General features: G+C 68.7%; 68 protein-coding genes (2 of these 68 only partly in view). 24 read left to right on the top strand and 44 right to left on the bottom strand.

From position 1 onward, the window contains the following. Positions 1–635, top strand: the 3' end of a protein-coding gene (locus tag ACFY0T_RS06040; protein ID WP_388865029.1) for a VWA domain-containing protein. Its footprint begins 637 nt before the window's first position; the window shows 635 of its 1,272 coding nt (coding positions 638–1,272); its start codon lies off the left edge, out of view; the stop codon is at positions 633–635. After that, positions 635–1,495, top strand: a complete 861-nt coding sequence (locus ACFY0T_RS06035; protein WP_388865027.1) for a hypothetical protein — start codon at positions 635–637, stop codon at positions 1,493–1,495. Before ACFY0T_RS06040 ends, ACFY0T_RS06035 begins: the two co-directional genes overlap by 1 nt. Positions 1,496–1,640: 145 nt before the next feature. On the opposite strand, the gene ACFY0T_RS06030 is transcribed toward ACFY0T_RS06035, so the two are convergent. Continuing rightward, entirely contained in the window at positions 1,641–2,267 is a 627-nt protein-coding gene (locus ACFY0T_RS06030; RefSeq protein WP_388865025.1) for a winged helix-turn-helix transcriptional regulator, read from the bottom strand. An 85-nt stretch (positions 2,268–2,352) separates the two neighbouring features. Between ACFY0T_RS06030 and ACFY0T_RS06025 the strand changes: the two genes are divergently transcribed. The 4 genes from ACFY0T_RS06025 to ACFY0T_RS06010 all read left to right on the top strand — a co-directional run bounded on the left by ACFY0T_RS06025 (position 2,353) and on the right by ACFY0T_RS06010 (position 5,594). Continuing rightward, positions 2,353–3,561 carry a pyridoxal phosphate-dependent aminotransferase gene (locus tag ACFY0T_RS06025; protein ID WP_388865023.1) on the top strand — a complete coding sequence of 403 codons (1,209 nt, stop codon included), beginning with the start codon at positions 2,353–2,355 and terminating at the stop codon, positions 3,559–3,561. Between the two features lie 92 nt (positions 3,562–3,653). Further along, positions 3,654–4,304, top strand: a complete 651-nt coding sequence (locus tag ACFY0T_RS06020) for a histidine phosphatase family protein (protein WP_388865021.1) — start codon at positions 3,654–3,656, stop codon at positions 4,302–4,304. Between the two features lie 111 nt (positions 4,305–4,415). Further along, positions 4,416–5,042: a hypothetical protein gene (locus ACFY0T_RS06015; RefSeq protein WP_388865019.1), complete on the top strand. Its 627-nt coding sequence runs from the start codon at positions 4,416–4,418 to the stop codon at positions 5,040–5,042. Positions 5,043–5,171: 129 nt separating this feature from the next. Continuing rightward, positions 5,172–5,594: an acyl-CoA thioesterase gene (locus ACFY0T_RS06010; protein WP_388865017.1), complete on the top strand. Its 423-nt coding sequence runs from the start codon at positions 5,172–5,174 to the stop codon at positions 5,592–5,594. A gap of 55 nt (positions 5,595–5,649) precedes the next feature. Here ACFY0T_RS06010 and ACFY0T_RS06005 read toward each other — a convergent pair whose 3' ends face one another. Beyond that, the gene (locus ACFY0T_RS06005) at positions 5,650–6,051 is read right to left on the bottom strand and encodes a winged helix-turn-helix transcriptional regulator (RefSeq protein ID WP_388865015.1); all 402 of its coding nucleotides are present in this window, start codon (positions 6,049–6,051) and stop codon (positions 5,650–5,652) included. Between the two features lie 131 nt (positions 6,052–6,182). Here ACFY0T_RS06005 and ACFY0T_RS06000 point away from each other — a divergent pair, with 131 nt between their 5' ends. After that, entirely contained in the window at positions 6,183–7,685 is a 1,503-nt protein-coding gene (locus tag ACFY0T_RS06000) for an MFS transporter (RefSeq protein ID WP_388865014.1), read from the top strand. 72 nt (positions 7,686–7,757) lie between these two features. Here ACFY0T_RS06000 and ACFY0T_RS05995 read toward each other — a convergent pair whose 3' ends face one another. Beyond that, positions 7,758–8,396, bottom strand: coding sequence for a TMEM175 family protein (locus tag ACFY0T_RS05995; RefSeq protein ID WP_388865012.1), 639 nt, complete (start codon positions 8,394–8,396; stop codon positions 7,758–7,760). Between the two features lie 171 nt (positions 8,397–8,567). On the opposite strand from ACFY0T_RS05995, the gene ACFY0T_RS05990 reads away from it, so the two are divergent. Beyond that, a complete protein-coding gene (locus ACFY0T_RS05990; protein WP_388865011.1) occupies positions 8,568–9,383 on the top strand; it encodes a chitosanase in 816 nt (271 codons plus the stop codon). Positions 9,384–9,444: 61 nt separating this feature from the next. Here the strand turns inward: ACFY0T_RS05990 and ACFY0T_RS05985 are convergent, their stop codons facing one another. The 5 genes from ACFY0T_RS05985 to uraD form a co-directional block, all read right to left on the bottom strand. Continuing rightward, positions 9,445–10,776: a nucleobase:cation symporter-2 family protein gene (locus ACFY0T_RS05985; protein WP_388865660.1), complete on the bottom strand. Its 1,332-nt coding sequence runs from the start codon at positions 10,774–10,776 to the stop codon at positions 9,445–9,447. 377 nt (positions 10,777–11,153) lie between these two features. After that, a complete protein-coding gene (locus ACFY0T_RS05980; protein ID WP_388865009.1) occupies positions 11,154–12,530 on the bottom strand; it encodes an 8-oxoguanine deaminase in 1,377 nt (458 codons plus the stop codon). Between the two features lie 162 nt (positions 12,531–12,692). Beyond that, positions 12,693–13,640: a factor-independent urate hydroxylase gene (gene pucL, locus ACFY0T_RS05975; RefSeq protein ID WP_388865007.1), complete on the bottom strand. Its 948-nt coding sequence runs from the start codon at positions 13,638–13,640 to the stop codon at positions 12,693–12,695. 5 nt (positions 13,641–13,645) lie between these two features. Continuing rightward, the gene (uraH, locus tag ACFY0T_RS05970) at positions 13,646–14,035 is read right to left on the bottom strand and encodes a hydroxyisourate hydrolase (RefSeq protein WP_388865005.1); all 390 of its coding nucleotides are present in this window, start codon (positions 14,033–14,035) and stop codon (positions 13,646–13,648) included. Continuing rightward, the gene (gene uraD / locus ACFY0T_RS05965; RefSeq protein ID WP_388865003.1) at positions 14,032–14,547 is read right to left on the bottom strand and encodes a 2-oxo-4-hydroxy-4-carboxy-5-ureidoimidazoline decarboxylase; all 516 of its coding nucleotides are present in this window, start codon (positions 14,545–14,547) and stop codon (positions 14,032–14,034) included. Before uraD ends, uraH begins: the two co-directional genes overlap by 4 nt. A 901-nt stretch (positions 14,548–15,448) precedes the next feature. On the opposite strand from uraD, the gene ACFY0T_RS05960 reads away from it, so the two are divergent. Further along, positions 15,449–15,655: a helix-turn-helix domain-containing protein gene (locus ACFY0T_RS05960; protein WP_388865001.1), complete on the top strand. Its 207-nt coding sequence runs from the start codon at positions 15,449–15,451 to the stop codon at positions 15,653–15,655. 329 nt (positions 15,656–15,984) lie between these two features. Here the strand turns inward: ACFY0T_RS05960 and ACFY0T_RS05955 are convergent, their stop codons facing one another. Beyond that, entirely contained in the window at positions 15,985–16,194 is a 210-nt protein-coding gene (locus tag ACFY0T_RS05955; protein WP_388864999.1) for a hypothetical protein, read from the bottom strand. Positions 16,195–16,354: 160 nt separating this feature from the next. Here ACFY0T_RS05955 and ACFY0T_RS05950 point away from each other — a divergent pair, with 160 nt between their 5' ends. Together ACFY0T_RS05950 and ACFY0T_RS05945 are read left to right on the top strand one after the other, a co-directional pair. Continuing rightward, positions 16,355–16,603, top strand: coding sequence for a GntR family transcriptional regulator (locus ACFY0T_RS05950; protein WP_388864997.1), 249 nt, complete (start codon positions 16,355–16,357; stop codon positions 16,601–16,603). Between the two features lie 33 nt (positions 16,604–16,636). Beyond that, positions 16,637–16,825 (top strand): hypothetical protein, encoded by a 189-nt coding sequence (locus tag ACFY0T_RS05945; protein ID WP_388864995.1) that lies wholly within the window; start codon positions 16,637–16,639, stop codon positions 16,823–16,825. Between the two features lie 209 nt (positions 16,826–17,034). Here the strand turns inward: ACFY0T_RS05945 and ACFY0T_RS05940 are convergent, their stop codons facing one another. From ACFY0T_RS05940 to ACFY0T_RS05930, 3 genes are read right to left on the bottom strand one after another with little or no spacing between them, the layout of a single operon-like run. Continuing rightward, entirely contained in the window at positions 17,035–17,244 is a 210-nt protein-coding gene (locus ACFY0T_RS05940) for a hypothetical protein (RefSeq protein ID WP_388864993.1), read from the bottom strand. 20 nt (positions 17,245–17,264) lie between these two features. After that, a complete protein-coding gene (locus tag ACFY0T_RS05935) occupies positions 17,265–17,456 on the bottom strand; it encodes a hypothetical protein (protein WP_388864992.1) in 192 nt (63 codons plus the stop codon). A gap of 4 nt (positions 17,457–17,460) precedes the next feature. Next, complete coding sequence (locus ACFY0T_RS05930) at positions 17,461–17,598, bottom strand: hypothetical protein (RefSeq protein WP_388864990.1); 138 nt, start codon at positions 17,596–17,598, stop codon at positions 17,461–17,463. Between ACFY0T_RS05930 and ACFY0T_RS05925 the strand changes: the two genes are divergently transcribed. Further along, positions 17,597–17,770, top strand: coding sequence for a DUF6233 domain-containing protein (locus tag ACFY0T_RS05925; RefSeq protein ID WP_388864988.1), 174 nt, complete (start codon positions 17,597–17,599; stop codon positions 17,768–17,770). The two genes, ACFY0T_RS05930 and ACFY0T_RS05925, sit on opposite strands and share 2 nt — an antisense overlap. A 4-nt stretch (positions 17,771–17,774) precedes the next feature. Here ACFY0T_RS05925 and ACFY0T_RS05920 read toward each other — a convergent pair whose 3' ends face one another. From ACFY0T_RS05920 to ACFY0T_RS05905, 4 genes are all read right to left on the bottom strand, one after another. Then, positions 17,775–18,803: a tyrosine-type recombinase/integrase gene (locus tag ACFY0T_RS05920; protein ID WP_388864987.1), complete on the bottom strand. Its 1,029-nt coding sequence runs from the start codon at positions 18,801–18,803 to the stop codon at positions 17,775–17,777. After that, positions 18,800–19,225 carry a DUF6221 family protein gene (locus ACFY0T_RS05915; RefSeq protein WP_388864985.1) on the bottom strand — a complete coding sequence of 142 codons (426 nt, stop codon included), beginning with the start codon at positions 19,223–19,225 and terminating at the stop codon, positions 18,800–18,802. The genes ACFY0T_RS05920 and ACFY0T_RS05915 overlap by 4 nt, the downstream gene beginning before the upstream one ends. A 171-nt stretch (positions 19,226–19,396) precedes the next feature. Then, positions 19,397–20,278, bottom strand: coding sequence for a hypothetical protein (locus ACFY0T_RS05910; protein WP_388864983.1), 882 nt, complete (start codon positions 20,276–20,278; stop codon positions 19,397–19,399). Next, the gene (locus ACFY0T_RS05905; RefSeq protein ID WP_388864981.1) at positions 20,275–20,934 is read right to left on the bottom strand and encodes a hypothetical protein; all 660 of its coding nucleotides are present in this window, start codon (positions 20,932–20,934) and stop codon (positions 20,275–20,277) included. The genes ACFY0T_RS05910 and ACFY0T_RS05905 overlap by 4 nt, the downstream gene beginning before the upstream one ends. 122 nt (positions 20,935–21,056) lie before the next feature. On the opposite strand from ACFY0T_RS05905, the gene ACFY0T_RS05900 reads away from it, so the two are divergent. From ACFY0T_RS05900 to ACFY0T_RS05890, 3 genes are all read left to right on the top strand, one after another. Next, a complete protein-coding gene (locus tag ACFY0T_RS05900; protein WP_388864979.1) occupies positions 21,057–21,245 on the top strand; it encodes a hypothetical protein in 189 nt (62 codons plus the stop codon). A 3-nt stretch (positions 21,246–21,248) separates the two neighbouring features. Further along, the gene (locus ACFY0T_RS05895; protein WP_388864977.1) at positions 21,249–21,470 is read left to right on the top strand and encodes a ribbon-helix-helix protein, CopG family; all 222 of its coding nucleotides are present in this window, start codon (positions 21,249–21,251) and stop codon (positions 21,468–21,470) included. 133 nt (positions 21,471–21,603) lie between these two features. Continuing rightward, positions 21,604–21,882, top strand: coding sequence for a hypothetical protein (locus tag ACFY0T_RS05890; RefSeq protein ID WP_388864976.1), 279 nt, complete (start codon positions 21,604–21,606; stop codon positions 21,880–21,882). 143 nt (positions 21,883–22,025) lie between these two features. Here ACFY0T_RS05890 and ACFY0T_RS05885 read toward each other — a convergent pair whose 3' ends face one another. Genes ACFY0T_RS05885 through ACFY0T_RS05860 form a run of 6 tightly spaced genes read right to left on the bottom strand, consistent with a single transcriptional unit; the run spans position 22,026 to position 26,814 of the window. Beyond that, on the bottom strand, positions 22,026–22,220 hold the full coding sequence (locus ACFY0T_RS05885) for a hypothetical protein (protein ID WP_388864975.1): 195 nt from the start codon (positions 22,218–22,220) through the stop codon (positions 22,026–22,028). A gap of 9 nt (positions 22,221–22,229) precedes the next feature. After that, positions 22,230–24,680 carry a hypothetical protein gene (locus ACFY0T_RS05880; RefSeq protein ID WP_388864974.1) on the bottom strand — a complete coding sequence of 817 codons (2,451 nt, stop codon included), beginning with the start codon at positions 24,678–24,680 and terminating at the stop codon, positions 22,230–22,232. Between the two features lie 10 nt (positions 24,681–24,690). Beyond that, positions 24,691–25,350 carry a collagen-like protein gene (locus ACFY0T_RS05875; RefSeq protein WP_388864972.1) on the bottom strand — a complete coding sequence of 220 codons (660 nt, stop codon included), beginning with the start codon at positions 25,348–25,350 and terminating at the stop codon, positions 24,691–24,693. Continuing rightward, a complete protein-coding gene (locus tag ACFY0T_RS05870) occupies positions 25,347–25,634 on the bottom strand; it encodes a hypothetical protein (RefSeq protein WP_388864970.1) in 288 nt (95 codons plus the stop codon). Before ACFY0T_RS05870 ends, ACFY0T_RS05875 begins: the two co-directional genes overlap by 4 nt. Positions 25,635–25,668: 34 nt before the next feature. Then, positions 25,669–25,920 carry a hypothetical protein gene (locus tag ACFY0T_RS05865; protein ID WP_388864968.1) on the bottom strand — a complete coding sequence of 84 codons (252 nt, stop codon included), beginning with the start codon at positions 25,918–25,920 and terminating at the stop codon, positions 25,669–25,671. A 30-nt stretch (positions 25,921–25,950) separates the two neighbouring features. After that, complete coding sequence (locus tag ACFY0T_RS05860; protein WP_388864966.1) at positions 25,951–26,814, bottom strand: peptidoglycan-binding protein; 864 nt, start codon at positions 26,812–26,814, stop codon at positions 25,951–25,953. Positions 26,815–27,008: 194 nt separating this feature from the next. On the opposite strand from ACFY0T_RS05860, the gene ACFY0T_RS05855 reads away from it, so the two are divergent. The 7 genes from ACFY0T_RS05855 to ACFY0T_RS05825 all read left to right on the top strand — a co-directional run bounded on the left by ACFY0T_RS05855 (position 27,009) and on the right by ACFY0T_RS05825 (position 30,711). Next, positions 27,009–27,335, top strand: coding sequence for a hypothetical protein (locus ACFY0T_RS05855; protein WP_388864964.1), 327 nt, complete (start codon positions 27,009–27,011; stop codon positions 27,333–27,335). Between the two features lie 100 nt (positions 27,336–27,435). Further along, on the top strand, positions 27,436–27,561 hold the full coding sequence (locus tag ACFY0T_RS05850) for a hypothetical protein (protein WP_388864963.1): 126 nt from the start codon (positions 27,436–27,438) through the stop codon (positions 27,559–27,561). Then, positions 27,558–27,710 (top strand): hypothetical protein, encoded by a 153-nt coding sequence (locus tag ACFY0T_RS05845; protein WP_388864961.1) that lies wholly within the window; start codon positions 27,558–27,560, stop codon positions 27,708–27,710. Before ACFY0T_RS05850 ends, ACFY0T_RS05845 begins: the two co-directional genes overlap by 4 nt. Next, positions 27,707–28,654 carry an NAD-dependent epimerase/dehydratase family protein gene (locus tag ACFY0T_RS05840; protein WP_388864959.1) on the top strand — a complete coding sequence of 316 codons (948 nt, stop codon included), beginning with the start codon at positions 27,707–27,709 and terminating at the stop codon, positions 28,652–28,654. Before ACFY0T_RS05845 ends, ACFY0T_RS05840 begins: the two co-directional genes overlap by 4 nt. Position 28,655: 1 nt before the next feature. Continuing rightward, entirely contained in the window at positions 28,656–29,672 is a 1,017-nt protein-coding gene (locus ACFY0T_RS05835) for a glycosyltransferase family 4 protein (protein WP_388864957.1), read from the top strand. Continuing rightward, positions 29,669–30,529 carry a hypothetical protein gene (locus ACFY0T_RS05830; RefSeq protein ID WP_388864955.1) on the top strand — a complete coding sequence of 287 codons (861 nt, stop codon included), beginning with the start codon at positions 29,669–29,671 and terminating at the stop codon, positions 30,527–30,529. Before ACFY0T_RS05835 ends, ACFY0T_RS05830 begins: the two co-directional genes overlap by 4 nt. After that, complete coding sequence (locus tag ACFY0T_RS05825; protein ID WP_388864953.1) at positions 30,529–30,711, top strand: hypothetical protein; 183 nt, start codon at positions 30,529–30,531, stop codon at positions 30,709–30,711. Before ACFY0T_RS05830 ends, ACFY0T_RS05825 begins: the two co-directional genes overlap by 1 nt. A 77-nt stretch (positions 30,712–30,788) precedes the next feature. Here the strand turns inward: ACFY0T_RS05825 and ACFY0T_RS05820 are convergent, their stop codons facing one another. The 22 genes from ACFY0T_RS05820 to ACFY0T_RS05715 all read right to left on the bottom strand — a co-directional run bounded on the left by ACFY0T_RS05820 (position 30,789) and on the right by ACFY0T_RS05715 (position 52,121). After that, positions 30,789–30,986, bottom strand: coding sequence for a hypothetical protein (locus tag ACFY0T_RS05820; RefSeq protein ID WP_388864951.1), 198 nt, complete (start codon positions 30,984–30,986; stop codon positions 30,789–30,791). A 10-nt stretch (positions 30,987–30,996) separates the two neighbouring features. Then, entirely contained in the window at positions 30,997–32,046 is a 1,050-nt protein-coding gene (locus ACFY0T_RS05815; protein ID WP_388864949.1) for a hypothetical protein, read from the bottom strand. Then, positions 32,039–32,584 (bottom strand): hypothetical protein, encoded by a 546-nt coding sequence (locus tag ACFY0T_RS05810; RefSeq protein ID WP_388864948.1) that lies wholly within the window; start codon positions 32,582–32,584, stop codon positions 32,039–32,041. The genes ACFY0T_RS05815 and ACFY0T_RS05810 overlap by 8 nt, the downstream gene beginning before the upstream one ends. After that, positions 32,577–35,441 (bottom strand): fibronectin type III domain-containing protein, encoded by a 2,865-nt coding sequence (locus tag ACFY0T_RS05805; RefSeq protein ID WP_388864946.1) that lies wholly within the window; start codon positions 35,439–35,441, stop codon positions 32,577–32,579. The genes ACFY0T_RS05810 and ACFY0T_RS05805 overlap by 8 nt, the downstream gene beginning before the upstream one ends. A gap of 5 nt (positions 35,442–35,446) precedes the next feature. Continuing rightward, a complete protein-coding gene (locus ACFY0T_RS05800) occupies positions 35,447–37,087 on the bottom strand; it encodes a hypothetical protein (protein ID WP_388864944.1) in 1,641 nt (546 codons plus the stop codon). Beyond that, positions 37,087–41,673, bottom strand: coding sequence for a hypothetical protein (locus ACFY0T_RS05795; protein ID WP_388864943.1), 4,587 nt, complete (start codon positions 41,671–41,673; stop codon positions 37,087–37,089). Before ACFY0T_RS05795 ends, ACFY0T_RS05800 begins: the two co-directional genes overlap by 1 nt. Beyond that, the gene (locus tag ACFY0T_RS05790) at positions 41,663–41,965 is read right to left on the bottom strand and encodes a hypothetical protein (RefSeq protein ID WP_388864941.1); all 303 of its coding nucleotides are present in this window, start codon (positions 41,963–41,965) and stop codon (positions 41,663–41,665) included. Before ACFY0T_RS05790 ends, ACFY0T_RS05795 begins: the two co-directional genes overlap by 11 nt. A gap of 68 nt (positions 41,966–42,033) precedes the next feature. Next, positions 42,034–42,450, bottom strand: a complete 417-nt coding sequence (locus ACFY0T_RS05785; RefSeq protein ID WP_388864939.1) for a hypothetical protein — start codon at positions 42,448–42,450, stop codon at positions 42,034–42,036. Positions 42,451–42,485: 35 nt separating this feature from the next. After that, positions 42,486–43,052, bottom strand: a complete 567-nt coding sequence (locus ACFY0T_RS05780) for a hypothetical protein (RefSeq protein ID WP_388864938.1) — start codon at positions 43,050–43,052, stop codon at positions 42,486–42,488. A gap of 3 nt (positions 43,053–43,055) precedes the next feature. Continuing rightward, complete coding sequence (locus ACFY0T_RS05775; protein WP_388864936.1) at positions 43,056–43,235, bottom strand: hypothetical protein; 180 nt, start codon at positions 43,233–43,235, stop codon at positions 43,056–43,058. Further along, on the bottom strand, positions 43,232–43,456 hold the full coding sequence (locus tag ACFY0T_RS05770) for a hypothetical protein (RefSeq protein ID WP_388864934.1): 225 nt from the start codon (positions 43,454–43,456) through the stop codon (positions 43,232–43,234). Before ACFY0T_RS05770 ends, ACFY0T_RS05775 begins: the two co-directional genes overlap by 4 nt. Further along, the gene (locus tag ACFY0T_RS05765; protein ID WP_388864933.1) at positions 43,453–43,902 is read right to left on the bottom strand and encodes a hypothetical protein; all 450 of its coding nucleotides are present in this window, start codon (positions 43,900–43,902) and stop codon (positions 43,453–43,455) included. Before ACFY0T_RS05765 ends, ACFY0T_RS05770 begins: the two co-directional genes overlap by 4 nt. Further along, on the bottom strand, positions 43,899–44,270 hold the full coding sequence (locus ACFY0T_RS05760; protein ID WP_388864931.1) for a hypothetical protein: 372 nt from the start codon (positions 44,268–44,270) through the stop codon (positions 43,899–43,901). The genes ACFY0T_RS05765 and ACFY0T_RS05760 overlap by 4 nt, the downstream gene beginning before the upstream one ends. 72 nt (positions 44,271–44,342) lie before the next feature. After that, complete coding sequence (locus ACFY0T_RS05755) at positions 44,343–44,672, bottom strand: hypothetical protein (protein ID WP_388864929.1); 330 nt, start codon at positions 44,670–44,672, stop codon at positions 44,343–44,345. Then, positions 44,666–45,130, bottom strand: coding sequence for a hypothetical protein (locus ACFY0T_RS05750; protein WP_388864927.1), 465 nt, complete (start codon positions 45,128–45,130; stop codon positions 44,666–44,668). The genes ACFY0T_RS05755 and ACFY0T_RS05750 overlap by 7 nt, the downstream gene beginning before the upstream one ends. 1 nt (position 45,131) lies before the next feature. After that, on the bottom strand, positions 45,132–45,512 hold the full coding sequence (locus ACFY0T_RS05745) for an SAP domain-containing protein (RefSeq protein WP_388864926.1): 381 nt from the start codon (positions 45,510–45,512) through the stop codon (positions 45,132–45,134). A gap of 83 nt (positions 45,513–45,595) precedes the next feature. Continuing rightward, complete coding sequence (locus ACFY0T_RS05740; RefSeq protein WP_388864924.1) at positions 45,596–46,537, bottom strand: phage major capsid protein; 942 nt, start codon at positions 46,535–46,537, stop codon at positions 45,596–45,598. Positions 46,538–46,648: 111 nt separating this feature from the next. Beyond that, positions 46,649–47,383 carry a hypothetical protein gene (locus tag ACFY0T_RS05735; RefSeq protein ID WP_388864922.1) on the bottom strand — a complete coding sequence of 245 codons (735 nt, stop codon included), beginning with the start codon at positions 47,381–47,383 and terminating at the stop codon, positions 46,649–46,651. A gap of 11 nt (positions 47,384–47,394) precedes the next feature. Next, positions 47,395–48,399: a hypothetical protein gene (locus ACFY0T_RS05730; protein WP_388864920.1), complete on the bottom strand. Its 1,005-nt coding sequence runs from the start codon at positions 48,397–48,399 to the stop codon at positions 47,395–47,397. Further along, on the bottom strand, positions 48,399–49,916 hold the full coding sequence (locus ACFY0T_RS05725; protein WP_388864919.1) for a hypothetical protein: 1,518 nt from the start codon (positions 49,914–49,916) through the stop codon (positions 48,399–48,401). Before ACFY0T_RS05725 ends, ACFY0T_RS05730 begins: the two co-directional genes overlap by 1 nt. Before the next feature lie 4 nt (positions 49,917–49,920). Further along, positions 49,921–51,501: a hypothetical protein gene (locus tag ACFY0T_RS05720; RefSeq protein WP_388864917.1), complete on the bottom strand. Its 1,581-nt coding sequence runs from the start codon at positions 51,499–51,501 to the stop codon at positions 49,921–49,923. Next, positions 51,498–52,121: a hypothetical protein gene (locus ACFY0T_RS05715; RefSeq protein ID WP_388864915.1), complete on the bottom strand. Its 624-nt coding sequence runs from the start codon at positions 52,119–52,121 to the stop codon at positions 51,498–51,500. The genes ACFY0T_RS05720 and ACFY0T_RS05715 overlap by 4 nt, the downstream gene beginning before the upstream one ends. Positions 52,122–52,273: 152 nt before the next feature. Here ACFY0T_RS05715 and ACFY0T_RS05710 point away from each other — a divergent pair, with 152 nt between their 5' ends. Continuing rightward, complete coding sequence (locus ACFY0T_RS05710; protein WP_388864913.1) at positions 52,274–52,468, top strand: hypothetical protein; 195 nt, start codon at positions 52,274–52,276, stop codon at positions 52,466–52,468. 97 nt (positions 52,469–52,565) lie between these two features. Beyond that, positions 52,566–52,598 carry the 5' portion of a hypothetical protein gene (locus ACFY0T_RS05705; RefSeq protein ID WP_388864911.1) on the top strand. 150 nt of this gene lie beyond the right edge of the window, so only the first 33 of its 183 coding nucleotides appear in the window; it begins with the start codon at positions 52,566–52,568; the stop codon falls past the right edge of the window.

Below are 52,598 nucleotides of genomic sequence, written 5' to 3'. Positions count from 1 at the left end.
AGCACAAGGAGGAACTCGCCGACCGCGTGGGCCAGTTGGTGGACCGGGCCGCCGATCCGGTGGTGACGCCGGTGGCCGTGGAGGGTGCCGCCGAGTGCGCGAAGGCGCCTACCCTCAAGTCGGGGCTCTACACCGACCGCGAGGAGTTCGCCCAGCACCGCTGGTACCGCGTGGACGTCGAGCCGGGCCAGGAGCTGCGTGCCTCGGTGAGCGTCGCCGCGGACCGCGAAGTCAACCCGGACTACGGGGTGTTGCTGCGCGCCGTCACCGTGCACGGACGCGAGATCGTCCGCGGCGAGGCGGCGGGCAACGGCCGCACCGACGTGATCTCGACCGGGCTGCGCTACCCGAAGGCCGAGAGCGACGACGACGAGGACACGAACGCCGCCGAGGTCGTGTGTCTGCAGGTGTCGAACGCGTTCTCCGCGGGCGCGGGCGTGAAGACCACGCCCGGGATGCCGCTCGAGCTGACGGTCGACGTCGTCGACGGGCCCGACCAGTCGGGCGACGTGGCCTCGTTCGGCCTCGGCCGCGGCTGGTGGCTGCTCGGCGCCCTCGTACTCACCGGCTTCCTCGCGGGTGTGCTGTGGGGCTGGATCTCGCGCTGGCGGGTCGCGGTCTGGAGGACCAACTGATGCGTATCCCAGGTATGGTGACCACGACGCTGCTCACGCTCGGCGTCGCAGCGACTCCCGCGCTGCTCGGGGCGTCCGCCGCTCCGGCCGTCGCCGACTCCTCGCCCTCGGCTTCGGCCAGTGCGTCGGGCGACGGCGGCGCGCCCACCGAGGCCGGTACGTCGTTCCGTACGGCGACCGAGATCGACCAGGGGCAGCAGGCCACCGCGAGCGGCTCCACGGGTGACTACCTGTACTGGTCGTTCCCCGCCGACGCCGGGCAGCGGCCCACCGTGAAGGCGACGGTGAAGCTGCCCGAGGCCTCGACGCGGGGCGCCGCCGAGACCTGGCAGATCGACGTGTACGACGGGCTGCGGCGCCGCCAGGCGTGCCAGTACGGCGCGCAGACGCGGACGGCGGCGCGGGACGCGGCCTCCGTGGAGCTGTCCTGCACCCTGCGCACCGTCCGCGCCTGGTCGGAGACCTGGGCCAACGACCCGCTGCCGGGCACGTACTACATCCGGCTGACCGCCACGGGTCTGGGCGCGTCCGACCTGGGTCTGCCGGTGAGCACCGAGGTCAAGGTGGACTCCAAGGACATCGGCGGCTCGGCGGCGGTCGACGGCTCGCTCGCGAAGCCGCTGGTCCCGGGGATCGCGACGAGCGCCGAGAAGTCCGACTCCGACTCCGACGCGGACTCCGACACGTCGACGGCCGTACTGTCCTCGATCGAGCCCGACGACGGCTGGGCCTCCGGCTGGTGGTCCGACCGCTGGGTCTGGACCGCGATCGGCGGCATCCTCGCGGCCCTGGCAGGCATCGGCGGATACGCGCTGACGCGGGGGACGGGACGGCCTTCACGGGTGCCGCCGGGCGCCTGACCCCGCACCTCAAACGCCGGCCGGGGCATCTTCAGCCCGTCCGGCGTTTGAGGACGAGCGCGCAGCGCGATACGGGGGGGTCTGGGGGGCGGAGCCCCCCAGATACGGGACGGGTAGGGGCGGAGGGGGCGAAAAAACCCGCCGGTCACCCCTCCCGCAGCACCTTGGCCAACGTGCCCTCGCCCGTCACCTCGATACGCCCCGCACGCACCGCGTCCAGCAGGGTCAGAGTCCCGCGACTCACGGCCTCACACGTCTCCGTGTCGAGCACCAGCCGAGCGTCCGGCTCCTCCGGAGCGCCCCCGTCCCCGTAGACGGGCCCGTCACCGGCACCGAGCCACACATGGAACTCCCCCTCGTCCAGCCGGACTTCGACCAGCCCCTCCCCCTCCAGCCCGCGCAGCAGCGGCAGCGCGAACCAGTGCGCCCGTACGGCATCCGTGGGCCGCCGCTCCCCCAGCGCGGAGGCGCCCCACGCCCCGAGCGCCTGCAGCACGGGCAGCAACTCCCGCCCCCGCCCGGTGAGTTCGTAGACGTACGCCGCACCGGGCGGCGGAAGGCGCCGCCGGGTGGTCAGCCCGTCACGCTCCATGTCCTTGAGCCGGGAGGCGAGGACATCCGTGCTGACGCCCGGCAGGTCGGCGTGCAGATCGGTGTAGCGGCGCGGTCCGCCGAGCAGCTCGCGGACGATCAGGAGGGTCCACCGGTCGCCGACGGCATCGAGGGCCCGGGCGGCGGAACAGTACTGGTCGTAGCTTCGGCGAGGTGACATGCGGCGCAGTCTAGCTATCTTGTTGGACTTTCCAAGCTCCTACTTGGTAAAACCAAGCAACACAACGAACCGGAGGGCGCAGCGCATGGAGTTCCGGCAGTCGAGCAAGCTCAGCGAGGTCTGTTACGAGATCCGCGGCCCGGTGATCGAGCACGCCAACGCGCTGGAGGAGGCGGGCCACAGCGTGCTGCGCCTCAACACCGGCAACCCCGCGCTCTTCGGCTTCGAGGCGCCGGAGGAGATCCTCCAGGACATGATCCGCATGCTGCCGCAGGCGCACGGCTACACGGACTCGCGCGGCATCCTCTCCGCCCGCCGGGCCGTCGCCCAGCGCTACCAGGACCGAGGCCTGGACGTCGACGTGGACGACGTGTTCCTCGGCAACGGCGTCTCCGAGCTCGTGTCCATGGCCGTACAGGCGCTCGTCGAGGACGGCGACGAAGTCCTCATCCCCGCCCCGGACTTCCCGCTGTGGACCGCGGTCACGACACTCGCGGGCGGCAAGGCGGTGCACTACCTCTGCGACGAACAGGCCGACTGGTATCCGGACCTGGACGACATGGCCGCGAAGATCACGGACCGGACGCGCGCCGTCGTCATCATCAACCCCAACAACCCCACGGGCGCGGTCTACCCGAAGGAGATCATCGAGGGCATCCTCGACCTCGCCCGCCGCCACGGCCTGATGGTGTTCGCGGACGAGATCTACGACCAGATCCTGTACGACGGTGCCGTGCACCACTCGGCCGCCGCGCTCGCCCCCGACTTGGTGGTCCTCACCTTCTGCGGCCTGTCGAAGACGTACCGCGTGGCGGGCTTCCGCTCCGGCTGGCTGGTCGTCACGGGCCCGAAGCAGCACGCGCGCAACTACCTGGAGGGCCTGACGATGCTGGCCTCCATGCGGCTGTGCGCCAACGCCCCCGCGCAGTACGCCATCCAGGCCGCGCTCGGCGGCCGCCAGTCCATCCACGAACTCACGGCCCCCGGCGGCCGCCTCCACGAACAGCGCGACCGCGCCTGGGAGAAGCTCAACGAGATCCCCGGCGTCTCGTGCGTGAAACCGAAGGGCGCCCTGTACGCGTTCCCGCGCATCGACCCCGAGGTGCACAAGATCCACGACGACGAGAAGTTCGTCCTCGACCTCCTCCTCCGCGAGAAGATCCAGGTAGTCCAGGGCACTGGCTTCAACTGGCCCCGCCCCGACCACTTCCGCATCCTCACCCTCCCGCACGCCGACGACCTGGACGCGGCGATCAGCCGCATCGGGCGGTTCCTGAGCGGGTACCGGCAGTAGGGCCGACCGGCGGAGCCGGTCCTGCGGCCACCGGCGGCCGGTGTCACCGTACGAAGGGAAAGCACGTACGAAGGGACAGAAAGGGTTCGGCGATGGGTGACCTGCTCCTCGTACGGCACGGTGAGACCGAGTGGTCGTTGTCCGGGCGGCACACCGGGTCGACCGACATCCCGTTGACCGACAAGGGGCGGGAGCAGGCGCGGAGGCTGGCTCCGTTGATCGCCCGGCATCACATCGCGGCGGCGTTCGTGAGCCCGATGCAGCGGGCGCGGGAGACGGCACGGCTGGCCGGGATCGACGGGGCGCTCGTCGACGCGGACCTGTCCGAGTGGGACTACGGCGGGTACGAGGGGGTCACGACCGTCGAGATCCATCGGAGCAGGCCCGACTGGTTCCTGTTCACGGACGGGGTGGCGACCGGCCCGCCCGAGCACCCCGGGGAGAGCCCGGAGGAGGTCGGGGAGCGCGCTGAGCGGATGCTGGCCAAGATCGACGCGGCGCTCGCCGAGGCGGAGGGCAATGTGGTCGTCGTGTCGCACGGGCACTTCCTGCGGGTGCTGACCGCGCGACGGCTCGGGCTGCCCACGTCGGCCGGCGCCCTGTTCCAGCTCGCCACCGGGACGATGAGCCGGCTGAGTACGGAGCACCGGCGGCATGTGGTGGCCGGCTGGAATGTCAGACCCGACTCGTACTGTTCTCATGGGCCGCTTTCCTCGGCGGGGCAGGGGCCCGAGGAGCACTGAGCGGCGGCGCGGGCGCGGGCGCAGGCCCAGGGGGGAGCACGCCTGCCGTGACACGACCGGCGGCGGAAGGGAGCGCGCCATGACTCGACCGGCGAGGGGAGGGAGCGTGTCATGACTCGACCGCCGACCGCCGCGCAGCGGCGCGTCATCGAGGCCGCGGATCCCGTGACCGGGCGGCTGAAGGGCACGGAGGCCCAGCTCGCCGCGCTGGTCAAGCGCGGGCTCGCCTTCCGGCATCCGCGGCCGCCGCACGACCACTTTCTGACGCCCGCCGGGCATCGCCTGCGGGAGACACCCGAGCCGGTCGCCGCGGTGGAGGCGCCCGCCGCGGCCGAGTCCGGCGTCTTCGCCGCACGGATCGGCGGCGAGGAGGCCGCCGATGCCGGGCCGTCCCGCATACGTGAGGTGCACAGCGCCTGGCAGGGGCTCCTGGAGTTGCGGCGGATGACCAATCCGGACGGTGCCGTAGACCGTCCGTGCGGGTGGGAGCGTACGCATCTGGTGCAGGCCGCCGCGCTCGCGCTGGAGGCCGCGGGGCACCGGCCCGCGGGTGCGGAGGGCGGCGGTTACCGGGTGCGGGCGACGCCGCAGCCGGAGGCCGTCGCCGTGCGCGAGCCCGACCCCGGGGCGCTGCGCGCCTGCGCGGCCACGCTGGAGCAGGCGGGCTGGCAGGTCGGCGAGCACACGGAGCCGCGTACGGGGGCGCGGTATGTGCTGGCCTCGCCCCGGCGCGTGTAAATGTCTCCGACCGGCTCGACATCATGAAATGCCGTACAGAGAACGGGAGTTGGCACGGAAGTGGAGATCGTTCGCACCGCTGTGCCCAGTAGTCTTGCGGCCGTCCTGACCGTCGTAGAAGGGGAAGTCGTGACAGAGCCGTTTTCCGTCGCAGTGACCGTCCGCGGGTACGAGACCGATGTGCTGGGGCACCTCAACCAGAGCGTCTATCTGCAGTACGCGGAGCATGCGCGCTGGTCGATGCTGCAGGCGGCCGGGGTCGGTCAGAACGAGCTGATTGGCAAGGGCGTGGGGCCGGTCGCCCTGGAGACGACGGTCCGTTACCTGCGGGAACTGCGCGCGGGCGACGAGGTCGAGGTGACGTGCGGTTTCGTCTGGGGCGAGGGCAAGACGTTCCGGTTCGCGCAGACGATACGGAAGACGGACGGCACGGTCGCTGCCGAGTTGACGACGGTGGGGGGACTGCTGGACCTCAAGGAACGCAGGCTGGTCGCCGACCCGCGGGAGGTCTTCAAGGCACTGGCCTCCGATCCCGGGGCGTTCGGGCTCTGAGTTCCTCCGCCGGAAGGCAACCGTCACGTCCTCACCCCGAAGAGCCGTGCGCGGCCTACGAATCCACCAACTCCGGCCGGTGCTGGGCGTCGTAGGCCGCGCGCGACTCGGCGATCGTCACGCGGTGCCGCTCGGCCCAGTCCGTGAGCGAGAGCAGGGTCGCGTGCAACTCGCGGGCCACGGGGGTGAGTTCGTACTCGACCTTCGGCGGCACCGTCGGATGGACGGTCCGGGTGAGAAGTCCGTCGCGCTCCAGATTGCGCAGGGTGAGGGTCAGCATGCGGCGGCTGATTCCCTCCACGCTCCGCTCCAGTTCGGTGAAGCGGATCGGCCCGTGCGCGGCGGCCACGATGATCAGCACGCTCCATTTTCCGGCGACCCTGTCAAGAACTTCGCGGACCGGGCACGCCTGCGCGAGCACAGCCTGCGAGGTAACACCGGTGTTCCCATGGGACATCGAAGTGCCTCCTTATGCCGACCCCCATGGTCACTGACGATGTACCCCGTTACAAGTCGTGCACCTATGGAAAGCACCTTGTGCGTCCAGCGCGCCCGGTGCACCTACGGAGAACCACGGAGGTCGTCGCCATGCCGTCCCGGACCGAGCCACCCACGTCATCGACACGACGAACGTACTCCCGCTGGGCCTCGCTCGTCGTCCTGTGCGCGGGCACCCTGATGACGGTCCTGGACGGGAACATCGTCACCGTCGCGATGCCCGCGATCCAGAGCGATCTCGGCTTCTCGGGCCCGGGCCTCGCCTGGGTCGTGAACGCGTACCTGATCCCCTTCGGCGGACTGCTGCTCCTGGTGGGGCGGCTCGGGGACCTGGTCGGCCGCAGGCGGATGTTCGCCGCCGGGCTCGCCGTGTTCACCGCGGCGTCCGTACTGTGCGGGGTGGCCACCAGCCAGGGCGTGCTCGTCGCGGCCCGTGCGCTGCAGGGCGTCGGCGGGGCGATGACCTCGGCCGTCGTCCTCGGCATGCTCGTGGCGCTCTTCCCCGAACCGAGGGAACAGGCCCGCGCCATTGCAGTGTTCAGCGCGGTCGGCGCGGCGGGCGGAGCACTCGGCACGTTCCTCGGCGGTGCGCTGACCCAGGCGCTCAACTGGCACTGGATCTTCCTGATCAACCTGCCGATCGGAGTGCTGGCCTGGGTCGCCGCACTGCGGATCCTCGCCCCGGACAAGGGAGCTGGGCTCGGCAGGGGCGCCGACTACCCGGGGGCGGCCCTGGTCACGGGTGCGCTGATGCTGACGGTGTACGCGATCGTGGGCGCCGGAGACCGAGGGCTCGGCGGCACGCTGACCCTCGCGGCGGTCTCGCTCGCCCTCTTCGCGGCCTTCACCCTGCGCCAGGCGCGCGCCGCCCGCCCCCTGCTCCGGCTGCGGCTCTTCCGCTCCCGTACGCTGACCAGCGCGAACGGCGTTCAGATCCTGATGATCGCCGGGATGTACGGATTCCAGTACATCGGCGCGCTCTATCTCCAACGCGTCCTGGGCTACAGCGAGTTGCTCACCGGCACGGCCTTCCTGCCCGCGCCGATCGCGATCGGGGTACTGATGCTGAGCCTGTCGGCGCGTACGATCGCCCGCTTCGGCCCGTACCGCGTGCTGCTCGCCGGGCTCGCGCTCATCACGGCGGGCATGGCCCTGCTCAGCCGGGCCCCGGTCGACGGATCGTACGTCGCCGATGTGCTGCCTCCGCTGCTGCTGCTCGCCGCCGGTTTCGCGGCCGCGATGCCCGCGGTGACCGGGCTCGCCATGTCGGGCGCCCGCGAGGAGGACGCGGGACTGGCCTCCGGGCTCTTCAACACCACGCAGGTGGTGGGCGGTTCGCTGGGTCTGGCCGTCCTGACGACGCTGGCGGCCGGGCGCACGGAGCGCCTGACCGCCGGGGGCGCGCACGTCGTGGCGGCGACCGCGGACGGCTATCGGCTGGCGTTCACCGTGGCCACGGGCATCGCGGCGGCGGCCCTGCTGCTGGCGGCGGCGCTCCTGCGACCGGGACGCGTCCCCTCCGCCCCCGTGACGGAGGAAGCATCCAAGACATCGGCGGCCGGCCGTCAGTCCCGCGCGAACGCCTCCCGGTGATCGCGCGCCCACCCGGCATACGTCCGCGGCGCCCGGCCCAGCATCTGACGTACGTGCCGCCCACGTCCTTCTTCACCGGCCGTCTTCCGGCAGCGCGGCCGTGTCAGGCGTCCGGGTCGGCACCGGTACCTGGTTGAAGCCGTAGTAGATCGCGATCAGGCCGTGGACGGCCAGGGTCAGCGGGGCGGAGACGTAGGCCAGTCCGACCGTGGCGGGGTAGGCGAGCGAGCCGAGGGCGAAGCGGACGCGGGTGCGGCGGGCGGCCTCGACGTCGACGCGGGTGTCGAAGAGGTGGCCCGTGCGCGTGAGGTGCCACCACAGGGCCTGGAAGGCGAGGGCCATCGCGACCATCACCATGCTGTAGACGGCGGCCGCGACATGGGAGGCCTTGTCCTCGCGCAGATACTCAGCGAGCATCGCGGTCGGCCAGGGCACGGCGGCGACGACCATCAGGACGAGCAGGTTCAGGAACATCAGGGTGCGGTCTACCCGGGCGACGTAGCTGAAGACCTGGTGGTGGTTGATCCACATGATGCCGATGACCAGGAAGCTGACGACATAGGCGGCGTATGAGGGCCACTGCGCGCCCAGCGCGTGCCACAGACCGCCGTGCTCGCCGGTCTCGGGAACCTTGATCTCCAGGATCAGCAGCGTGATGGCGATGGCGAAGACGCCGTCGCTGAAGGCCTCCACACGGCCCGACTCGTTCATGACGTGCCATCCCCCTCGTGGTCATGTCTGTGCGTTCAGACCGTAGCCCAGCATCCGCTTTCCGATCACCAACTCGCCTTTGCCTTATGGGTATACGTGACCCGCAATCTCTGGTAGGAAACTTTCCTAACAGTACGCGGCAACGACACAATCCCCCCCTTCGGAGGTACCGTGCACACCCCCCACATACGCACGTCACGTCGCACCCTGCTCGCCCTGATCGGAGCTTCGCTGGTGGCAGGTCCCGTCATCGCCACCCAGTCCGCGACCGCCGCGCCGGCCGGTCTGGACGACCCGGCGAAGAAGGAGATCGCCATGAAGCTGGTCTCCAGCGCGGAGAACTCCTCGCTTGACTGGAAGGCGCAGTACAAGTACATCGAGGACATCGGCGACGGGCGCGGCTACACCGCCGGGATCATCGGCTTCTGCTCGGGCACCGGCGACATGCTCGACCTCGTCGAGCTCTACACGCAGCGCAAGCCCGGCAACGTCCTGGCCACGTACCTGCCCGCGCTGCGCGAGGTGAACGGCAGCGACTCCCACGAGGGCCTGGACCCCGGTTTCGAGGGCGACTGGCGCAGGGCGGCCCAGGACTCGGCGTTCCAGCGGGCCCAGAACGACGAGCGCGACCGTGTCTACTTCAACCCGGCCGTCCGGCAGGGCAAGGCCGATGGCATCGGCGTCCTCGGCCAGTTCGCGTACTACGACGCCATCGTGATGCACGGCGACGGCGGCGACAGCACCAGCTTCGGCAGCATTCGCCGGCGTGCGCTGGCCAAGGCCCAGCCGCCCGCCCAGGGCGGCGACGAGGTGACGTATCTGAATGCCTTCCTCGACGCGCGGGTGTGGGCCATGAAGCAGGAGGAGGCCCACTCGGACACCAGCCGGGTGGACACCGCCCAGCGGGTCTTCCTGCGCAAGCGGAATCTGAACCTCGATCCGCCGCTGGACTGGAAGGTGTACGGGGACAGCTACCACATCGGCTGAGCGACGCAGCCGGAACGGCGGAGGGCGCGGCACGCTCCTGGTGCCGCGCCCTTGGGACGTGTCAGTGCGCCGGGACCGCCTTGAGGTCCTCGCCCGCCTCCATGGGATGCGTGACCTCGCCCGCGTCCTGCCCCTTGCCGAGGTGGTTGAAGACGAGGTTGAGGACCACGGCCGCGACGCAGCCCGTCGAGATGCCCGAGTCCAGGACGATCTTCGCTGTCTCGGGGAACGCGTGGTAGAACTCGGGCGCGGTGATCGGGATGATGCCGACGGCGAGCGACACGGCGACGATCAGGACGTTGTTGTCCCTCTCCAGGCCCGCCCGTACGAGGGTCTGGATGCCGCTTGCCGCGACCGAGCCGAAGAGGACGACGCCCGCACCCCCGAGGACCGGACGTGGAACGACGGCGATGAGCGACGCGGCCATCGGGCACAGGCCCATCAGCACCAGGAAGCCGCCGCCGGTGGCGACGACGTACCGGCTGCGGATCCGCGTCATCGCGACCAGGCCGATGTTCTGCGCGAAGGCGCTGCACATGAAGCCGTTGAAGAGCGGGCTGATCGCCGAGCCGAGGGTGTCGGCGCGCAGGCCCGCCGCGATGGTCTTCTCGTCGGCGGGACGCTCGACGATCTCGCCCAACGCCAGCATGTCCGCCGTCGATTCGGTCATCGAGACCACCATCACCACGCACAGCGAGAGGATCGCGGCGAGCTGGAACTGCGGGGCGCCGAAGTGGAACGGGGTCGGGAAGCCGACGACGTCCGCGTCGGCCACCGGCCCGAAGTCCGTGACGCCGAAGGGGATCGCGACGAGCGTGCCGATGACCAGGCCGAGCAGCACGGCGATCTGCTTGACGAAGCCGCGGGTGAAGCGGCGCAGCAGGAGGACGATGACGAGTGTCGCCGCCGCCAGGCCCAGATAGGTCGTCGAACCGTAGTCGTCCGCCGCGGGGTTGGGGCCCTGCGCCCAGCCGAAGGCGACCGGCAGGAGCGAGATGCCGATCAGCGTGATGACCGTTCCGGTGACGACCGGCGGGAAGAAGCGGACCGCCTTGCTGAAGAAGGGGGCGGCTATGAAACCGAGGACGCCCGCGACGATGACCGCGCCGAAGATGATCGGCAGCGCGTCGCTCTTGTCCTTGGCGGACGCGACGACCGCGGTCATCGGGGCGACGCCCGCGAAGGTGACGCCGTTGACGAAGGGAAGCCGGGCTCCGATCTTCCAGAAGCCGAGGGTCTGCAGGAAGGTGGCGAGGCCCGCGGTGAACAGGCAGGCGCCGGTGAGGAAGGTCAGTTCGGTGGCGGTAAGACCGACGGCGGCGCCGACGATCAGGGGTGGGGCGACCACTCCGGCGTACATGGCGGCCACGTGCTGCAGACCGCTGGTCGCCATCTTCAAGGCGGGGAGTTTCTCGTCAACTGGATGCTTGGACTGGCCAGTTGGTTCTGCATCGGTGCTGGGCTCGGGCTGGGCGGCCACGGCGGCTCCTCCGGTCGGTTACGCGTCGGCGTTGGCGCGGGTGTCAGGGAGGTGATGCGCGGTCGTGCGGGACCGGGACGGAAACCGTTCGAAGGGATGCGCCCCCTTCACGGAGAACGGAAACCGTTCATGGGGAACGGAGACCGTTCCGGGGCGCGCACGTCCATGCACGCCCCGGATACGGCCGCCATGGACCCCGCTCGGGTCCACGGCTACCGGCCGAGGGCCGTCCCCCTCAGCCGGAGATCTCCAGTTGTCAGGCCTGTACGCCGGTCGGCGCGAGGCTGGGCTCAGGCCTGGGCGACGATCCGCGCCAGGCGCTGCGCCTCTTCCCGCGTGGAGCGGGCGATGGCGTCCTCGTCGACGTGCAGCAGGCGGCTGTCCTCGACCACCGGCTTGCCGTTGACGAGCGAGAGGGTGACCGGGGCGGCGGCGCCGAAGACCAGCGCGGTCACCGGGTCGGCGATCGAGGCGTGCGCCAGGGTGTCCAGCTTCCACAGGACGAGGTCGGCGAGCTTGCCGGCCTCCAGGGAGCCGATCTGCGCGGCGCGGCCGAGGACCTGGGCGCCGCCGTAGGTGCCGAGGCGCAGCGCCTGACGGGCGTTCAGGGCGGCCTCGCGGTGGGCGCCGAGGCGGTTGATGAGGAGGGCGTTGCGCAGCTCGGTGTGCAGCTCGCCCGACTCGTTCGACGCGGTGCCGTCGACGCCGAGGCCGACCGGGACACCGGCCGCCAGCATGTCGGGGACGCGTGCGATGCCGGCCGCCAGGCGGGCGTTGGAGGACGGACAGTGGGCCACGCCGGTCTTCGTCCGGGCGAAGGCGGCGATGTCGGCGTCGTTCATGTGGACGCAGTGCGCCATCCACACGTCCTCGCCGAGCCAGCCCGTCGACTCGAAGTACTCGGTCGGGCCCATGCCGAACAGTTCCTTGCAGAACTGCTCCTCCTCCACGGTCTCCGAGCCGTGCGTGTGCAGCCGTACGCCCTTGCGTCGGGCCAGCTCGGCGCCCTGCTTCATGAGTTCGGTCGAGACGGAGAAGGGGGAGCAGGGCGCCACGGCGACCTGCGTCATCGCGTCGAAGGAGGCGTCGTGGTGCTCGTCGACGGTCGCCTCGGTGGCGGCAAGGGCGCCTTCGAGGGTCTCGACGGCGAAGTCCGGCGGCAGCCCGCCGTCCTTCTCGCTGCGGTCCATGGAGCCGCGGGCGAGGGTGAAGCGGACGCCCATCTCGCGAGCGGCCCGGATGATGGCGCCGGACAGGTCGCCGGTGCCCTTCGGGAAGACGTAGTGGTGGTCCATGGCGGTGGTGACGCCGCCGCGGGCCATCATGGCGAGGGAGCCCTGCGCCGCCGAGTACGCCATCTTCTCGTCGATGCGCGCCCAGGTCGGGTAGAGCGCGACGAGCCAGTTGAAGAGGTTGTGGTCCGTGGCCAGGCCGCGGGTGATCCACTGGTAGAAGTGGTGATGGGTGTTGACCAGACCCGGGGTCGCCAGATGCCCTGTGCCGTCGATGCGGCGGACCACGTTCTCCAGGTTCTCGGGGGCCTTTCCGGCGCCCACCGACTCGATCTTGTTGTCGGCGACGACGATGTGGCCCGAGGCGTACTCGGTGTCACCCGCGTCCACGGTCGCGATGGAACAGTTCTCGATCACGATGCGCGAAGCTGCCACGGCGGTTTCCTCGTTCTTCCCATTGGTGGACGGACCCGGGGGTCGAGCGGGGTGACGACCGGGTCCGTGGTGCTGTTGTTGCGCAGATGCCCCCGCTCTCCCCTGGGACTTGACGCCGGCGCACGCGTCGGGGGTGGAGCAGCAGTACTGCTGGCCGCAGTACTACAGGTTGGTGAGGTCCACCGGGATGTGCGGCTCGCAGCCGTCGCGCAGGATGGTGGCCTCGATGAGGCCATACGGACGGTCGGCCGCGAAGTAGACCTCATTGTCGTTCTCGAGCCCGAACGGCTTCAGGTCCACCAGGAAGTGGTGCTTGTTCGGGAGCGAGAAGCGGACCTCGTCGATCTCACTGCGGTGGTTGATGATGCGCGAACCCATTTGGTAGAGGGTCTGCTGCAGCGACAGGGAGTAGGTCTCCGCGAAGGCCTGGAGCATGTGCTTCTTGACCTGGTCGTAGGACTTCTCCCAGTTCGGCATCTTCTGCTCGTCGCCGGTCCAGTTGAAGCGCCAGCGGCCGGACACCTGGGTGGCCAGGATGCGGTCGTACGCCTCCTGGAGCGTCGTGTACTTGTCCTTGACGTAGCCCCAGAACTCGGAGTTCGTCGAGTTCATCACGACGAGGTCCTTCAGCCCGGAGATGACCTCCCACTTCTCACCGTCGAAGGTGATCTGGGTGACCCGGGTCTCCTGGCCCTTGCGGACGAAGGAGTGCTTGACCGCGTCCGCTCCGATGAACTTGGAGTTGGCGTCCGAGGTCTCGATGCGCTCCCAGGCGTACTCCTCGATGCGGATGCGCGCCGTCTTGATCGGCTCCTGCGAGGTGACGAAGTGGCGGGCGAGGTGGATGCCGAACTGCTCGGCGGACTCGATGCCGTACTCCTTGGCGAAGGCGTACACCGTGTTCTTGGTGGTGTCCGTCGGCAGGACGTTCGCGTTGGAGCCCGAGTAGTGCACGTCTTCCATGTCACCGGACAGCGCCACGGACACGTTCAGGTCCTTGATGTGGTGCGTGTCGCCGTCGCGGGTGATCTTGACGACGCGGTTCTCGGCCTTGCCGTACTGGTTCTGTCCCAGGATCACAGGGCGGGCGGGTCGGGAATTGTCAGTCATGTCTGCTAGCTCCCTCGGTAAACGGAGTAGCCGAACGGGTTGAGCAGCAGCGGTACGTGATAGTGCTCGCCCGGCTGGACGGCGAAGGTGATCGCCACCTCGGGGAAAAACGCACCGCTGTCCCGATTCGCGGGGGCGTCCTGCTGCGCATCGGCTTGCTTTTTCTCGAAGTACGCCTCGACCTCGAAGTCGAGCCGTACGTGGGTCGTCCCCTCCGGCAGCGCCGGAAGGTCCTTGCACCGGCCGTCCGCGTCGGTCGCGGAGCCGCCGAGCGCCTGCCAGTCCGCTTCGCGCCCCGCGCGGGCCGCGAGGTGGACGGCGACGCCCTCGGCGGGGCGTCCGACGCTGGTGTCCAGGATGTGCGTGGACACGGAGGCCGTGGTGTCGGTGCTCATGCCTCTTCTTCCTCTACGAGATTGCCGAGGCGGATGCGGTTGATCTTGCCCAGCTCGGAGCGGACGGTCTCGCGCTCCTGCTCGGGGGAGTTGCCGATCCGCTCCTTGACCGCGTCGCGCATCTGCTCGCCGGTCCGGCCGGTGGCGCAGATGAGGAAGACATGGCCGAACTTCTCCTGATAGGCCAGGTTCAGTTCGAGCATCTCCTCCTTGAGCTCCGCGGAGGCGCCGGCCATGCCGCGCTGCTCGCGGGAGGAGGTCGGGTCCCCGGGCTTCGGCCGCCCGATCGGCGGGTGCCCGGCCATCGCCTCCTCCAGGTCCGCGGTGGTCAGCTCGGCCATGGCGGCGTCGCTCGCGGCGAAGAGGTCGTCGACGGTGGCGAAGGGGCGGCGGGCGAGCAGGGCGCTCCCCCATGCCGAAGAGGCGCACGCCTCGTGGAGGGCGGCGGCGGCCGCGTACTCCTCCAGGGCGTTGAACCGGGCGAGGCCGCCAGGTGTCGTACTCGAAGTCACGGGAAGCCTCCGTGGCCTTGTGCTGGACGGGCTGCGGATAGCTAACGCCCTCGGAAACACCACGTCAACACTTTGTTGAAAACTTCGAGTAACAAGCCGCCGCCCGGGTGGTCCGGGCGGCGGCGGGTCGTGTACGGGTCTGGCGCGGTCGGCCTCAGTCGCCCTTCGCGGCGTTTTCCCTGTTCAGATAGTTGTGATCTGAGTCTAGGGGGAGATCACTGAACGGGCATTCATGCAGGTGAGCGTCCACATGGAGACGTCCAGCGCAGGATGCCGCAGCGTATGTGGATCGGTGAAAATCCACATCCCGTCCACAACGCCGTTTTGATCAAGGGTCACCCGAAGGGGTGAGTGCGCCGCACGACCTATTCCCTTGCAGGCTGCACTGATCTAGCGTGTCGATCACCTGGGGAGGGTCCCGCTTCGGCGGCCCCCTCGATGCACCCCCACGCGAGAACCGGTGGGGAAAAGGTAGGCAGGACTTCGGTCCCGCCGGTGGAGCCTGGCCTCCACTGGAGACGCCCCCGTCGATCTGCGACGGGGGCGTTCTGCTGCAGACACTAAACCGCCCCAGCCGCATGTGCGGCTGGGGCGGTCGCTTTCATAGCGTGCTCTTAATGATGAGCGGCGGCCGGCGGATGCACCTACGCGCGGCCGCCGCTCTCGTCCGTCGCGCCGGGGGTGGCGTGAGTCGCGGCGGACTGGCGACCTGCACCCACGGGGGGGGTGCCGGTCAGTCTCTGGGTGTGGCTTCCGTCTGCTCTACGAGGGCGGGCGGGCCGTCCGTCGCGCGGCAGTCAATCTTTTTCAGATGGCGACCACTTGGGTACTGACACAAGATCATTGACGCCGAAGCGTGTCACGGGTGCCAGCCCGCCGCAATCCCCGACCCGACTGGGTCATGCAGAGACGTACCGTCCTCGGTCACCGCATCGCCGACTTACGGCGGCAGGCTGAGCTGTCACAGGACCAGTTGGCGCGCCTTGCCGGCCTGGACCGAAGGTCGATCCAGCGCTACGAGAACGCCCAGAGGGATCCGCAGTTCTCGGACCTGCTGCTCATCGCCCATGCTCTTCGTGTGCACGTCACCGACCTCCTTCACGGTTGAACGAGATTCAAATGAGAACAGTTAACGACCGTTCCGGCGATGAAATCCCTGTGCAGCCCATGTGATTTTGCAACCGCTTGGGGATGCTCTGGCCAGGGCTTACCTGGCAGGCAGCGGTCAGGGCGCGTTCTTGCCCGTGAGGCAACGGCGCGTCACGTCTCGCCGTCAGCGCCCCTGCGTATCCCGTCGCGGTATCTGCGCCTGCGGCCACTCGGTGCGCGTGTAGGTGTGCCAGTGCGGGCCCTGATGTCCGACCTGAAGCGTGCAGTGCCACGGCTCGGTGGGGTGCTCGGTCCAGCAGGTGCTCGTCGGCCGGGGCGGCGTCGCCTTCATGTCGCCCTGCCCTGCAGTCGGACGACGTTCTCGCCGAAGAGGGGCGCGTCTTTGGGGCAGGCGTAGAGGCTGGCGCCGGCGCCGCTGGCGGTGTGGACTTCGCCGACGAGGACGGGTTCGCGGGTGAGTTCGCCGCAGTGGCAGCAGAGTTGCGGTATCGGGTCCGCGGTCTGGTGCTCGGGCGGCGGGTTCGTAGGCTGGTCCATGTCGACGCTCCGGTCAGTGTCGTCCACGCCCCCGGGCCGCTGCACCGCGGCTGCGGGGGTCTTCACGTGCTGGTCACGATACTCCAGGGCGATAGGTGCGCTAGGTCCGATAGGTCATCTCATCTCGCCGAGTCGACCTTGCCCGCCTAGCGTCTGGATCATGAAATGGGAGCCGGATGTTCCGCGGTGGAAGCAGGTGCACGAGATGATGCGGGAGCGGATCATCGACGGCAGCTACCCGCCCGGCGAACGACTGCCGTCGGCGTTCGACATCTGCGAAGAGTTCGGGATCTCCCAGGTGACCGCACGCAGAGTGTTGACCGAGCTGCGGAAGGCGGGGCTGGCCTACATGCAGCCGGGGATCGGGACGTTCGTCACCGAGCTGCCACAGCCGCCCGCCGAGGGCTGACCACTGTCCGACCGGACGGCTAGGCTTTGATCTATGCCTCCCACTCCCCCTGCCTCGGGTTCCGCACGGTCTGCTGCCGTGCTGAACGGGCTGATCCGGGCGTTGTGGCCGCACCCGTCGATGCGGCTCACCGATGAGGAGCGGCGGCTGTACGCGGAGCTCGTCACGGAGTGGACGGTCGCGGTCGCGCGGGAACGGTGCGAGGTCGTCGAGGCGGCGTGACGAAGCCCCGCACTGGGCGGGGCTTCGGTGCGTGTCGGGGGTCAGTGCGGGACGGCACCGGACATGACGTCGTCGAGCTCCACGGGGTCCTCCAAGTCGAGCGCCCCGCCCGGGTGGCGCTGTCCATCAGGGCGGGGCGGGCGCGTGCAGCCAGCATGCGCGGATACGTGCGCTCAGCGTAACGGCGGGCGCTGACAACACGGGTGGGGTCAGCGGGCGGGCTTCGTGTGGGCGAAGACGGTTAGGCAGCGCGCGAGGCTACCCACGCGGAGATTCCATCCCTGGAGGCCGCCGGAGTTGGTCCGCCAGAAACCCTTATGACTTCCCGGGGCGTCACCGTAGAAGGCGGCGACCCGCCACCAGCGACCGCGCGCCGTCAGGTGGCGGTCCCACAGTGTCCGCTGAGGCATCGTGTCCATGCCGCCAGGATGGCAGACGGCTACGGCTCGGTCGGCCAGGACTTCAGCACCCGCGCCTCGGCCTCGTCGACGAGCGTGACCCGGGCGCCGGCGACGCTACCGTGCTCGCCGATCCACGACGTGAACTTCCGCTCGGCTGTCGCCAGGTCGGCCCACCAGCCATGCATGACGGGCTGCCCGTTGGTCGTCAGCGTGAGGTGATAGCGCTCCACGGGCTCAGCCTGCCACGCCGTCGTCCGTGACCACCGCCAGCCGCACGCCCGCCTCGTGGGCCGCATCCCGGAGCACGGCCACCGTGTCGGCGAGCGGCACGGGTGGCCCGCCGCACGGGGTGGTGGCGAGGACGCACGGCATGCAGCGGTCCAGCCAGCGAAGCCCGTGCGGGGTGTCGACGGCCTCGGTGACCGGGGCGGGCTGGCCGCAGACGGCGCAGGTGCGGGGGTGGCGGAGGCGGGCACTCGCCGAAGGGGTCGACGCCTGCCCGCACTGCCGGCCCGACAGCGAGCTCGGGTTCATCGACGGGTGACGGCCTACTCGGCGCCCTTCTGGAGCCGCTCCCCCAGCTTGGCAGCGAGCGCGTAGGCGGGGTGGTTGTCGAGCTGCCTCCGGCGCCGGTTGTACCGCTGGGTGGTGCGCGGGTCGGAGTGGCTGACGGCGTCTTGGACGTCTTGGAGGGGGACGCCGTTGGCGAGGTTGTCGGTGATGAATTGGTGCCGCAGCGTGTGGGGCTTGATGCTGGCGGCTTGCGGGATTCCGGCGCGGCGGGCGAGGACGCGGAGGTGCTTCCACACTTCGGGCTGCGTCCAGCGGCGGCCGGACTCGGTGGTGAACAGGGGGCCGTCGGTACGGTCGCCGAGGTAGGCGAGGAGTGCATCGAGGGCGAGCGGCGGGACGGGGGCGGGCCGCTTCTTGCCTCCCTTCTGCGTGAGCGGCAGCGTGCGGTGCCCTCGGTCGTAGCCGAGCTGGTCGGCGTTGAGGGAGAGGAGTTCGTCGACGCGGGCGCCGGTGAGGTAGAGGAGCATGACGAGGGCGTAGCTGCGGGGCGCCCAGTCGCGTGCGGTCTCGATGAGCCGGTCGGTCTCGGCTTCGGTCATGCCTTCGGTCGGCGAGTAGTCGGGGTCGACATAGGGGCGGTTGACGGCGGCGAACGGGTCGCTGTCGACGGCTTGGAGGCGGGTGGCGTAGGTGTAGAAGGATCCGGCGGCGGCGACGGCTTGGGCCTGGGTGGTCTCGGCTGGCGGCTTGCCGTTGCGGGTGGGCGTTTTGGCGAGGTGCTTGGCGTAGGCGTCGGCGAGCGGCAGCTTCGCTTGGAGCGGGTGGATGCCGGTGCTGCGGGCGTACTCCTCCCACGCCTTGAAGGTGCGGACGTAGGCCCGCCTCGTGTGGCGGCTCTTCTGGCGGGCGACCCATCCTCCGGCGATGGTGGGGAGTGGGTCGCGGTCGCCGTAGATGGCGGTGAGGTGGTCGGCGAGTTGGCGGGCTTCGTCGGGCCAGTCGTCGCGGGGGTCGTGCCGGTCGGTCGACAGCTCCGCCGACGGGCGCGGGACGAGGGTGGTCACGGCCGCCACTCCTCGCGGTAGCCGGGCCGGTCCGCGTAGGGCAGGGCGAGCAGGCGCACAGTTCGGCGCAGCGCGTTCACGGCCCCGGTCATCAGATCGTGCGGAGCCGTGCGCGGCTCCGCCTTGCTCAACGTGAACTCGGCCTGCTCCAGATCACGCAGTACTTGCCGCTCGGCGTCGATCTCACGCAGCACCCGAGCCGGATTGTGGCGGGCAATGTGCTCCGCATCCGACCATGACGCCGTCACGATCTTCGCCCGGTCGCCTGGCTTCTGCCCCTGCGTCACCACAGAGTGGATCAGGTCCTTAAGTACATGCGTCATGCTTCGCCGCCACGGAGTCCACCACCCAGGCGTCGCTTCCCGCGTGATCCGCTCGTCCTCGTCGAGCTGCTCACCGAACCACTCCACCAGATCACTCATCTGTCGTCTCCTCAGCCTCGGGCGCATGGCAGATGCATTGACAGAGTTCTGGGTAGATCAGGTCACCGTCGTCTGTTGTCTCTTGGTCAGAGTATGGGCAGCACACCGGTTCGCTGCTGGTCATGCGTTCCTCCTGTCAGTCCGAGGGTCTCTCACGGGACAGCCTCCTTGCTAGCCGAGCAGGTCGAATTGCAGCTGCCGCTCGGGGGCAGGTGCGGACAGGACGCGGGACCGCCACTCCAGCGCCCAGTCAGGGCAATTCGCACAGTTCTTGTGCGTGTGACCGGAGAGCCGGATCTCTTCCTTGCGTGCAACATCGGACCAGGCCATGGAGTCGGCGGAGACAAGGTCGTCGGCGTAGAAGCTGAGGCCCTTCGTCTTCACGCCGAAGCCGTGCAGCTTCAACCCCTGGGCGGCGAAGTGCCGGACGATCTGCTCAATCTCGTCTGTGGCCTGGCGGCGGCAGACGGATCCGAGGCCGACGACTGGCTGGGCGGCGAGATCGACTCCGGCAGCTGCGTACATGTCGGCGCAGCGCTGGTACTGCTCAAGGGTCCAGCCTTGCAGGACCGGGATGATCGGCAGGTCGGGGGCGAGCGACGTGAGTTCGAGGTAGTCGTCGACGGTGTACCGCTGGTGGATGGCGACGGCGGTGTCGAGGTCTTGCTCTTCGTCGAATGGGCCAAGGCCGCGCGCCGCGCGGGTGCCGTGGAAGTAGTCGCGGTGGCTGGGCTTGAGGTGCTGGTTCTTCCCATAGATCACCCACGGCTCACACATCCAGTCGCGCGGGGCTATCCACTGGGCGGGTCCGAGTTCACGGTCCCAGCGGCGGTGGTTGGCGATGTATGTCTCAGCGGGGATGAGCCAGCGGCCGTTCTGCTTCAGGTGGGTGAAGCCGCCCGAGTCTCGGCAGTGGGCGTGCAGGGCGCGGTGCTCGAACGGGGTCTTGCGCAGGATGAACCGGTTGTAGGAGACGAAGAACGTGATGCCGTTGAATCTCGGGTCGTCCGACCAGAGCCAGTTGACCATGTGGGTCCCGAGATAGAACCTCACGCCGACTCCTTGACGACGTGGGCGTTGCGGTAGGCGATGAGCATGTCGATGACGTCGTCGACGCGTCCGGCTTCGAGTGACCGGAACAGAGCGGGGAGGCGGTGCGGCTCGTTCCCCTCCAGCAGGCCGAAGCCCTGGTGCGACTCGAATTCGATCCGTCCGTTGCGGCGTCCGTCGCGCTCCTCGGCCCGCATCCGCATCGCCTTGATCAGCCGGTAGTAGTTCCGGTTGGCAGCGTCGATACGGCGCCGGTCGCGCGCCGAGGGGACCTCGCCGGTTCCGGAGCAGTTCCGGCACTCGACGGGTCCGCTCCAGATGTGGAAGGTGCCGCTGCCCTTGCAGCGGCGGCAGGGGTGCAGCGGGTCGAGCAGTTCGATCGCGGTGCTCTCCTTCGGCTCGCTCGGCGTCCAGCGCTCCGTCTCGCGCTCCCCCTCGGGGTCGGCGTCGGCGATGCAGCAGGCGCAGCGGAACAGGGGGGTGACCTTGACGGGCGTGCCGTCGGGGCTGGTGACGGGGCGCCAGGAGGCGGTGTGCTCGTCGCACGTCTCGTTCGCCCAGGCGTCCCAGTCAAGGCGGTGGGTGGCCTGCTGAGTGCAGGTGCCGCTGTGGCACGTTCCGGCGGGCTTACCGGAGTCGACGACCTCATTCTCTGACATTCCCGTTCCCCCTGCTGAGCGCTTGTTTCTGTACCTACAGAATGCGCCCACAAGAGGGCCCTTGTCAAGCCATCCGCCGAGATGGATGCTAGTTTCTGTACCTACACACCCAAGGGGGAGAGATGGCCAGGCCAGCCACCGGCAAGACGCCGCTGCGGAACATCCGCGTACCCGACGAACTCTGGGATGCAGCCATGACCGAGGCGAAGGCGGAGGGGCGCACGCTGACCGACGTCATCGTCAGCGACCTACACCGCTACGTCACTCGACGGCGCCGCGAACGAGCGGCCGAGAAGCCGACGGAGGATTGACCGATGCCAACGAAGAACGAAACGAAGGCCATGACGGTCCGTCTGCCCATCGCCCAGGCCGAGGCGCTGGCCACTGTTGCGAGCGTGGAGAACAAGCCCGTGTCCGAGATCATCCGCGCCGCCATCGCCGAGTACGTCGACACGCGACGCCGAGACCCAGGCTTTCAGCGCGAGCTCAAGGCGAGCGTCGAACGTGCCCAGCGCCTACTGGCGGCCGCTGACTAATGGATCATCTGGGATAACTGTCATTATCAACCATAGAGTTGCGTGATCGCCAGCACTTCCGGAGACGACGAAGGGCGCTCGGAGGCGCGCGTTTTTTCGTCCTCGCCGCGCGCCCTGAGTAGGGTCCCAAGCCATGACCACTTACGCAGGCGCGGCTGTCCTCCTTATCGGCGACGGCCGCCAGTTCGACACCGCAGCCAACCTCGCGAAGGACTCGTCGGGAACCTGGCAGGGCACGCTCACCTTCCACGACCAGACCCTCGTGCCGGTGCTGCTGAACGTGCGGGACGGCCACGTTCTCGTCGACGGCCGGCCCGGCGAGTTCATCCGCCCCGACACCTCCGACTGGACCTTCAACGGCGGCAGCCCGTTCGTCATCCGCATCCTGGGGAGCGGCGAAGCCCCGTTCTGACACGACGAAGCGCCCCCGCCGCCCGAAGGCAGCGGGGGCGCAGGGCCGGTCAGGTCTCGTCGTCGTCCGGTGGCGGGAGCGGCGGCGGCTCACGGAACGGGCGAGGCGACAGATAGAACGGCGGCGGGTCGTCCTCACCGCGGTCAGAGGCCATTTTCATCCTCGGGTAGCGGGTTCTCGTTGGTCCACGTGTGATCGTCGCCCATGGCGGGTGGCGTGTGGACGAGGTGGTCACCCTGGTGGCGGCCGGCTGGGTCGTCGCTCCAGTGGACGCAGCGGAGTTCGAGCGGATCCCCATCGATGGTGAGCGTGTCGGTGGCGGGGCAGCGGTTCGGCATCGGGGTCTCCTAGACGGCGATCCAGTTGGATCCGTCGGATCGCAGGGTGACGGTCTCCCATTGTGCGGACAGGGCGCGGGTGGAGGCGCCGTTGATGGTCTCGGCGCCGGACGGGTCGATCGTGACGGCGTTGCCCGACGAGTCCGACTTGATGACCGTATAGATGACCGGGTTCGGGGCTGCGGACGGCAGGTTGATCGTGACGCCCGCGGAGGACGCATCGACCTTCAGGACCCGGTCGATCGGCCGGGCCGTTGTGGTGGCCGTGATCGCGCGGACGGCGCTGGCGGCCTGCGCGTTGATGGACTCGATCCCTGTGGGGTTGTCGTGCGTGAGCCCGGCCTCGTTGAAAAGCCCGGTCCAGCGGATCACGCCGCGTGCTGCGGCCATGTGGGCCGCCTGCCCGCCGACGTTCGGCGTGGACGACTCGGTGGAGAGTTGGTCGATATCGATAATCGGGCCGATGCCCGACGAACCCGCGCCGAGGATGTACACCTCGTTGATGCAGGATTCAATGGAGGCGCTGATGACCTTCATCGCATGGACCGAGCCCACCGAACCTGCGTAGTTGCCGACCGCCACGAGACCCGCCCAGCAGTACAGGGCCATGTACCGGTCCACCAGGCCGTGCTCGGTCAGGAACATCGCGTAGGTGTAGCCTCCGCCGACGCTGATGTTCCGCGCGATGACGTGGTCGTTATTGCCGGGCGCTGGGAGGAGGCCGCCGATACTGAGGCCGGCGCCGAACGTACCCGGGCTGGTGTAGTCGGTGCTGGGGCTGGCGACGGTTCCGGCGGTGCTCCATCCGGCGTTTTCCAGGTAGGCGTTGGCACATCCGTAGAAATTGAATGCGCCGTAGGTCAGGCCGTAGGCGGAGTGGGTGGTGAGGATCGCCAGGTTCTTGAGCCCGACGATGATGTTGCTGTAGTTCGCGGCCACACCGTAGCCAGAGCCTTCGTTCGGGCCGCTGATCACTCCGGGGTTGCCGTGCGTGTTGATGTCGGCGATCTGCGCGGATGTAGAGGCGTATACGCCGAACGAGATCAGGCAGCCGCCCGCGTACTGCGGAACCCCCTGCAACCAGTGCCGCACCGCAGCCGCGCCATCCGACGGCCCGGAAAAGAACAGGAACTTCTTCACGCCGCTCGTCGGGAGGCTGTCGAAAGCCAGCTGTCCGTTGCCGTGCTTGGTCGTGTTCAGCGGCCCGGCCACGATGTACGGCCGGGGGGAGAACACTTCGGCGTAGGTGTTGCCTGCGGCCAGGTACGCCCAGGCGGCATCGGTGGCGGCCTGGGCTGCCGTGTTGTCGTCCGTGCCCCAGAAGACGATCGCGCCCGACACCGCACCGCCCGAAGCGTTCGCCGCGTTCAGGGTGATCTGTGTCGCGCTCTGGCGGCTCGCGACGGTGGTGACCAGCGTGGTCACCCCAGTCGGGCCTGCGCCCTTCACGGAGATCGCCTTGCCGACCACGGTCGACGGCCAGTTCGCCGTAGCGCTGGTCAGCACCGCCGACCCGGACGACATCGCGCCGTCCGCGACGACCTGCGCATCGGCGACGGCCCCGTACTTGGTGACGTCGAACACCCATGGGGCGGAGCTGGCCACGGCAGACCATGCGGCGGCCGTTGCTCCCGTCGCCACCAGGGCGTCACCCGCGGCCGGCGTGCCCGAGACCGTGACCCCGTTGACCTTCGCCACGGTCGGGTTGGGGTACGTGCCGGACAGGTCCCCGCCAGCCGGGCCTGTGGGGGTGCGCGAGTTGCTGAGCCGGGAATCGTCGCCGGCAGCCACGGTGCCGTTTGTGGCGCCAACGTCACGGGTCGCGGCGCCGCCGAGCCCAAGGTTCATGCGGGCGGTGGCCGGGTCGGTGAGGTCGACGAGGTTCGATGCTTTTTGTGCCGCGCCCGTGATCCTGCTGTCGTTGCCGGCCGCGTAAGTGCCTGCCGTTGTCCCTGTCGTCGGTAGGGCGGGGGTGCCGTGGGTGTGGTCGCCGCGCGCATAGGTCGTGCTCGTGCCGGCGCCCGCGGCCTGCCCGTAGCCGGTCTCCCCTGTCACCGTGTTCGACGGGGTGCCGCCTCCAGACGGCTGCCAGGTCACCGTGCCGTCTGATGCTTCTACCTCGACCAGCGACGGGAGTTCCACCGACGATGCAGCGGCCGGCAGGAGGATGCTGTACGCCTTCCCGGGGGCGTTGGTGAACTCTTCGTCGACGCGGTACGTCCAGCCGCTGGGGCTGAACCCGTCGGCGTCCGTGGCCAGCAGCGTCTCGGTGAACTCGCCGGACGCGCCCAACGTAACGTTGACCGGGCCGAGGGCGATGACGCCGTGTTCAGCGGAGACGACGCGGGACACGGACGGCGTGAACTTGAGTGTGCCCATATAGGGGGTGCCGTCGAGGGCGCGGTAGCCGGCCGCCCCAGCAGAGACGGTGACGACATCGACGCCGGCCGGAAATCCCATCTCGTTCTCCTCACAGTTTCCGGTATCGGGCGGTCGCGGTGAGCGCGACAAGGCCGAGCAGGCCGCGGCCTTGGGGCTCGTTGCTGGGGCTTGGGTCGGCTGCGCCGTCCTTGCGGCAGACGACGGCGTCCGGGTCGTAGCTGGGCGTCTGGAGGCTGTACCCGTCCGGGCAGTTGGGGCCAGCTGGCCCCTGCTCGCCGGTGTCCCCCTTGGGTCCTTGTTCGCCTTGCGGTCCGGCGGGCCCGGGTTCGCCCTGGGCGCCGTCGGCACCCGCGGCTCCGGGTGCGCCCGGTTCCCCAGACGCGCCGACACTGCCTGGGGATCCCGTGGGGCCGGGTGATCCGGTGTCACCCTTGTCGCCCTTCGGCCCCGGGATCGGGACGGGGACTTCGGCGCGGTCGGGGAGATTGCTGACGGCTTTGGTCGGGTCGGGTGCCACGGGGGTTTTCCCCTCGGCTTTGACCTGCTGCCTCAATGCGCGGACGTCTCCGGCAAGGGTGGACACGGCGGTGCCGCGGAGGTCGGCTTCCTCGGCGAGCTGGTCGCCTCGCCGGGTTTCGGCGTCGATGCGCTGCCAGATGAGGATGCTGAACCCGGTGAGCGCGAGGAGTGCGCAGGCGATCCATAGGAGGTGGCGGCGGCGGACGAACGCCCGCTCGGCCCCAGTCACGGCGTCCCCCCGAGGCTCAGGACGAGAGTCCGGAGGCGGGCGACTTCCGCTTCGAGTGCGTAGACCTTCGCCTCAGCGGCGGCAGCACGAGCTTCGGCCTTGGCTTCATCTGCCTCGGCCTTGTCACGTTCCGCCATCAGGCGGCCCGCCAGGCTGTCGTACAGCGGCATCGCCGACGCCTCTCGTTGAGTCCGCCCCGCGATCCGGGAGCCGTACATGGCCGCCAGCCCGGCCATCAGCGCGCTACCGAGAACGCCTAGGGCCGTGACCGTGGTGGCATCCATGTGGCGCCCTCCCGGTCGCGCAAGGTGGGCAGTCTCAGACGCCGGAGACGGTCGACGCAGAGTTCTTGTCGCCGAACGCGCGGGCCAGCATCCCCTTCACCAGGGAGCCGACGGCGGCGAGTCCGGCGGTGCCGACGGTCTGCCAGAGGGAGGCGTTGAACATGTCGCCAGGGCCTGCGGCGAGGGCGACGCTGCCCGCGGCGATGAGGAACGTCCAGATGACGCGTTCGCCGAGGTCCTTGGCGTAGGTCTGGGCGGTCTTGATGACGGTGGTGGGAGTGGACATGGCGGGTTCCTTCTCGGGGTGGGTTCAGGGTCAGACGTTGGGGACGTGGAGGAGATCCCAGGTGGTCTTGCCGGGCGGCCATTGCGCGGCGCTGCCGCTGTAGCCGCACTTGCGCTGCCACGCTTCGTAGGAGGCCTTGTCGCCGGAGCCGATGACGTCCTTGTTGGCCGACGACTGGTAGCGGTTGCAGCCCACGGCGACGAGCCGGTCGTGCATCGCGGCAACGATCGGCGACTTGCGGCCCATCACGAACCAGGAAGCGCCGGGGAAGGGCTCATACGTCGGCTTGGTGACGGGCGGAGCCGACGGCTTCGGCGCGGCGGGGAACGCGGGCCACGTCAGCGGGTCGGTGTGCTTGTTCTCTGGGACGCCCTTGTGTGGGTACCAGCCCGCCTTCGTCTCCCACGTGTACTCGTTGCGGGTGCAGTTCTCTGGACGGCCGTTGGGCCAGGCGTCCGGCACGCCCCAGGACTTCACCCAGGCGTGGAGTTCGCTCCAGCCCTTGCAGGGGGTGTCGTCGAGCTGCGCGTAGGTGACGCCGTTGACGCGGCAGTAGGGGAAGAACAGGGCTTCGATCTGGATGACGACGGATCCGGCCCGGTTGGTGCGGGTCGCGCCGGCCAAGTCGACGAGGCTCTTGGAGCGGGAGTTGGCGGGCACGAACTGGCAGACCCTGCCGGTGAACGGATCCCAGAGGACGTGCGGTGCGACCGTGCGCCCGCCGCCCGCGAAGTAGGAGCGCAGGTTTTCGTAGGGCACCAGGGCTACAGGGCTGGCGGCGGTGGCGTTCTTGTCCCACGTGATGTGGGCGATCGCTTTCGCGGGGCCGCCGTCGGTTGGGGCGTGGTCTCCGATGTCGAGCTTCTGTGCGCCCGGCATCCATAGCTCTGCCATGCGGGTCTCCTCAGTACGGCCTATACCTTGGAATCGTAGCCTGAACCCCGTCATTAACCTACGAATCACAGGTATCGTTGCGGTAGGTCCTGGCTCAGAGGATCCGTGGCAGGGGTGTGGCCGTGCGGGTCTGCACCCCTGCCACACCAAAACCCGCGCCCCACCCGCACACGCACCCGCACAGGAGTACGCCCATGGCTCAGTACCGCAAGCGCCCCGTCGAGATCGAAGCTGTCCAGCTCCGCTGGGACACCTGGAGCGAAGTCTGCGAGTTCGTCGGTGAGTTCCCTGACGGCATGCGCGGGGTGTACGTCGACGAGAACGACAAGCCGCGTGACGACTTCCCCGGGGACCGACCCGACGGTCGCGTCGCCCGTATCGGCCTGCTCATCCCCACCCTTGAGGGCACCATGCTCGCCGTCGAAGACGACTGGATCATCCGGGGCGTCAAGGGCGAGCTGTATCCCTGCAAGCCGGACATCTTCGCCGTGACCTACGAAGCGATCGGCGCTCCCTCATGAACGCCGTCTGCGCCGCGCTGGCGCTCCTGTTCGCCTACCTCGCCCTCGCGCAGCCCGTCGAGGCGCAGATCGAGTACGCGACCGTCACCTGGAGTTCGCGATGAGCCAGTCGAACGACGACACCGGGCGCCGCTGCCCCCGCTGCGACTGCCCCGACGGTGCCGAGCAGTGCGACCACTGCAAGGTCTGCCCCTATGCCCGCCCGGCCAGCAAGGAGCAGTCGTGAACACCGCCATCGCCATCACGGCGATCATCGCCGCCGTAGCCGTCATCAACTCGGCGATCATCGCCGCCCGCGACACAGCCAAGGCCAAACACCAGACCGCCGCGCACTGCAAGACCTGCACATGCGACAAGAACAAGGAGCAAGCATGAAGATCGGCGTCACCGGCGGGCAGGGCTTCATCGGCTCATGGATCCGCACCGAGCTGCTACGACGCGGGCACCAGGTCGTCGTCTTCGACCGCAACCCGCGCACCGAGATGGCCGCTGGTGAGGAGTTCTTCCTCGGCGACATCCGCGACGAGACGGCCGTCGTCGAACTCGCCGCGCACGTCGAGGGCATTATCCACCTGGCTGCCGTTCTCGGCACGCAGGAGACCATCGGGAATCCGCGGCCGTCCGCCGACACGAACATCCGAGGCAGCCTCAACGTCTTCGAGGCCGCCAACCAGTACGGGCTCCCGGCCGTTTACGCCGGTGTCGGGAATGCGTTTATGAGGGACCTCGGCACCGGCTCCTACACGATCAGCAAGACCGCTGCCGAGGACTACGCCCGCATGTTCAACGCCTACCGTGGCGGCCGGATCACGATCGTCCGCCCGGTCAACGCCTACGGCCCTGGCCAGAGTGTCGCCGCCCCCTACGGCACGAGCAAGGTGCGGAAGATCCTCCCCGCTTTCACGTGCCGTGCCCTCACCGGCGCGCCCCTCGAGGTGTACGGCGACGGCACCCAGGTCAGCGACTGCGTGTACGTCGGCGACGTCGCCCGCACCTTCGCTCAGGCCCTCGAGCACACGGCAGAACACAGTCCCGCCAAGGCGCCTGTCGAGGTCGGCCCGCTCGAGTCGTGCACCGTCAACGACATCGCCCGCCTCGTCGGCGAAGAAGCCGCCCGGATCACCGGCCGCGAGCCCGCCGCCATCAAGCACCTGCCCATGCGCCCGGGCGAAGTCCCCAACGCCGTCGTCTCCTCCGACACCAGCACCCTCCAGCAGATCGGGATGACGGCCGCAGACTTCGTGCCGCTCGACGAGGGCATCCACCACACCGTCCGCTACTACGCCGAGCAGTGGCTCCCCGGCTACCTGGCGGCCTGACGTGCGCATTCACATGTGGTCCGCCGACGAGGCAGGATCGGCCTTCTATCGGGCGATCCTGTCCGGCATGAGCCTGCAGTGGCTCGGCCACGCCGTGTCTGGCGGCATGCGGCTCCCCCAGGACTGGCCCGCCCTGGACGCGGTCGTCGGCTGCCGTGTCGCCAAGCAGGAGCCCAGCCTCATGTGGAAGCGCCTCAAAGAGGACGGCAAGCGGCTCGTCCTCGACCTGGACGACGACTACTTCCACCTCGACCCCGCCAACCAGGCCGCCGTCCGCACCTGGGACAAGGCGATGCTGCAGCGGCTCGCCGACAATATGGCGCTCGCCGACCTCGTCACCTGCTGCTCCGAGCCACTGGCCGCAGTCCTCCGCGACTATGCGGATGACGTCAGAGTCATCCCCAACGGACTGCCAGCCCAATACCTGGGCACCCCCCGCGACTATGAGGCCGCAGGCCGGCCCCTCTTCGTCGGCTGGGCCGGCACATCGAGCACCGTCGCTGAACTCCCGGAAGCCGTCCGCGCGCTGAACCGCATCGCGACCTACCCGCGGCCTGGCGGCGTGCAGGTCCGCGTCGTCGGCATCAGCCCCGAGCACGCGATGTCGCTCGGGCTGCGGGGCCGGCGAGTCGGCGCGCTCGGCTGGGTCGAGCGGCACGAGCACTATCTGCAGGCGGTCGCCGAGTTCGACGTCTGGGTTGCGCCGTACCGGGATATCCCCTTCAACCGGGCGAAGTTCGCGACGAAGTATCTGGAGTCGTCGATGCTCGGTATCCCGTTGATCGCTTCCGACATCGAGCCGTACCGGGCGGTGATCCGCCACGGCGAGAACGGGTTCCTGGTGCGCCGTGAGCACGAGTGGGGGCGCTATCTCAAGCAGCTCGTCGACGATCCCGGGCTGCGGCAGCAGATGGGCATGGCCGCCCGCGCAGAGGCTTCTGGGGCGATCCTCCAGGCCATCAACGTGCAGTGGCAGGCGGCGCTCTCAGTGCCCGCCGCAGAGAGGAACGCAGCATGATCGACGGTAAGCGCGTGATCGCCTGGACGCCCTACGGCAGGCGGCGCACCTTCAGCATCCTCGCCAAGTACCTGGAGCGGGACGTCAGACGCGGCCTGATCGACGAGGCCTGGGCGTACATGAACACCGACCCGCAGGGCCAGGAAGACGACATCGCCTACGCGCACGAACTCGCCGAGCAGCACGACTGGTTCAAGCTCCTCCACCGGCCCGAAGGCGTCAGCCTCGGTCACCTGCCCAAGCAGCGGTACACGGGTCTGGCTTACCGGTACATGACCGACCCGGACGCCATCTATCTGCGTCTGGACGACGACGTCATCTACCTGCACGACGATGCCGTCGAAAACCTGGTGCGGGCCCGTATCCAGATGCCTGCGCCGATCGCGGTGTTCCCGGTCATCTTCAACAACGCGATCTGCTCCCACTTCCTGCAGGCCTGCGGGAAGGTCCCCCTGGAGTGGGGTGCTGTGGGCCCGTACTGCATGGACCCCACCGGCTGGGCCAACGGGCCGTTCGCCGTCAAGCTCCACGAGATGCTCATGGATCACATCGAGGCGGGCACGGTCGAAGACCTGTACCTCTACCAGGACTTCCCGCTCGCGCCCGGCACCCAGTTCTCCGTCAGCTGCTTCGCTAGCCGCGGCGAGGACTACGCCGCCCTCCCCCAGCCGGGCGTCCTCGTTCCGGACGAGGAGGAGTCGTGGCACACGGTGCACCAGCCGCTCGCCACGGGCCGGCCGAACATCCTCCGCGGCGACTCGATCGTCAGCCACTGGAGCTTCTTCCCCCAGCATCCCTTCCTGAATGCCACGGATCTCCTCGACCGGTATCGGGAACTCGCAGACAAGGTGGCGTGATGGCCCAGCAAATCAGCCCCGAGGCGGCGCTCAAGGCGTTCCGGCAGCGCCACGGTGAGCTCGCCGACGAGAACATCCTCCTCAAGGCCCTCGTCAGCGAGCTGGAGGCGGCGAACGAACGCCTCCGTAACGGCGAGCCGGACCAGCAGCCGATGGCGGGCCCGGCTGACCTACTGGGCTAGCGGCGCAGGACGTGGACGAGGGCAATCACGCCGACCTCAATAGCCATGATGATCTCGAACAGGGACATGGCGGCCTCCTAGATCGTCTGCTGCGTGACGCTGTACTGGGTTGCGGTTGCGGTGGCGATGCCCGAGAGCCCGCGCAGGTGGTTCTTGATGACGTCCACCAGTACGGCCTCGTCGACAGGGACGCTTCCTCCGATGGTCAGGTCGACCTGGACGTTGTTCTCCCGGTCGGCACTCTCGGCGTCGATGGTGATGTGTGGGTAGTCCATGGATCTCTCCTTATGCGACGCGGGTGAGCTGCATCCACGAGTCGGTTCGCAGGATGGTGGCGGTGGCGTCGGTACTGGCCTGGGACCACTGGACGGCGAACGTGCCGGCGGATGAGGTGCGGACGACACCCATGATCTGGATTGCCTGGTTGGTGGTGTCTCCGCCGTAGGAGCGGGGCTGCGTGGTACCGATGTCGTTGGTGTTCATGCGGACGGTGAAGCCGTCGATGCCGACGGAGGCACCGACGCCGCGGCCGAGGCCGGTGCCTTGCCAGGATCCGGCGGCGCCGGACGGCTGCGTGAAGGCGACGTTGATGTCGCCGGTGGTGCCTGCCTGGTAGACGATGTAGGCGTAGATGATGTAGGTGGCGCTGGCGGCGAGCGAGACCGTGAGGTGGGGGTCGTCGGTCATGGTCACGGTGCTGGCGCGTGACGTGTCGGCGGTCTTGCGTGCGAAGAGGCTCTGCCCGATGCCGGACACGGTGAGGTTGCCGGTGACGCTGGCGTTCCCGGCCACGCTCAGGTTGAGGTCGACGGTGAGTGAGTCGTTGGTGCGGAGGACGTTGGCGGTGTCGCGGAACAGGTTGGTGTCGACTGCGGTGGTGCCGCTGGACCAGTCGAGGCGGCCGTCGGCGCGGATGGTGAGGCGGGAGACGGAGTCGCCGGTGGCGCGGCTGGCCATGATGTAGTCGCCGGTCGCGCTGGACAGCAGGGCGACGTAGCTGGCCGTAGAGCCTGAGGCGCCGATGTTGACTTGCTTGCCTGCAGCCAACTTCAGGTTGTTGTTGAACGTGGCGCTGCTGTTGGGGATCTCCACCCAGGACGCGGATGCGGGTGCGGTCCCGTTGGAGAACAGTGTCCGGTACGCCGTGTCCGATTCGGCGATCGGCTTGCCAGCGTAGGGGGTTGCGGGGCGGGTGCTGGAGGTGACGACCTGGAAGCCGACCGCGTTGTCGACCTTGTCCCAGTTCTGGCCGATGTCCTGCGTGTAGTTGACGAGCTCGGACCCGTCCGACTTGGACTTGTAGAGGGCGAGGCGGGTGGTGGACGGATCAGGCACGAGGCACCTCCAGGGCGGTCGAGAGAACAGGTACGGGGAGGTCCCCGTACAGCAGCTGCCAGCGGTGGATGTCGACCCGCTCCCGCTTCGCGCGCAGCCCGCTCGCCGTGATGCCGTGGTTGGCGCGGATCACATCCAGCGGGTTCTTGCCCTTCGACGGCGGCCGGACTTGCGCCCGGACCTGTTTGGCGTCGTCGATGCGCAGCCGGTGGGAGGTCAGCGCGTCAGCGGTCGATGCCGCGTTGAAGAGAGTGATCGGCTCAGCGTCAGGGCTGGCGGAAGTGACCAGCCCTACCCGCGCTGCCGCGTCGTCGCGGTCTGGCTGGTCGGGCAGGTGCGGCTCGTGGAGGATCATGTCGAGGATCTCGTCGACGTCCGTAAGCCCGTATTCGGCGGCCCGCCATTCCAGGGTGTCCTTGGGGAAGACGTACCCGGATCCGTTGCCGTCCTGGTCAATCTTGTGGACGAGCCAGCGGGGCACGCCGTTGGTGAGGCGCTCGGTCACCCAGTCGACGGTGTAAATCCTGAGGTCAGACACGGTAGCTCCAGACGCCAATGGATGGTTGCCCGGACGATGTGCCGACGGTCACGGTGAGTCCTGTGCTGTTGGATGATGTAACTTGCCAGGTCCGCAGCGTGGTGTGACGGAGGGTCACCAGGGGCGTCATGGTCGACGCCATCGTGGCGCCGTATCCCAGGGACAGGGCTACGTCACCGGAGGCGCCGAAGGGCTCGTTGGCGGTCCAGATGCCGTCGGTACTTGAGGCTGAGACGAAGTCGGCCCACTGGCCGATGTGACGGGTCCGACCGCTCTCGAACTGGAACTCGTTCGCAGTGGCGTCGGTGCCGTCGTTCCAGCCGACCTGCGCCACGCTGCCGTCCGCGTAAAAGCGACCGCCCTCCACGCCCGCCCGGTTGAATCCCGCGTAGAGGGCGCCTGGAGCCGCCCACACATAGCCGCCGCGCCGCTGCAAGTTGTCGGTCCGCGTGACTTCCAGCTGGGCAACGCTGGTGTTGAGGAGTATGCGGGACTGCACCTCGACGCCCGCATCGTCGTAGGGGCTGCTGTTCACGCCAAGCGCGATGTCCGTGCCCGCGGAGAAGGCGTTGATGAAGCCGTAGTCGGTGCCCGTGTTGGCGTACCAGCGGATCTCCGGCAGCAGTGTCGCCGTGGGGTTGATCTCGATGCGCTTGCCTGCCGTGCCCGACTTGAGCTGGCCGATGATGGACACGGATCCGTCCGCGCCTGCGATGGCGACGGTCTGTGTTCCGGCAGCGTTCCAGGCCCCGATGCCACCGGAGTTGAGTTCGACCCTGGCGCCAGTGTCGGCGGTCTTGATGCGGGCGCCCACAATGAAGTCCGCGTTGATCGTTCCGGCGGTGACCTTGGAGACGGTCAGGTCGGAGATGTGCGCGTCGTCGATCAGCAGCGCCGTCGCGCTCGCAGCGTCCGATGGCCCGGAGCGGTTGCCGGTGATGTCGACCGCCACCACCCGGATGTACGTCGGCACCACCGACTCGACGTTGAACGTCGCGACCACCGGGATCTGCGCCTGGATCATCCCCGCCGTGGCCTTCACCTTGCCCAGCCGGTTGGAGTCGGACGGGGTGAATGTCGGCTCGTAGTCGCCGTACACCTCGAGATGATCGATGTCGCTCTCGAGGTTGTAGGTGCCGCCCGAGCTTTTGCCGAGCGTGTGGGTGACCTGCACGGCAATCCGTGACGCGGCCACCGACGGCGCGGCCGGCGTTGAGGGCGGGAGGTTGTCGGCGGAGGCGACGAACGTGGTGGTCGGGGACCAGGCGCCCGTGTTGCCGGTCTTGTCGACGGCACGGATCTGGACGTCGTAGCCGACGCCCGGGGAGAGATCCTGCAGTTGGGCCGTGGTCTCGCCCCAGGCGACGAACATCGTCTGCCAGTCGCCGTCGGGTGCGGCGAACGGCTGCGCCCACGACTGCAGGTCTTGCCATCTGACCTGCGACACCTGGGTCCAGGTGGCGGGGTAGAGCATGTCGGTGTCGATGGCGTAGCGGATCTCGTAGTGGTCGCCGTCGAGCACGGTGGAGCCGTCGACGTTCAGTGGCGCGTTCCACGAGAGGATGACGCGGGCCCGAGTGAAGCCCCTGTTGTCCAGGTACGCGGAGCCGAGGAACGGCTCCACGAACACCGGCTGCGCGGGCGTGGACGTATCGGCGTTGGGGCGGGATCCGACAGGCTCCGTCGAGGAGTTAGTGAGCTGGCGACTGAAATCGCCGACGGTCACCGTACTGGTGGTGTCGGTTTCGAACTCGACGTAGTTCGTCAGGTCGGTCCAGGTGCCGTCGGCGGCCCGGTAGGCGACCGTGTACCCCTCGGTGACAGCCCAGGAAGTCTCGGTGACCTGCAACTTGATCGGGTTGAGCCGCATCCCCCGGAAGGTGATCTCCGTGGTGGTGTCGACGAGCCCCGAGTCCGGGTCGTACACCCACACCCGGTCGCCCACCACGAAGGTCCCGTGCACGTCGTAGTCGGCGGTCGACAGTTGCAAGGCGTTCCGTGTCGACGTGAACTGCGACAGTTGCAGCTGCGCCCGGATGCTGGCATTGCTCGTCGCCGTATCCGACTCCGACACCAGCCTGGTCAACTTCAGCGTGTGGCCGTGGATGTCCTTGTACGGGGTCGCCGGGGAGATGTCCGCAGCACCGGTGGCGATGCTGTCGCCCTCCCCCTCGGCAAGGAGAACGACCCGGGTGGTGTAGTCCTCGACATCCCGGGTGACGTCCAGGCTGCCAGGCAGAGCGCGCAGCGCCATGTCCTCGCCCGCCCCCTTCGTCACGATGACGCACGTCGGGTTCGTAACGAAGAGATTGCTGTCCGGGCCGGCATCCAGCGTCCCGTTGCCGTTGACCCGCCACGAGACGGGCACGGAGGTGGTGGACATGGTGTCGCACACGTACTGGATGGCGGTGCGCGGCGACTCGTAGAGGTGCCGTCCGGTGTAGGTGCCGGACACCGAGTAGATGGTGCCCGCGGTGACTGCCCCCGCGCCAGAGGCCGGCAGCAGCATGTTGATCGTGGAGGCGAACGACGCGGACGCGGGCTCGACAGCGTTCTCGTAGACCGAGCCCTTGCCGTCCTCGTCGCCGAGCCAGAACGCCATGCCGACGCCCCCGACACTGACGTCGTCCTGTGGCGCGTTGGTGCGCCCGTCGTCGCCGATCGTCTTCGTGCGGACGACGCCGACGTAGCGGGCCGCGGTCAGCAGGTTGTCGCCGTACTGCAGCGGATCGAGCCGGCCAGGGATGATCGCGACGTGGCCGAAGTAGTCGATCGCGTCGAGGACATTGCGCGGCACTGCTGGCAGGAGTTTGAGCTCCCAGGAGCCGAGGGCTTTGAGGACTTCCTGAACGGCCACGCGCGCTACCTCCGGACTCCGTAGACGGCTTCCGGCATTGCGGCCACGTAGTGGTCACGCAGGTCGGTGGCGGCGTCCCCGGAGGGTGTGGCGGCGCGCAGCCGCAGATCGTCGCCGTACAGCAGGACACCCGCGCCGGGGGTGCCCCCCATGGAGTACACGAGGGTGGCGTAGGCGGCGTTGGCGGGGGCGGTGAACGTCTGGTCGTAGAACAGCCATGCACCGGTTGCGGGGACGGTGGAGTTCGACGAGGTCGACAGGTATGCGTGCGCGGCGTCGAACCAGTTGATGTTCACCCCGGCGCCCGTGGGAATGGCGGCAGGGGCGAACAGCCAGCCCGACGCCCGGTACATGGCGCCAGTGGTGACGGCGACTTGGCTGGTCTCGCCGCGGGGGGCTGCGGCAGCGGTAGAGGTGAGGAGTCCCGACCAGGTGCCGTATTTAGCCTGGGCGTTGCTGCGGGTGAGGGTGGCGGAGGTGGCAGTCCAGCCGGCGGTGTCCACCTCGAATGTCGGGTTGCTGTTCAGGGTGGCCTGGGAGGCGACGGCGCCGATCCAGAAGTCCAGACCCGTTGTCGCGGCCTTGATGACGCCGCCGTTGGCGTGCGCGGTGAACGTGCGGGCGGAGCCGATCGCATACTTGTTGCCGTCGGCGTCATCGTTGGTGGCCACCAGGTAGGACGTGTTGTTCGTGGCGGCCTCGGCAGTAGAGCGGTAGGCGCAGAGGGTGTTCGCGGTGCCGACTTGGAGGTAGCCCTCGATGATGCGGGAGCCGCGGCGCAGTGTCAGATCCAGCGTCGCCCGACCCGGCGAGAGGCCCTTGGTCAACCTGAGAATGCACATCTCGGGGTCGTTGCGGAGTAGCGTCGCCCCGTCCCACGATGTGATCGAGGAGGCGGATCCGGCGACGGAGGCGTTCCACAGCTTTGAGGCGTAGGCGCCGCCGCTGTACGTCTGCACGTCGAGGGTGGCCGATGCGCTGGTGGTGACGTTGACGAGCCCGTTCGACATGGACCACCCGGTGGCGGCGAGGGGCACGTCGACGCCGTACACCTCCTGGCTGCCCGTCGTGGTCACCTTGACGCGGCCCGTCAGGTAGCTGGTGGGTGCGCAGCCCCACCGCGGGGAGACGTTGGCGGGCACGCCGCGGTAGACGGTGATCGCGCCGTCGGCGCCGGTGCGGCTCATCGTGGTCGCGTTCGTGGCCCCGGTGTAGTAGGCGTAGTGGCCGATCGGTGGGGCGTGCCAGCGCTCCCCCGTCAGGGCGAAGTCGTTGAGTCTCACGGCGCCCGTCAGCCTGCTCTGCAGGTCGGTTTCGGCGTCGGAGCCGACCCGGTCAAGGGACACCTTCCAGGAGGCGGTGACCGTCTCGTTGAGGTACTCGGTGTATGTCGACGAGGCGCTGCTGACGGTGTAGTAGCCGTTGCGTTCCGGCTTGTCGGTGAAGGTGACGGGGATGACCTGGCCGGGAATCAGCGAGTTGATGCCGTCGTGTCGGGCGATGACCTGGGCGCGGGTGAGTGGCGGATAGGACTCCTGCCCTTCCAGGTCGAGGCCGCGGTCGCTGCCGCCGGACTCGCTGGCGGTGAACGTCTCCCTGAGGGGGATGCGGCCGAGTTGGAGGTCGCCCCAGTTGAACAAGGCCATCAGGCACGGCTCCTATCGGACTTGCGGATGGCTTCCTTCATCTCGGCTACGAGGGCGTTCGCGGCGGCCCTCCTGGACGCGGGGCTGGAGAAGTCGAAGGTCCCGTTCACGTTGATCGCCTGGATGGTGACCCCGCCGCCGCCGTGCACCAGCTGCTCGAACATCGCGGTCTGCTGGGGGTCGAGGATCCGTTCGGGCCTGCCGGTGGCGTTGACGGCCATGGTGGCGCCGGGCTGGAGCAGGCCGCCGGAGTCGTACTTGGTGGCGGGCTTGAAGCCCCAGCGGGAGGTGAACAGCCCGTCGTGGGCGCCGCGGGCGCTCTTGCCCATGTGCACGCCACGGCCGCCGGAGCTCTCCACATTCATCCCGGCCAACGTGCCTGCCGTGTGACCCACCCCGGCATTGGTGATCCCGATTTCGAAGGGTGAGTTCAGGTTGCGGACCCAGCCGGACGGGCCGCGGTTCCCGGAGAACGCGCCCGTCGCCCAGCGGCGGTGCGGGTGCTCGCCGCGGATGACGCTCTCAATCGCCGACATCAGACCACTGCAGTCCCAGCTGGGATTGCCGTTACCCGCCCACTGGTACGCCTTCCCGTTCTGGGTCTTCACCCAGGCCAGCGCCTTCTGCACGGCGGGACCGCCGACGGCCTTCTTGTCCTCGTTGCCGAACCAGCCGAGCATGCCGTCGACGGCTTTGTTGGCGAGGCCGCGCATCAGGTTGCCGATGCCGCTGCCGGGGATCTGGTTGATGAGCGGGCGGACGAGCGCAGTGAGGGCCTTGCGTGCGGCGGCCTGCAGCCCGCCGAGGACGAGGTCTTTGCTCCATGAGTAGGCGGAGCTGACGGCGCCTCCGATCGCCCCGGTGACTTTCCCGATGATGCCGCCGCTGCCGTACTTCTGGGTGGCTTGGTGGCGTTCGCGTTCCTGCTGACTGGTGGGGTTGCCGCCGGTCTTGGTGGGCCGGTCGCGGCCGAGCATGGCGTCGATACCGCGATGTCCGCCGAGCGCGGCGACCTGGCTGTTGGAGAGGATGCGTTCGCCGGGGGTGAGCATGGCGGGGACGGTGTCGCGGTTGCCGGTGCCGGGGACGACGCCGCCGCGGTTGAAGTTCAGGGGGATCGCAGGGAGGGTGATCTTTGAGCTGATCTTTCCGGCGATCGAGTTCCACATTTTGCGAATGCCGTTGTTGTAGACCGTTCCCACCACGAACTTGATGGGTGCACTGATCTTCGACTTGACGCCGTTCCAGATGGTGCCGAGCGAGTCCCGCAGCGTGGAGAACGCGGACTTCATGCCGTTCTTGAAGCTGGTGATCTTGCCGCTGATCGTGGAGAAGATCGACGTGATCTTGTCGCGGACCCCGTTCCACAGGCTGTTCCACGTGTTGGTGATCGACGTCTTCAGACTGGTGACGCTGTTCTTGAAGCTGCTCCAGGCGTTACTGAAGGCCGACTTGAGGCCGCCCCAGAAGCTGTTCCACTTGTCGCGGACCGTGTTCCACAGCGAGTTCCAGATCGAGACGACCCCGTTCTTCAGGTTCGTAAAGATCTCCTTGGTCTTGTCCCACAGCCCCTTGAAGAAGCCGACGATCGCGTGGACCAGGTCGGGGATGATGCTGTGCCCGACCAGCACGTCGTACAGCCACTTGAACTTGTCGACGATCCAATGCACGCCCGCCGTGATGCCGTCGACGAACTTGGTGATCCACCCGATGACCGTCGTGATCACCGGCACGAGGATGCCGATCGCGCCCGCCAGGACAGTCGAGAACAGCTGAGCCAGCTGGATGATCAGCGGCAGCAGGGGGGTGAGGACCTGCATCGCCAGCTGCAGCAGCGAAAGGGCCAACTGGGCCAGCGGCGGAATCAGCGGGATGAGCGCCGAGATGATCTGCGGGAACATCGGGGCGAGTGCGGCGAGGAACTGCCCGAACATGCCGACGACCGGGACCAGTGCGGTGATCACCGGAGCGAGTCCCTGGGCGAGCGCGGCGACAAGGGACACGAGCGAGCCGCCGAGCGACTTGATGATCGGTGCGATCGCGGTGATGATCGCCGCCAGGACTTCACCGATGGGCTGCAGCAGAGGCATCACCGCCTGCACCAGGCCGATCAGCACCTTGCCGATGTCCTTGATGACAGGCAGCAGCGCGTCCATGATCGGCATGAGTGCTTTGCCGAGCGCCTCCGCCAACTCGGCCAAGACGGGCCCGAACTTTTCGGCAAGCTCCGTGATCACCGGGGCCAGTGCGGCGAGCAGCGGCAGCACCGCCTGGATCACGGCACCGAGCGTCGTCGCAAACAGCTTCGCGATCGCGTTGACCGCCTGGAAGATACTGGTCAGCGCCTTCTGAACTTCCGGCATCGCGGTGATTTTGCGGAGTTCCTTGAACGTCGCCCCGAGGCCGCCCAGCGCGTCACCGCCGCCGGCTGCGGCAGCCTTCATGATGTTGCCGAGGGTCCCGAAGATGTCGCCGATCAGATGCCCGAACTGCTTGGCGATGTCGACGGCCTGGTTGATGGCGTCCTCAAGGTGGCCGGACTTGAACGCGTCCGCGAGCTTCTGGGAGATCCGGTCGGCTGCTCCACCGGCCGCCGTGGTGAGCCGGGCGAACGCAGGGCTGGCGGCAACAGAGATCTGAGCGAGGGCGGTGACGAACTGGCCGGGGACCTTTGCGAGGGGCTTGAGGCCCTCGTTGAGGCCGGCGAACATCTGCTTCAGCGTGCCGGTCTTGGCGAGTTCGGTGACCGCGCTGGCCGCGTTCTTCGCCATCGTGTTCAGGACCGTTGCCGTGCCTGTCAGGCCGGTCGTGAGGGACGGCAGGATGGCCGTCGACATGGTCGTGAACGTCGCTCCGAGGCCCGCGAACAGGGCGTTCTGTACGTCGAGTTTCAATGCCCGCCACGCGCCCGCCTGGGCGAGGACGGCGTTGACGAACTCCCGTGCGTTGGGGGCGAGTTTCGCCATGGCGTCGGCAACCTTGTTGGTCGCCGTGGCGCCGGATGTCTGCGCGTCCGCGAGCGCCCTTGCCGCATCGGCGACGGCCGCCTGCGCGTCCGCGATCTGCCGCGCCCCGTCCACCGCGGCCTTCCGTGCGGCCTCGCGGGCGTCTGCGACATCCCGTTCGGCCTTCGCGATCTTCTGGGCGCCGTCGACCTGGGTGCGGGCCGCCTCAATCTGGGCGTCCTTGAGCTCGCGTGTCTTGTCGGTGACGTTCTGCTGGGCTCCAGCGAGACGGTCCTGTGCGTTCTTGACCTGGTCGGAGCCCTCAACGCCGGCCTTGTTCGCGGCGGCTGCGTCCTCGGCGAGGCGCTTCTGTCGAAGTTCGATCTCGGACAGGTGTTGGACGGCCTGGTCGTAGTTGAGCTGGGCTTCGTCCCGCTGTTGCTGTGTGGCCTTCGGGTCGGCCAGCACCTTGTTGAGCTCGTCCTGCGCGTCCTGGACTTGGAGGACCGCGTCGCGGCGGTCGAGTTCGGCGTCCTTCTGCTGGTTCGCCAGGTCCTCGAGCTGGCGGGCGGCGTCCTTGCGGGCCTGCGTGAGGTCTTCCTGGGCCTGCTTTGCATCCTTCTGTGCCTGGGTGAGGTCGCGTTCGGCCTGGGCGACCTGCTCGGCCGCGCGCCGGTTGGAGTCGGCGACGTCCGAGACGGTGTTCTTCAGGTTGAGTTGGGCGTCCTTGATCTGCCGGGCCGCCTGCACGCGGGCTGCCGCAGCCGCTACCTCCGCATCCTTCACTCCCTGCTGGGCCTTGGCGAGGGATCGCTCGGCGTTCTCGACCTGCCGGATGCTCTTGGTGGCCGCGCCCGCACTGGACGTCGCCGGGGCGAACGCGGCCTTGAAGGCATCACCGATCCCGGACGTGCCGACCTTGATGGCTGCGAATGCCGCGCCCAGAGAGAGGACCGCGGGTGCTGCCAAAGCAGCCGCAGGGCCCATAGCGGCGAGGGACTGGCCGAGGGAGGCAATCGTGGGCAGGGCGCCGACACCGATCGCGACCAGGCGGGCCAGGCTCGACGACAGCATGCCCATGCCGCCACCGCCGCCACCGCCGAGGCTGGTGAGCATCGAGATCGCGGATCGGTCGACGTCGACGCGCACGTTCATGCGCCGGTCACGGGTCAACAGGTCCAGGCGCGCCCTGGCCGCCGCCGTGTCGGCGTCCGCGACAACCCGCATGGTGCGGCGCCGGGTGAGGTTTGCGATGTCGTCGGCTGCGACCCGGGTGTCGACGTCGATACCGATGCGGACCCTGCGGCGCTGTGTCAGGTTGCGGATCTCATCGGCCGCGACGCGGGTGTCCGCAGTGGCGAGGATCCGGACCGTGCGGTCTTTGGTGAGTGCGTCGAGCTTGGCCGTGACTCGGCGCACTGACGTCTCAGACAGGTCGGCGTCAATGACCGCCTTGAGGACGGTCCGGCTGTGCTCGTCGGCAAAGCGGCGCAGCTTGGCGAGGGCGGCAGTGTCGTCGATGTCGAGGGTGACGGTGGCCGTGTTCTTCTTCGACTTCAGGCGCGCCATCGCGCGGTCGTAGTTCGACTCGTCGGCGCCGACCTCGACGTAGCCCTCAGCGATCCTGAAGCTACCCGCCACCTGCTCCTCCGCTCACGATTCCGGGGAACATGACCCGGAACGCCGTCAGCGAGACTTCCTTCGTCTCGCTGCCGCCCTGTTGGGCGGGCTGGGTTCTGCTGGTGCGGGTGGTTGTGCTGCTCGTGCGGTCTTGCTCTTGGTCGACGCGGGCCGCCATCACGCCCTGGTAGGCGGTGAGCCGGTGCGCGAGGGCGAAGTAGCGGGGGCCGTCGACCTCTTGCTCACGGAGGTCAATGCCGTAGATGGCCAGGAAGTCCGCATCCAAGTCGTCTTCGTGGTCGAGGACCCACATGACCTGGCCGAGCCGGTCCGCGATCGCGTCCAGCCAGCCCTGCCCGTACAGCCAGTCGTGCAGGCTCGTCAGCCACGCCGGACTGCTTTTCCCCCCTTCTCCTCCTGCTTGCCGAGGGCGAGCCGGATGATGATGTCGACGATCTTCCCTAGCTGGTCTTCCTTCAGCGCCTTGGACTGCTCCAGCGCCATGTACGCGTCCTCACCCAGCACGCGAATCAGGAGCGGGGCGGTCGCCAGTTCATGCCCGACCTCGGCAGCGTGCCGCAGGTATTGCAGGGCCACGCCCCGCGGGATCTCCTTGGGGATCGTGTACTCGTCGTCGCCGATGAAGAAGAGCGGGACCCGCTCCTCTTCGATGTCGTCGTCGGCGTCGATGTGGATCGGCTCGAAGTCCAGGTCGACGCTTCCGTTGACGGGCTTGGCCGCGGCCTTCTTGCGGGCTGCAGTCGCCTGGCGGGTACGGGCGGGGGTGGTGGGTGCCATGGGTGGTGCTCCTCGATGCGTGCAGGCGGGTTGGGCTAGCTGGTCTGGTCGACCACGTGGATGGGGGCGATGGACGCGGACACGTAGTGGCCGGAGAACTTGACCCCGAACAAGGTCTGCTTGTCCTTCGTGTAGCCCATCTCCACCGCGTCCGTGGACAGGGTCTTGCGGACGATGACGCGCCGGTTGAACGCGCTCGTGCCGGGCGCCCAGCCGTCGAACAGCAGCGCCTTGTAGGTGGGCTGGGTCGCACTGGATGCGAAGGCCGGCTCGAAGCTGGCGTAGCCGGCGCCCGACGCGGACGTGCCGCCGTTGAGGGAGAGCGACAGGTTGGTGAGGGTGACCTCGGCCATCGACGTCTCGAGGGTGAAGTCACGCTTCGTCAGCCGGGAGCCGACACGGTCGACGACCTGGTCGACCTCCAGCTCCGTGTAGGACTGGTCGACGGTCAGCTTGACACCGTCCTGGGTGCCGCCGACGTCCGTCCACGACGATGCGGCCGGGGTGGTGTTGACGGCGGTGTCGAGCGGCTCGGTGGCGCCGAAAGCTCCGCTGTAGAGCGTCGCCGGGCCCTGAACGAGGTTGGTGGTGGTGACGCTCAACGGTCAGCCCTCCTTGGTGGTGGCCGACGGGGCGGCCTTCTTGGTGGTGGCCGGTGCTGCTGCCGCGGCCTGCTCGGAGTAGTCGACGAGGACGAGGCCCTGCCGGGTGAGGTCGGTGTATTCGGCGTCCTCGACCTCGAGGATGACGCCGGGCTGCATGGTGGTGGTGATGCGATGGGTCACCGGAACTGCTCCTTGGTCAAGGGCCACGTCACTGAGGCGAGCTGGGGGTGGAAGCGGATCTCGAGGGTCTGCTCGGGCGGGATGTCGCGGGGGCAGGGGATGACGCGGACGTCCCCGGTAACCAGGAACTCCATCTCGGCCCGGTCGCCGTGGACGAGGACCTTGCCGTTCCAGGTGAGGAGGTCCCGGCTGATGGCGCCTTGGAGTGCGTAGCGGCTCATGACGGCACCTCCACCCACGCGAGGGCGATGCCCGGGATGTTGTAGCGGGCGTAGGACGACGGGTCATCCGGGACGCGCCGCGGCTCGCCGGTGCAGTACGCGGACCGGACCAGAACGTCCGGGTAGCCCGTCGGGAGGGTGACCCGCTGCGGGATGGTGGGGTGGTCCCAGCATGCCGCCTGAATCGCTTCGGCCAGAGTGGCGGCCTTGTTCCATGGCGGCTTCTGGCTGCCAGGGTTGAATGCCCAGCAGTCCGCGGACATGACGGGCTCGCGGAGCGGGACGTAGATGTTCGGCGAGCCGCCGACGGTGTCCGTCGTGACGAAACCCGAGGCGGCCCACGTGCTGTTGTCCTTCGGTAGCGTGGTGGCCACGCGGTCGCCGACGACGGTCTTGAGCCAGGCAATCGTGACGAGTTCGTTCGTGGCGCGCAGCAGGAGGCTCATCCGGTCCTCCGCTGGTACAGGGCCGGCCGGAGGTACGGCTGAGGCTGGGTGCCGGGGTGGTTGACCTTGCGCACGGGGTGATCGGCGCCGGGCCAGTGCAGGGCCTTCTTGTTCTTCGGCAAGATGACGTGCGGCGGCGTGCCGAGTTCGACGTCGGAGGCGTAGTTGCAGTCGAGGGATCCGACGCGCAGAACCTTGTCGTGGACCTCCGCTCGCAGCGAATCCCGTAGGCGGCCGGTGCGCTTGGGTACGAGGTGCTGGGCGTCGCCGAGGATGGCGCGGCCGATGACTTCCTCGAGCCACCGGTTGATGGCGGCGTCGACGTGCGTGCGTGCGGATGGGTCGATCCGCATGCGGGATCGCGCCATGGCCGCCCTCCTCTCCGGTGGGTGGTCTCGTGCTGGCCTGCCTGGTCTCCCCGGGCGTGTGGCCGTGTTCGGTTAGGTGGTGCGCCGCAGGTCGAGCCGCAGGTCTGCGGCTACGGCTGCGGAGTTCATGGCGGAGACGGCGTCGACGATGTAGATGTCGCCGGTGCGCTCATCCCGGAGGCGGTCCTGGTCGGTGATGTCGGTGCCTGCGGTGACGCGGCCGACGGTGTAGCGGACGACGCGGGGCGTCGGGTCGTCGCGGGTGGTGACCCGGCGGGTCTGCTCGACCAGCGACACGGGGATGCCGGTGTGCACAGGGGTGTCGGTGTCGACTTCGTCGCCGTAGCCGTCCGTCGAGGTGCCGCGGAGCACGGTCACGGTGGTGGTGGCGCGGGCTAGCACGGTCCACCGTCCGAGCCGAGCGCCTGCCATCGAGGATCGTTGTCGTCCTCGATCGCCGATGTGAAGTTCAGGGTGCGGGGGATCATGCCGCCAGGGAGGCGGCGGCCGACGCGCAGCGGGCGGATCCGCTTCCACGACAGGCGGTCGATGCACCGCGTCGCCAACGGCGCCAGGATCCCCGCGTTGGCGTGCAGCCATGTAGCCGACACCTGATCCTGCGACACCGACGTGGTGTCCATGCTGGTGAAAGCGTCCGGGTGCTGGGTGATCCATGCGGCCTGGTAGGAGACGGCGAGCTTGAGGAGCCGCAGGTTCTTGGCGCTGATGGCCCCGCCGTCGGAGGCGTCCTCCGTCGTGTCGGCGAACAATTCGACGACGGCCTGCGCCTGCTCTACCTGCGCTCCTGTGACGGTGAGGCCGGTGTAGGTGGTGACGTCGCTGGTGGTGGCCCACGGCATGTCAGGTCACCTGCCTGACGGACACCTCATACACCCACCGGCCGTCGACGGTGGCCGCGAGCCGGGCGTCACCGCGCGGCGTGTGGCCGGCTTCGGTGGCGGCCCGGATGGTGGCCTGCCGGTAGGCGAGGTGGGTTTCCTCGTCAGGCCCGCCGGGCTCGGCCTCAAAGTCCTGCCGGAAGGCGCGGGGGCCCGCCGGGGCACTGGCCGGCGCTGGCGCGGGGACGGCCTCGTCGACCGGGGCATCCCCGGCAGAGCTGTCGGGGGCGGCGTCGCGGTCGGTGAGGCGCTGGATGAGGTCGGCGCGGGCGCGCGCGGTGCCGAGGCCGCGGCGCACACTCTCGGCCCGCAGCTCCTGCACGCTCATCTGCTCGTAGTCCACAACGCCCTCATCTCGTGGTTCGGGTTCACCGGTGCCGCCGGGGTGGCACCCACCAATCCCCGACGGCAGTCCGAGAGGTCCGGCTAGTCGGTGATGCGCTCGAGGGCGGACCAGGCGTTCTCGTTTCCGACGCCGAAGCCCTTGCGGACGCGGAACTTGACGGCGGTGTCGTCGGTGGTGTCCTGGGCGCGGGCCTGGTCGACGAGGGACTCGGGCACGCTGCGGTCGCCGCGCTTGAGGTACTGGCGGTTTCCGAAGAACAGCAGGTCGTTGCCCGCGGGGCTGCCGCTGTTGGTTGCGGAGACCTTGCAGCCGCGGGACCAGGCGATCGGCACGTCGAAGAGGCTGTCCGGGGTTCCGGCGGTGCCCTGGATGAAGATCGGGCGTCCCTGTCCGTCGGTGCACAGACGGAGTGCGTCACGCCAGCCGGGGGCGGCGATGACGAGGGAGTCGGCGAGGGACCAGAACTTGCCGGTCTCGACCTTCTTGAAGGTGGAGGAGAGCTTCTCGTACAGCGAGTTGCCGCCGCCGGACGCCGGGAAGCTGACGTTGTCGTCGTCCCACGTCGAGTAGTTCGCGTCGGCCGTGTAGCTGGTGGCGCTGTTGGTGGTCCGCAGCGACTTGTACAGCGACGTGAAGGGGACGGTGGTGCCGTTCTCCGTACCCGACACGGCGAGGCAGGCGTTGTCGAACGTGTCCGCGTAGGAGATCGCCCAGTCGAGACCCTTGGTCTTGATGGTGTCGATGACGGAGTCTGCGTCGGCCAGGTCGTCCTCGTCGACCACGAACTGGGAGAGGAAGCGGCGCGCGGTGAGCGTGATGTAGTCGTTGGCGGTCGCGTCGGGGGTGTACGTCGTACCGGCCGAGACGGTGAGGCCGCCGGAGCGCAGGATGCGCTTCGTCGAAGACTTCATGGCGTGCGGCCGGGCGTAGCGCTCGATCGCGGAGTCCATCTGGACTCGGGTGATGACTTCGGAGTCCCACTCGATCGGGATCCAGTTGTCGATGATGTCGGTGCTGGCCACGATGGGCACTCCAGGAGGGCGAGGGGCTCACAGCCCGCACGAATGGTGGGTGCCCTACCTGGGCGAACTGTGAGCGTCCCGCTCGGTCCTGCCGCGCACCGGAGTGCGCTGTCAGCCGCGAAGTGCCCGCTGCGCGAGGGTCTCGGCCCATCCCTTGGGCTCCGGCTTCGGCGCGGGCTTGTCAGCCGCGTCCACCTTAGCTGCCGGTACACCATTCTGGCCAGAACCACCAGCCCCATTGGACGAAGTGGCAGAGCGGGTGCGCTTGAAGAACTCCGGCCACTCCTGCTTGATCGCGTCGATCTGCTCGGACAGACCGGTGATCTCCCCTTCGTCGATGTCCACGTCATCGAGGTCGATCAGTTTCATCAGCGAGTTGAGGCGCTGCCCGTTCCAACCCGCCTCGGCGAGCGCAGAGTTGACGCCCGTGACGAGCGCCTTCGTCTTGCGCAGCCCGCGCAGCTCGGCCTCGGCGGTCGCCTTCTCGATCTGCCGCTTCACCTCGGCGGCACTCGGCCCCTGCGGCTGGTCGTCCTTGACCGCGGCGGGCTCCGGCTCGGGCTCGTCGGGCTCGATCTTGTTGCCGGTCTTCGGGTCGATTCCGTGCTGGCGCAGGTACTTGCGGCGGGCTGCGGCCTCGGCGTCGGCCTTCCGCTTGCCCTCGATGAGCTTCTCGTACTCATCGCGGGTCGGGGGCGTCCAGTCGTCGGCGGCTGTGTCGTCCGGCTCGGGCTCGACGGTGACCGCCGTGTCGTCGGCCGGGGCCGGGTCGTCGCCGCCGTCGGCGTAGCAGACGAACAGGTCACGGTACGGGTGCGTCCAGCCGGGCAGGGTGATGGGTGCCATGCGTTTCTCCTTCAACTGCGGCCGGCCGCGGTCGCGGTGGCCTGTCGCCGGACGCGCGCGGACAGGCCGCGCCGTGCCAGCAGTGCTCGGGCCGCCCTGCGGCGGGCGGCATGTGATTCGGTGGGGCGCCCGCGGCCGGCGGCGATACTGCGCCACGCCTGGTCGCGGAGAAGCTCGGGGAGGCTGCCGGGCCCGGTGCCCCAGTCGGGCATCCAGGGGACGAGCCGGCAGCGGCATGCGGGGTGCAGGGGCGGCCCTTCGATGGCCGCCTTGAGGGTGCTGCGTGAATGCGGGTCCATGGACAGGCCGCCGGGGAAGTGGCCGTCGCGGTCGGTGAGATGTCCGGCGTAGGCGAGGCAGCGCACGCAGGCGTCGGGCTCGGCAACCCACAGGCCGCGCGCCCCGAGCTGCTGGGCGACCTGTGCGGCGCCGTCGTTTACGGCGCGGTGCACAGCCCAGGCGACGGTCTGCCGCACGAGCGTCGCCGCCCGCTTGGCCGCGGCCAGAGCGAGGACGACGCCCCGCCAGCCGCTGCCCGAGATCGTGCGCGGGGCCAGCAGACGGGCGGCGAGGCGGAGTTGCTCGGTGACCACATCCGTGAGTCCGCGCGCCGCATCCAGTGCCGCCTCCGGCACGTCCACACCGGGCACGCCGATGTCGTCACCGGACGCGCGGCGGGCGAAGTCCACGGCATGCCGCGCACCCATCCCCGCCGCGTCCGCCAGAGCCCCCTCCAGTACCCGGCGTGAGCGTCGCCCCAGCCCGCTGGCCGCGCGGTCGACGTCCGCCCGCAGGCCTGCCAACAGACGCGCCAGCATCAGCCCGCCCCCTATGACGGCGAGCGCCCCGAACGCGGCCACCCACGCAGCCAGCGCAACCGCCACCAGCCCTGCCAGGGCACCACCCGCGCCGCCGTCAGCCTCTTCCGCGGTCTGCTCCTCCAGCGCGGCAGCCTCGTCGGCCTGTTGCTGCTGGACGAGGTCGGCGAGCTGCTGCGGTGTGGCGACGGCGGCCATCAGCGGTTGGCCTCCGCATCTCCGAGCGTCTCCGCGGCGCCGAGCACGCCGTCGAGGAGGGCGGTGACCTGCTCCGTGGAGATGGCGCCCAACTGGACGCCGGTGCCCAATGCCTGTACGGCGTTGCCGAGGGAGGTGAGCAGGTCGACGCGGCGCTGCAGTTCGGCGTCGTCGTCGAGGGTGGACAGCCAAGCCTCGACCATCTCAGGCGGGCAGCCGGCTTCGATGAGGGCGCGTTCGCGCGGCACACCGGCGTCGATCTTCGCCTGGACGGTGGCCCAGCCTTCGGTGTCGTCGCGGTAGTCGGCGGGCTGCCAGCGCACGCTGACGGTCACGTCGTCGTAGCCGAGGAGGCGCAGCGCGAACTCGAACGCGTCCTGGTGGGTTGCCCCGAACGACCGCTGCCGTGCCTGCACGCGGGCGGTGAGCGCGGCCCGGGCCTCCCGCCGCGCCTCCCCACTGATCGCATCCCCGGTCGAGTCGAACTCCTGGAACGGCGTCGACGTGACCTGGGCCATCGCCTTGACGTACCGGTCGAACGGCGCGAGATACACCTGCGGATCCGCCGCGGCGAACTGGCCGACACCCTTCAGGCCTTGCAGCATCCACATCTCGCCCGGATCATTGCGCAACTGGGACGGGTTGAGGGGCGACTCAGGGTCGGCGTCGATGTCCTCAGGGCGTTCGGGGTCGAAGTCGGACTGCATGCCGGACTGGTCGACGGCCGGGTCGATGAGCCCGTACCGCTGCGGCAGGCTCTGGAAGTCGACGGTGGCAAGATGCCCGAGCACGATCTTGTTAATGGCGGACTGCGGACCGTAGGCGGCATAGTGCTCAGGCCTGCCGTAGGGGCGCCCCGTCCTGTAGTGGAAGAACGGGATCTCACCCCACGGGTTCGGCAGTATGGCGTCCTGCTCGTCGCCCGTGTACGGCGCCCACTTGTCCTGCTTGCCTGAGTGCTTGCCCTCCCAGGCCCAGCGCTCGATGCGGTCCGCGTACCAGAGGTCGGCGCGAATGACCTGGGTCTTCCCGCTCCCGATGCACCACGATTTGATCGCGAGCTTCTTCTGGAGCGGGTTCTCTGCGTCGTAGATGACGCGGACCGTGCCGGGCCCGTTGACGAACATGTCGACGCCCGCGGGCTCGCCGTCTTCGCCCAGGTCGGGCCACACCATCAGGTAGGCGTCGCCCTGCGAGCAGGCCCGCACGTGTAGGCCGGGGAGTTCCTCGTCGAGCTCGTTCCGCTTGATCAGGTCGGCGATCTCGGCATCCGCGCCCTCGTCGTCCGCGGTGATCGCCGTAATGTGCAGGCGGTCAGTGACCGCGGTGACGGGAATCCGCGCGAAGTTGATCTCATCCAGCTCGTCGAGGTTGGACTTGGCGAGCATCCGCGCGACCTTGTCCGACGCGAAGATCTCATCCACGTCGCCGTCGAAGTAGGCCTCCGCCTTCGCATACGCCGGCCGCGCATCGCACAGCTCGTGGTAGGCGTAGACAAGATCCTCGGTACCCGCCATCAATTCACCTCGGGCTCACAGAGCGGACCGCAGCCCGCGGCTTGGACGGGGGCTTCAGGAACCGCAGGACCGCATTGCCGACGGTGTCGACGAGGTCGTCGTTGGGGGCCTTGGGGAAGGCGACCATCTGCTCCTCGAGCGCGGGCAGCGGCTCGGCGTGCATCACGCGGGCGGGGATCAGCTGGTAAAGGTTGAGGAGCCGCTCGGCGCGCGTCTCCTTCTTCTCGCTGTTGCTGAACGTGACGACCTTGACGGGCAGGTCGTGGAAGACCTCTAGCCACAGGTCACCGCCCTGGTTCGACTCGACGAGGATCGCGCCGATCTCGGGGAAGCTCTCGAGGATCTGCAGGACGCGGGCACGGAGCGGCTTGCCCTTCAACTTCACGGCCTGCGCGAACTTCACCAGGCAGCGCGCCGGGTGCGTGCTGTTGGCGGGCGCCCAGCCGACGACGGACAGGCCGGTGAAGTCCGAGGTCTTCTTCGTGGTAACAGCGCCGTCGACGGACAGGTAGGTGCGGGCGGTTGGGAACGCGCCGTAGGTGAAGTCGTCCTCGGACCAGTAGGCGCCGTCCGCGGCCATCGGATCGTTGAGGTAGTTCTTGCGGTAGCTGCGGGTGTGCTCGATCTGCTTGAGGAAGGAGAGCGGCCACTTCGACGGCCACATGGACCGCTCACGGCCGAAGTCGTCAGCGATGACCGGCAGGTGGTGGTGGACGCGGAACTGCTGCTCCCCCACCCACGCGTTGCCTTCGGTGCGCTCCCCCTTGCCCCACTTCACCAGCTGATGCGTAATGCTGCCCGGCATCGTTACGGTGCCGCTGAGGACCACCCTCGCGTAGATGTTGAGGGGCAGGATCGCGTCCGTGACGGTCTTCAGCCGCTTGTCCGCCTGGTAGGCGCTGTAGCTGGACTCGTCCGGCTCCACATCGTCTAGCAGCAAGAGGTCCGGGCGCCGCTCCCCCACCTTCATGCCGAGGGAGCTGGAGTCGATGCCCTTTGCCGCGAACACGAACCCGTTCTGCCGGATGACCATGTGTTTGGCGTCGGACTCGGATGCGCCGGACGGGCGCCGGCCCGCGGTGCAGAGTTTCGGGAAGTCCCTTCGCAGGGCGGCGTTCTCGTCGACTTCCTTGCGGAACGTGCCGAGATGCATTTCGGCCTGTGGTCCGGAGTCGGCGAACACGGCGGCGAACTTGACGTGCCCGTGAGCGGCGGCCCACAGCGGCAGGATGAACAGCATCCACGTGCTCTTGCCGGTATCCCGGGGGGCGAGGAACGCGTCCCGCTGCTCCATCGGCGCGGCCGGCGGGATGGCCCATTGTCGGGCGAGGCGCACCCATTCCAGGTGGGCGTCGGCGAACGTGACGCGCCCTTCTGGGTCGCGGAGGTGATGCAGGCAGTAGAGGACGGCGAAGAGGAGCGGGTCTAGACGTGTGGCTTCGATGCGGGCGTCGCGGTATTGAGGGCTGCCATCGAGGAGGCGCACGTCGATGCTGGCGACCCAGGCGGGGAAGTCGAACGTGTCGGCGTTCGCCGCCTCGTCATACGGGTCAGCGATGCGCGGGTGGTCGACGGCCGTGGTCACTCGCCCGGCTCCCGCTGCGCGCGCAGCCCTTCGGCAACGTTAGCGTTCTTCGCCCGCATCTCTGCGACCATCTCCTGCAGTTCGATGTCCTGCTGGGTGGTCTCCGTGACCGTCGCCTCCACCTTCGTCGGGGCGTCGAGGCCGAGGAGGCGTCGGATGGATTCGCTGGTCTTGCGGCGGGACTCTTCGATGCGGTTGAGGCGGTCGACGGCCTGCAGGACGAAGGTGTCGTCCTCGACGGTTTCTTCCTCGCCGCTGTCGGGGTTGACGGCCTTGATGACGCGCCCGTTGTTGACGGTGATGTGCTTGCGCGCCATGACCGTGCGGACGGATTCCTCCATGTTATGAAGGCGCTCCAATGCGGCTTCGAGGCGGGCGAGTTCGAGGGACCGGTACTCCTCCACGCGCGGGTCGACACGGCGTTGGGCTTCTTCCCGGACGAGGTCGCGGGCGGTGCTCCAGGGAACGCGGACGCCTCCGGTCGGCCCGTCAGGTGCAGCAGTGATCGCTTCGATATCCCGGAAGCTGTGGCCGTCGCGCTTGAGGTCGAAGACGATCGCGGCACGCTCGGCCTTCTCGGCCGGGTTCTTCCGCTTGTACGGGTTGGGTCCGCCAGCCATGCCCGCACTCCCCTCACTGCCGTCGATTTTTCAGGATTACACCACCTGCACCTTTGAATCGTAGGACATCGGCGCGCATTAGTCGCTAACTCCCCTACCTCAACCCTGGTCGCGGGCGCACCATTGAAGGCAACCGCGACAAGGGAGCAGCGATGGTCTCCGCCCGAGGTGGCCGCTACGGCTTCGTCTACCGCTCACGCCAGGACACGTACCGCGCGCTACGACGCAAGGGCGCCAGTAAGTCGAAGGCGGCGAGGATCAGCAACGCCGGCCGGACGTTCCCGCAGCGTTCCGTCATGGCGCGGAAAGCCGCGAAGACCCGCCGGGCCCGCGGCCGTCGGCGGTAGCATCCCGCCACCGCGCACGCCGGGGGTGCGTGCACCAAGCTGGGGGGATGCGATGGGGGTTCGACTCGGGGGCGGCATTGGCCCGTTGAGTGTGTCGATGTCGCCGGGGAGATCTACAGCCGGGTTCTTC

It is taken from the genome of Streptomyces sp. NPDC001530, from assembly GCF_042894545.1.
In the GTDB taxonomy this organism is placed as follows: Bacteria; Actinomycetota; Actinomycetes; order Streptomycetales; family Streptomycetaceae; genus Streptomyces.
The sequence above is the reverse complement of the archived record's forward strand: the minus strand, read 5'-3'. Positions and strand labels throughout refer to the sequence as shown.

What these genes read in the sequence shown, in the direction of transcription:
- ACFY0T_RS05850 (WP_388864963.1), top strand. Translation starts at nt 27,436, where the DNA reads ATGAGCCAGTCGAACGACGACACCGGGCGCCGCTGCCCCCGCTGCGAC.
- ACFY0T_RS05870 (WP_388864970.1), bottom strand. Translation starts at nt 25,634, where the DNA reads ATGGATGCCACCACGGTCACGGCCCTAGGCGTTCTCGGTAGCGCGCTG.
- ACFY0T_RS05790 (WP_388864941.1), bottom strand. Translation starts at nt 41,965, where the DNA reads ATGTGGGTCCTCGACCACGAAGACGACTTGGATGCGGACTTCCTGGCC.
- ACFY0T_RS05785 (WP_388864939.1), bottom strand. Translation starts at nt 42,450, where the DNA reads ATGGCACCCACCACCCCCGCCCGTACCCGCCAGGCGACTGCAGCCCGC.
- ACFY0T_RS05880 (WP_388864974.1), bottom strand. Translation starts at nt 24,680, where the DNA reads ATGGGATTTCCGGCCGGCGTCGATGTCGTCACCGTCTCTGCTGGGGCG.
- ACFY0T_RS06005 (WP_388865015.1), bottom strand. Translation starts at nt 6,051, where the DNA reads ATGTCCCATGGGAACACCGGTGTTACCTCGCAGGCTGTGCTCGCGCAG.
- ACFY0T_RS05985 (WP_388865660.1), bottom strand. Translation starts at nt 10,776, where the DNA reads ATGGCGACCAGCGGTCTGCAGCACGTGGCCGCCATGTACGCCGGAGTG.
- ACFY0T_RS05825 (WP_388864953.1), top strand. Translation starts at nt 30,529, where the DNA reads ATGGCCCAGCAAATCAGCCCCGAGGCGGCGCTCAAGGCGTTCCGGCAG.
- ACFY0T_RS05925 (WP_388864988.1), top strand. Translation starts at nt 17,597, where the DNA reads ATGCAGCGGTCCAGCCAGCGAAGCCCGTGCGGGGTGTCGACGGCCTCG.
- ACFY0T_RS05725 (WP_388864919.1), bottom strand. Translation starts at nt 49,916, where the DNA reads ATGGCGGGTACCGAGGATCTTGTCTACGCCTACCACGAGCTGTGCGAT.
- ACFY0T_RS05860 (WP_388864966.1), bottom strand. Translation starts at nt 26,814, where the DNA reads ATGGCAGAGCTATGGATGCCGGGCGCACAGAAGCTCGACATCGGAGAC.
- ACFY0T_RS05900 (WP_388864979.1), top strand. Translation starts at nt 21,057, where the DNA reads ATGGCCAGGCCAGCCACCGGCAAGACGCCGCTGCGGAACATCCGCGTA.
- ACFY0T_RS05905 (WP_388864981.1), bottom strand. Translation starts at nt 20,934, where the DNA reads ATGTCAGAGAATGAGGTCGTCGACTCCGGTAAGCCCGCCGGAACGTGC.
- ACFY0T_RS05750 (WP_388864927.1), bottom strand. Translation starts at nt 45,130, where the DNA reads ATGCCGTGGGCCACCACCAGCGACGTCACCACCTACACCGGCCTCACC.
- ACFY0T_RS05940 (WP_388864993.1), bottom strand. Translation starts at nt 17,244, where the DNA reads ATGGACACGATGCCTCAGCGGACACTGTGGGACCGCCACCTGACGGCG.
- ACFY0T_RS05915 (WP_388864985.1), bottom strand. Translation starts at nt 19,225, where the DNA reads ATGAGTGATCTGGTGGAGTGGTTCGGTGAGCAGCTCGACGAGGACGAG.
- ACFY0T_RS05950 (WP_388864997.1), top strand. Translation starts at nt 16,355, where the DNA reads ATGAAATGGGAGCCGGATGTTCCGCGGTGGAAGCAGGTGCACGAGATG.
- ACFY0T_RS05945 (WP_388864995.1), top strand. Translation starts at nt 16,637, where the DNA reads ATGCCTCCCACTCCCCCTGCCTCGGGTTCCGCACGGTCTGCTGCCGTG.
- ACFY0T_RS05830 (WP_388864955.1), top strand. Translation starts at nt 29,669, where the DNA reads ATGATCGACGGTAAGCGCGTGATCGCCTGGACGCCCTACGGCAGGCGG.
- ACFY0T_RS05760 (WP_388864931.1), bottom strand. Translation starts at nt 44,270, where the DNA reads ATGGCGCGATCCCGCATGCGGATCGACCCATCCGCACGCACGCACGTC.
- ACFY0T_RS05710 (WP_388864913.1), top strand. Translation starts at nt 52,274, where the DNA reads ATGGTCTCCGCCCGAGGTGGCCGCTACGGCTTCGTCTACCGCTCACGC.
- pucL (WP_388865007.1), bottom strand. Translation starts at nt 13,640, where the DNA reads ATGACTGACAATTCCCGACCCGCCCGCCCTGTGATCCTGGGACAGAAC.
- ACFY0T_RS06020 (WP_388865021.1), top strand. Translation starts at nt 3,654, where the DNA reads ATGGGTGACCTGCTCCTCGTACGGCACGGTGAGACCGAGTGGTCGTTG.
- ACFY0T_RS05840 (WP_388864959.1), top strand. Translation starts at nt 27,707, where the DNA reads ATGAAGATCGGCGTCACCGGCGGGCAGGGCTTCATCGGCTCATGGATC.
- ACFY0T_RS05995 (WP_388865012.1), bottom strand. Translation starts at nt 8,396, where the DNA reads ATGAACGAGTCGGGCCGTGTGGAGGCCTTCAGCGACGGCGTCTTCGCC.
- ACFY0T_RS05735 (WP_388864922.1), bottom strand. Translation starts at nt 47,383, where the DNA reads ATGGCACCCATCACCCTGCCCGGCTGGACGCACCCGTACCGTGACCTG.
- ACFY0T_RS05865 (WP_388864968.1), bottom strand. Translation starts at nt 25,920, where the DNA reads ATGTCCACTCCCACCACCGTCATCAAGACCGCCCAGACCTACGCCAAG.
- ACFY0T_RS06030 (WP_388865025.1), bottom strand. Translation starts at nt 2,267, where the DNA reads ATGTCACCTCGCCGAAGCTACGACCAGTACTGTTCCGCCGCCCGGGCC.
- ACFY0T_RS05895 (WP_388864977.1), top strand. Translation starts at nt 21,249, where the DNA reads ATGCCAACGAAGAACGAAACGAAGGCCATGACGGTCCGTCTGCCCATC.
- ACFY0T_RS06015 (WP_388865019.1), top strand. Translation starts at nt 4,416, where the DNA reads ATGACTCGACCGCCGACCGCCGCGCAGCGGCGCGTCATCGAGGCCGCG.
- ACFY0T_RS06000 (WP_388865014.1), top strand. Translation starts at nt 6,183, where the DNA reads ATGCCGTCCCGGACCGAGCCACCCACGTCATCGACACGACGAACGTAC.
- ACFY0T_RS05885 (WP_388864975.1), bottom strand. Translation starts at nt 22,220, where the DNA reads ATGCCGAACCGCTGCCCCGCCACCGACACGCTCACCATCGATGGGGAT.
- uraH (WP_388865005.1), bottom strand. Translation starts at nt 14,035, where the DNA reads ATGAGCACCGACACCACGGCCTCCGTGTCCACGCACATCCTGGACACC.
- ACFY0T_RS06025 (WP_388865023.1), top strand. Translation starts at nt 2,353, where the DNA reads ATGGAGTTCCGGCAGTCGAGCAAGCTCAGCGAGGTCTGTTACGAGATC.
- ACFY0T_RS05930 (WP_388864990.1), bottom strand. Translation starts at nt 17,598, where the DNA reads ATGCCGTGCGTCCTCGCCACCACCCCGTGCGGCGGGCCACCCGTGCCG.
- ACFY0T_RS06035 (WP_388865027.1), top strand. Translation starts at nt 635, where the DNA reads ATGCGTATCCCAGGTATGGTGACCACGACGCTGCTCACGCTCGGCGTC.
- ACFY0T_RS05960 (WP_388865001.1), top strand. Translation starts at nt 15,449, where the DNA reads ATGCAGAGACGTACCGTCCTCGGTCACCGCATCGCCGACTTACGGCGG.
- ACFY0T_RS05890 (WP_388864976.1), top strand. Translation starts at nt 21,604, where the DNA reads ATGACCACTTACGCAGGCGCGGCTGTCCTCCTTATCGGCGACGGCCGC.
- ACFY0T_RS05820 (WP_388864951.1), bottom strand. Translation starts at nt 30,986, where the DNA reads ATGGACTACCCACACATCACCATCGACGCCGAGAGTGCCGACCGGGAG.
- ACFY0T_RS05715 (WP_388864915.1), bottom strand. Translation starts at nt 52,121, where the DNA reads ATGGCTGGCGGACCCAACCCGTACAAGCGGAAGAACCCGGCCGAGAAG.
- ACFY0T_RS05955 (WP_388864999.1), bottom strand. Translation starts at nt 16,194, where the DNA reads ATGGACCAGCCTACGAACCCGCCGCCCGAGCACCAGACCGCGGACCCG.
- ACFY0T_RS05765 (WP_388864933.1), bottom strand. Translation starts at nt 43,902, where the DNA reads ATGAGCCTCCTGCTGCGCGCCACGAACGAACTCGTCACGATTGCCTGG.
- ACFY0T_RS05800 (WP_388864944.1), bottom strand. Translation starts at nt 37,087, where the DNA reads ATGGCCTTGTTCAACTGGGGCGACCTCCAACTCGGCCGCATCCCCCTC.
- ACFY0T_RS05770 (WP_388864934.1), bottom strand. Translation starts at nt 43,456, where the DNA reads ATGAGCCGCTACGCACTCCAAGGCGCCATCAGCCGGGACCTCCTCACC.
- ACFY0T_RS05855 (WP_388864964.1), top strand. Translation starts at nt 27,009, where the DNA reads ATGGCTCAGTACCGCAAGCGCCCCGTCGAGATCGAAGCTGTCCAGCTC.
- ACFY0T_RS05730 (WP_388864920.1), bottom strand. Translation starts at nt 48,399, where the DNA reads ATGGCCGCCGTCGCCACACCGCAGCAGCTCGCCGACCTCGTCCAGCAG.